Consider the following 57,671-nt stretch of genomic DNA (forward strand, 5'->3'; position numbering starts at 1 on the left):
ATAATTTATGCCGCGAAAGCCTGTTTATATGGGATAGTACCCTCTGGTAAAATACTGACGGCGGAAGCCAATAATGATCTAGTATCACTTCCGCCCAAGAAACGGGAGTCCAGAGGGTACAAGGGCCCCATGTCAACAGGACCGTGGAATAAATGGATTGAAGAGCATGAAAAAACGTCAACCATAACTAATGATTGACGCCATAATACTTTTGTTTTTTCTACTGTCTACTTGACAGGGGCATGTTCACATTGGCGTATGCCTTAGTTGCTTTACTTCTTCATAGAAGATTCTGTAGGAACTATTACACCTTCAGGTTTTAACACGTTCGGCACTGTAATTGACCCACTTTTGTCAAATTCAAATACAATGGTGAAAACATCAGGTAATTGTCGGAAGGATGGCATATTAAACATCATAATATGGTATCCACCCTTCTTAAACTCTATTTCTCCGTTCGGTATATTCACATGTTCAATCTGATACATACTCCCGTCTTTGACATTGTGCAATTCAAATGTTGCTTCAGGGAACTCAGGAATCATAAAACCTGTAAAAGTGTCTTCGCCACCATTATTCCTTATTGTAAAATAGCCAGAGTAAACTCCTTCGCCTTTCATTGAAGAAGGGGCAATCGAAATATTCTCGATTACTATATCAGGCGCCTTGTCACTACTACATCCAGTAGTAAAGATAAACATTGATAATAGTACCGCCATTATTAAAATTTTTCTCACTAAATACCCTCCCATTGTTACAAACATGCTATTTCCCGTACATCGCCATCAATCAAGTGAAATCTACGGTTCGCTGCCTCTGCCCATTGTGGGTGATGAGTGACCATAACAACAGCCTTCCCGTTCTTCACCTGATCCTTCAATAACTTCATCACTTCTTCTGCCCAATGTATGTCTAAATCGTTCGTTGGTTCATCTGCAATCACCAAAGATACGTCATTCACAAGTGCTCTTGCAACAGCTACTCGACGTCGTTGTCCAACACTCAGTTGATGCGGTAGAAAACGTAAACGTTCTCCTAACCCAAGCTTTCCTAAAAGCTCTATCGCCCTTTCACGTTGCGCCTTACTAGAAGATTTCCTCGTCTGTAAATATGTAGAGAAGAGTACGTTCTCAAGCACCGTTAATGTAGGAAATACGTTCGCCTCTTGAAATATAAACCCTACTTGGTTCGCTCTGATGGTTGTTAACTGAGCGTCCGTTAGGTTCGATATATCTTTTCCTTGAATCGATACAGAACCAGTTGTCGGGCGAAGCAATCCACCCATCACATATAAAAGTGTGCTTTTCCCTGTGCCAGATGGGCCTTCAATGGTAACGAATTCCCCAGCCTTAATGTCCAACGACACTTCCTTTATCGGACACACTTTTTCCCCAGCATCATATTCTTTCGTCACTTTCTGCAATCGACATATATCCACCGGTTCACCCCATTATAAATTGCTTCGCGAAATCGCTTCTTGTGGATCTAATCTTGAGCTGCTCCAAGCAGGGTAAAAAGCTGCGAACAATCCTAGTAAGATAGCAACCCCTAGACTTACACTGCCTGTCAAAAACACATCTGTAGGCGTGATGTTCCAAGGCGGCATCACAAGAATTCCTTTTAGCCATTGCATGACATGAACAGAGCCATAACTACCTACAAGAATTCCTATACACCATCCGACAAGTACTGTAAACATTACTTCAATCATGACCATTAGAAAGGCATCAAGTCTTCTGCCACCTAGTGCACGCATGACCCCAATTTCCCTTCTCCGCTCACGCGCTAATGATAAGAATCTACCGAATAAAGCTAAGGCAGAAGTAATGGCAAGGATAATCCACAGCCATAATAGAATTTGGTTCACTGCTTGCATTTGTCCCTTCATTTCCCCTATGATTTCGCCCGAAGTAATTGCTTGTACCGGTAGTCCCATTTGGTTAATCTGGCGAGCAATAAGTTGAGGGGGATACCCTTCATCTGCTTGAATCATGATGACGGATATCAGGTCTTCTGGATTTTGTGACAGCCAATACCCTTGTAGCCCTGGGCTTTCTGCAGCCAATTCGCGAGCAACAGCAATATCCATAAAGATTGTCTCATCCATACCCGTTCCTGTTTGTTTCAATTGACCTGCAACTACGAATATTTCATCAAGAATGATTGCATGATCTCCGAAAAATGGCTTCACGATTCCACCAATTAAGATTTGCTCTGGGTCTAATGGAATCGAGATTTCCGTTTCTAACCATGGCGCAATGAGAAAGTCTGTGCTTGCATCATATCCAATTAATCTCTTTGCCTCTTTTAAATTACAACAACTCTCATCTAAAGACTGTGTGAAAAATTGCGGAGTAGCCTTAGCGATACCTTCAATTTCTAGTATTCTATCAAAATACTGTGATGGCATATACGCATTCACAGGTTCTGCAGTAAACAAGGTTTGTTGTGCGTTCACACCTACAACTTGAGGCAATACCACAACGTCTGCACCTAATCTCTCTGAGGATAACTGTATACTCCCTTGTAACATTGCTAGAATCATATGAGCAATCACAAACGTAGCAATCGCAATTGCTACTAAGAGAATCGTTAACAGCGATTGATGCATACGCCTTGTAACATTTCGCCAAGCCAAATGGAACATGTAGACACTTCCTTACTTCTTAAAATAAGCTAATCCTACTGGACCACCTGTAATTGCAATATTACTAATTTCGTTCTGTTTCTTGACATCAAAAATCTGTATAGAATTAGAATCCATATTAGTAACTGCTACCTTCGTAAATTCCCCTACAGTTGTGAGAGCAAAAGGATATTCACCCGTAGCAAAACGCGCTACTTCCGTATTATCCTTTTTCACATCTATCGCTACTATTTCCTTTGTTTCATGAAGAAGGATATAAAGATAAGGATCTGCTAATTCAAGTGCTGCCGGCATATCTGATGTTGGAATTACACCAAGCTTTTCTTTGTTGGTTAAATCAAAGATAAAAACTTCATCGGCATCATCTTGCACTCCATGCCCACCACTATAGATTCTATCTGATTGAATATCGTAAGCGAGCCCTGAACTCTTAGGTACAGTTTCAAAAGTGTCTAGTATTTGTAGTGTGGTTAAGTCTATTATTACTAGAGTTCCTGCATCATGATTTGTTACTGCTAGCCTATTATTTGGTAGAATTTCTAAATTATAAGGGGACTTCCCTGTAACGATCTCGCCAATTACTTCTCTAGAAGTTAAATCTATAATAGAAACAGTATCTGCCCCTGAGTTGCTCACATACGCTCTATTCTGTGCTTCTTCTGTAATAATTAAAGCTGGGATACGTCCCACGGTCACTTTATGTAAAATATCAAATGTATCTAAGTCCAAAAACCATACTTCATTACTTAAAGCACAAGCAATTAACAATTGGTTTCTATCCTTATCGACTGCAATCCCATATGGCTTCTTCCCAACTCTTTGTTCAGACGTAACTTTCCCTGTTGCAAGGTCAATAGCAACTACCTTATCCTCGTTCATAGCCGTGACATAAAGTCGTTCATTATAAGTAATCGGCGTTGGATTTAACGGAGCCCACTCTTCTTGTTGCGGATTGTTGGTAGTGCTTTTAGCAGTATCCTTAGTACCGCAAGCAGTTCCAATGAAAAGCAGAGAAATAACTAACATTACAATCAATAGTTTTTTTCTAATATCGCACATGATGTTTCCCTTCTTTACCAGTCTGTAATTGATTTTAAACTTATACTAGATTAGAATCATTATAATTTATATTCTATTTTACTAACCCAATTTTTACAACATATATTTATTAAAAACTTTGTGCCATTTTCTCTTTTTACAACCTTTGTTTCTAGATATAAAGAAAACTTGGCATTCGCCAAGCCTTATGGCGAAGCACACAAGCGCATAAGGCTCGCTATTTGCTTCGCATAGTCTCGCTTTAAGAATGTCTTAGTTGCACTGACGCATAAACACAGCAGTTTCTGCTGATGTGTTGCTAATGCACAGCTATACTATTAACACTAAATTTATAAATTCTGATAGTGTAAAAAAGCTGACTAAGACCTATATAAGGCTCAATCAGCTTTTTGGTAACTACAGATGCTATTATCTAATATTGGTATACTACATTTATACTTTAAATTTTGAAATCATTGCATTCAATTTATTCGTGTTATCTTTCATTACTATCATTTGCTCAACAATTTCCTCAGTTCTCACTGAGAATACCCCGGCATTTTCAGCGATTGCAGATATTCCACTTGCTCCTTCGTTTGCAGACAATGTAACTTCATGAATCACACGCATCATACTTTGGATAGAGTCTAGCATTTGTTCAGAAATATCTTTGAATTCTACCATAATTTCCTCTACATATTTTGCATCTTTACTATAAACTTCACCGGTATTTACCATAACCTCGTAATCTTTCACGACTTGATTCTCTACAAAGGTTAACATGTCCTCTGAGCTTTTTACTAAGTTATCTACAGAAGAGAATACCGTACTCGTCACTTCTTGAATCTTATTTACGGTATCTTTAGAGTCCTCCGCTAGTTTGCGAATTTCGTCAGCTACTACAGCAAATCCTCTTCCAGCCTCGCCAACTCTTGCTGCTTCAATTGCTGCATTTAATGCTAATAGATTCGTTTGAGCAGTAATTTCTAAGATTGCTTGTGACAATACTTGTATTTTATCAATTGCTTTCGATTCTTTAATTGCCGCACGTAATTTCGTGTTTGAGTCCTCATACACTCGTGTAGCATTTGCCCTAGAAGACACCGCACTATCTTTTAAGTTTATAGCTCGTTGATTAATTTCTTTTGCAGAATTGCTGCCTTCACGGGCTTTATCCGCAATTCTCTCCATTGCTAACTCAATTTCCACAGAAGATGCATTCATCTCTTGCATGGATGCTGCGGTTTCTTCCATACCTGCAGATATTTGTTGCGTAGTAGCAGATACCTCTTCAACGTTAGCATTAAACTCTACTAAATTTTTCTCTGTCTTCTCTACTAAATCGAATATATCATGGGTAACATCTGTTACTTCATGAATTACTTTCTGTTGCGATGAAATCATCTGGTTAAATCCGTTGGAAAGTAGCCCTAATTCGTCATTCGTCTTGGATGTAACTCTTGCCGTTAAATCTCCATTGGAAGCTTGATTAAATGCTAGTAATAATGGAGGTATCTGTTTCAGTATGCTCCCTGTCGAAACAAATAATATAATAGATAATATGATTACCGCCAGCAACAGCGCTATAGTAAATATATAGCGAAATGCAGCCAATTGTTCTTCTGCTTCTTCTATCGGAACTACCAACGCTACTACCCATTTACTGATATCTACTGGTGCATATGCGATGTAATTCTCTTGTTCATTAAATTTTACTGTTTCAATTTCCGCTTTTCCACTCAATAGCCCGCCGCTAATACTCTTCCATTCTTCTATTTCCGCTACTGTTTTGTCTAATATCAAATCAGCGTTTTTATGATAGATAAACTTTCCTACCGTATCTATCAAAACAGCATGTCCACTGTCTTTATAGGAAAAGCTCCCCATTATCTCAGATATTCGATCTAAAGAAATATCCATTCCGGCTACACCTAATAGGTCTCCATTTTCCTCATAGATAGGTGTACAAACTGTAATTACAATCGATTGCGTAGAAACATCAACATATGGTTCTGTAATTGTCAGCCCTTTGTTTGCAATAGCAGCCTTGTACCATCCTCGTTGACTCATGTCAAATTCAGGAGGTAATACAAACTCATCGTGAATAATTAAATAGTTAATCGCGTCAATTCCTACATAGATATTCAACATATTCTCATTTTTCTCGCGAATTAAATTTAGTGTCTTAATGAGTTCCCGATAACCTGCTGTAGTGCGTACATTATTCTTGTCTGTAGCCCTTTTCACAAATTCCCGTACATAGTGATTTTCGTTTAATTGCTCTACATCTTGTCCTGCATCAAGCAATACCTTTTCTACATCATTCGATACTTTGTCTTTATAGGATGTCAATTGTTCTTGGACACCATTATGAATAATGTCTTTTGCTTTCATATAAATGACTCCTGAAAGCGATCCCAAAATAAGCATCGTAGAAAGAATGACCGCGACAAACATTTTAATACGGATTCCTGTTACAAATTTTCTCTCCATAAAAGTGTGTTGCTCCTCCATTTTTTTCTCTTTTTTGTTTTTTCCCTTTTTACTATTCTCTCTTTTTAGTTTTCTTCTTTGTATAGTTCACCTTTTTATTCTATTAAGCTTATTCTATGTACAAGATTACCGCGTATCAATCCAAGGTTTATTCCATTATTAGAAAATTAAGTATGTTTATTCATCTTCTTGTATATTCCATAAGCACTTATACGATTATACGTAATTAATTGACATAGTCAAGAATAATATTCTATGATTAGTTTAAACTTGCATATAACTACATAAGATTTATTCTACTGTAATTTTATTGAAAAATAGAAAGGGGTTTTATTATGAGTCACGAACTACCGCAACTTCCGTATGACAAGAACGCTTTAGAGCCACACATTTCTTCCGAAACATTAGAATTTCATCACGGAAAGCACCATCAGGCATATGTTACGAATTTAAACAACTTAATTCCTGGAACTGAGTTTGAGAATATGCCCTTAGATGAAATCGTTAAGAAGTCTTCAGGTGGGGTTTTCAACAATGCCGCTCAAGTCTGGAATCATACCTTCTTCTGGAACTGCATGAGTCCGAACGGTGGCGGAGAGCCTACTGGAGAAATAGCTGATGCTATCAATGCAACTTTCGGTTCTTTCGATAGTTTCAAAGAGCAATTTACCAAGACAGCTGTTGGCACGTTTGGCTCTGGCTGGGCATGGTTAGTAAAGAACTCCGACGGTTCCCTAGCTCTAGTTAGTACCAGCAATGCTCAAACACCTTTAACTACAGATCAAAAACCACTTTTGACTTGTGATGTCTGGGAGCATGCGTACTATATCGATTATCGCAATGCACGCCCTAAATTTGTGGAGGCGTTCTGGAATTTAGTGAATTGGGATTTTGTCGCGAAGAACTTCGCTGAATAATGGTAAAGGACCTGTCGATTGTTCAATCACAGGTCCTTTTGTTACTCTTCTTTTCCCCTATATATTGACTCTTTTTCGCCTCTTGGATGAGATAGTGGGCGAATCGATGAATACTCTGCATAAAGCGCTCCTGTGAGAAATCACCTTTTGCCATACGATTTAAGGCCCTTTCCCATTTGCCAGTTGTTTCTGGTGACTTCAATTCATTCGGTATAATGCTAATAATCTTAATCCCTTTTTCCGTTGGAATAAGGTTCTTCTTTTCGCGCTTAATATATTCGACTTGGATTAACCGTTCAATGATGGCTGCTCGCGTAGCTGGTGTACCTAATCCACTATCTTTCAGTTGCTCTCGTAGTTCTTCATCTTCTACAAAGCGTCCTGCATTTTCCATCGCACTGAGCAATGTGTTTTCGTTGTATGGTTTTGGCGGCTGTGTTTGTTTCTTAACCATCTCAGCATTGACGAAAGGAACGGAATCCCCAACCTTCAGTACTGGTAGCACCTGCTCATCCTTATTGTTATCATCGCTGCTATTGCTGTTCTTATAAAGAGCTTTCCAGCCCCATTTTAGCACAGTCGTTCCCTTCGAAAGGAAACATTCCTCCACGGACTCTATGACAATTTGCGTAGATTCGTATTCATACGCTGGATAAAAAACTGCTATAAACCTACGCACGATTAAATCATAAATATTCCGCTCTTGCTGGGAAAGCTTGTCTAGATTCGGCACCTTCGGCGTTGCGATAATCGCATGATGGTCTGTAACTTTGCTATTGTTGATGATACGGTTGTTAAACTTGATTGGTTGTTTAATCCCCTCAATGTAAGGACGATACTCTGCAACACTAATGCGCTTTAATGTTTCGCTAATTGTAGATTTCATGTCATCCGATAGATAACGACTATCCGTCCTTGGATACGTGATTAACTTATGTTTCTCGTATAGGCTTTGGGCGATATCTAAGGTCTGTTTTGCTGTATACGCAAAGGATTTGTTCGCGTCCTTCTGAAGCTCTGTTAAGTTATATAGTAACGGTGCCGTTAACTTTTTATGCTCTTTCTTAACATCTTTAACATTGCCGATAGTACCGATTACTTTATTTACGATTGTAAGGGCTTGACTTTCTGTCGTAATCCTAGAAGTATTCTCTTTTACATCTGTCCATGTTCCAGAGAAATCTCCATAATCGCTTTTAATTTCCCAGTAATCTTGCGGTGTAAAATTGGTGATATCATGGTGCCTTTGGACGATCATTGCTAAGGTTGGAGTCTGAACGCGACCGACGCTATATACCATATTATTGCGAACAGAATACACTCGCGTACCGTTAATCCCTATTAACCAATCTGCTTCGCTGCGGCATTTGGCTGAGGCATATAAATTGTCGTATTCGCGATTATCTTTCAATTGTTTGAAACCTTCTTGAATCGCCTCTTCCGTCATAGAGCTAATCCATAGCCTCTTACAAGGTTTGGTGCAACCCACTAAATCATAAATATAACGAAAAATCAACTCCCCTTCACGCCCACTGTCAGTCGCACAAATAATGTCATCGATGTCTGTACGATTCATCAGGAACTCTAGGGTTTTGTACTGTTTTAGGGTTCCAGAGAGCGGCTTTAGTTTCATCTGTTCTGGTATAATCGGTAAGGTTTGAACATCCCACTTCTTATAGCGTTCGTTATAATCCTCCGGTTCACATAATGTTACAAGGTGACCCACAGCCCAAGAGATAAGGTATTGCTGTCCTTCTAAGTAACCGTTTTTCTTCGATGATGCTCCAATCACTTTTCCAATATCTGTGGCAACCGAAGGTTTCTCTGTAATAATTAGTGTTTTTCCCATTCCAATCTCCTTAGACGATTTGCAAGCAATGTATTTCTTTGTGTGATTTTATGATTCCGAACGGCCATTGCAATCGCTTGCTTCGTGCCGACTAGTACCATTACTTTTTTGGCTCTGGTGACGCAAGTGTATAATAAGTTTCTCTGTAGCATCATGAAATGCTGCATAGTAAATGGAGCCACAACCACCTTATACTCGCTGCCCTGGCTTTTGTGTACAGTTGTGGCGTACGCTAGCATGATTTCATCAAGCTCTGTCACATCGTATTCAACATCGATTCCGTCGAAGGTGATGATGAGTGTGCGCTCTTCCGTATCAATGGCGGTTATTTTACCAATATCACCATTAAAGACATTTTTATCGTAGTTGTTCTTGATTTGCATAACCTTGTCATGTAAGCGATAGCTTGTACCGCCGAATTTCATTACAATGTCGCACGGATTCAATGCCTCTTGTAAAATCTGATTCAAATTCATCGCACCTGATTCCCCGCGCTGCATCGGGCATAGTACCTGTATATCATTGACTGCATCTATGTTGTAATAGTTGGGAAGGCGCTTGGTGCATAAATCTCGTATTGTGCTAGCTACTAATTCAGGGTGTTCTTGTTCGATAAAGAAAAAGTCTCGATCACGACTCCCTGATAATTCTGGAAACTCACCCTTATTGATGCGATGAGCATTGGTAATGATCGCACTCCCTTGGGCTTGTCGGAAGATTCTTGTCAGCTTGACCACATTTACAATACTAGAATCTATGATATCCTGCAGTACATTTCCAGCACTAACAGAAGGTAACTGATCAATATCCCCCACTAAAATGACTACTGTTTTGTTATCGACTGCTTTTAACAAGTTGTACATTAGTACGATGTCCACCATGGATACTTCATCAATAATTAAGACATCGCAGACGAGAGGGTCTTCCTCGTTTTTCTTATACCCTTCGGTAGGCTTGAATTCTAATAACCGATGAATTGTCTTTGCCTCTTTACCAGTAGCTTCTGACATTCTCTTGGCGGCTCGTCCCGTTGGTGCAGCCAACAAAACAGTCGCCCCTAGATGTTCGAATACTTGGATGATTGCAAGGGTTGTCGTTGTCTTCCCAGTGCCTGGTCCACCTGTTAAAACCATAAATTTTGATTGCACAGCCGTTTGAATTGCTTGCTTCTGGATATCGTCGTACGCGATCTCCTGTTCTTTTTCAATCAAGCCGATTGTATCTGCCGCATTCACAGTCTGGAACTGACTATTGGTCGCGATAATCTCTTGGATTCGCTTTGCCGTTCCAACCTCACTATAGTAAAATGATGGTAGAAAAATAGAATCCTCTTCGTCCATGATTACTGTTTGATTGAGTAGAATGTTCCCTAATGTCTCTTCTATAATAGGTCTGCTAATTTCTAAAATTTCCTCAGTCTTCTCAATAAGCTGCTCTCTAGTTGCAAAACAGTGTCCCTCATTTGACAATTCGTTTAGCATGAATACGATACCGGCACTGCAACGTTCAAAAGACTCCTTGCCAATCCCCATCTGCAGGGCTATTTTATCTGCTGTACGAAAACCGATTCCCCAGATATCTTCTGCAAGTCGATATGGATTCTCTTGCACAATGTCGATACTTTTCTCGCCGTAGGTCTTATATATTTTCACTGCATATGCTGTAGAAACTCCATTGGATTGCAAGAACAGCATGACATTTTTAATTTCTTTCTGTTCCTGCCACGCCTTTTTAATGATTGTCACTCGTTTACTGCCGATGCCCTCTACTTCAATCAATCGGTCCGGACTATCTTCGATGATGTGTAGCGTGTTTTCTTTGAACTTGCGCACAATCTTTTTTGCGTATACGGGACCTATCCCTTTGATTAGGCCACTGCCTAGATACTTTTCAATTCCTGCTACGGTTGCAGGCACTTCCTCACGATAGTCCTGTACTGAAAATTGCTTGCCAAATTTACTATCCATTCGCCAGTCGCCTTTTAGACGGATAACAGCACCCACGTTCACAGCAGCAAGATTTCCCACAATCGTCACTAAGTCTGGATGGCCTTTGGAACGAATTTTGATGACACAAAAACCATTCTCTTCATTTTGATATGTGATTCTCTCAACGATTCCACTCAAGTTCTCCATGAAAACCACCCTGCTAATCTGCCAATATTCTTGTTTCTTTCTTAATCATATAACAGGTATTCTCGTTTGTCATAAGAAATCCCTTCCATCATTTCACGTTTCATTGTATTGTTACTATAATATTGATAGAATAATGGTTGGTAAAACGCGTTTCAAAGCGAAACGATTTCGGAAAGAAAGGAATACACAAGTGGACAATCAAATAGCAGAAGATTTACGAACAAAAATAAATAATAGACGCACCTTCGCAATCATCTCTCACCCCGATGCGGGGAAAACTACATTAACAGAAAAGTTATTACTGTTTGGTGGTGCGATTCGTCTTGCTGGCACTGTAAAAGGACGGAAAGCCAGTAAGCATGCAACTTCAGACTGGATGGAAATTGAGAAACAGCGTGGAATTTCCGTAACATCTAGCGTAATGCAATTTTCTTACGGTGGTCATGAAATCAACATCTTAGATACACCAGGTCACCAAGATTTTAGTGAAGATACGTATCGTACATTAACAGCAGCGGACTGTGCTGTGATGTTGCTCGACTCTGCCAAAGGTGTCGAGGCCCAAACGATTAAACTTTTCCAAGTGTGCCGAATGCAGAACATTCCTATTTTCACTTTCATCAATAAGATGGACCGTGAAGGTAAAGAGCCTTTAGCTTTACTTGAAGAGTTAGAAAATGTTCTAGGAATTCGTTCTTGTCCTATGAACTGGCCGATTGGAATGGGTTCAGACTTTCTAGGGATTTACGATCGAATTAACGAGCGATTTGACTTATTTCGCGAACAAGAACAACGTGAGCTATTTGAGTTGAAAGATAACGATCTAGGTTCGCAAGAAGTAAAGGAACTACTAGGTGAAAGTCGTAGCCAGCAGCTTCAAGATGATATCGAATTATTAGACATCGCTGGTGACCCATTTGATATCGATAAAATCAATGAAGGAAAGCTCACTCCCGTATTTTTCGGAAGTGCTTTAACGAACTTTGGAGTCCAGACATTCTTAGATGAGTTCGTCAAATTATCACCACCTCCTAGCGCCAGAAAAAGTACGATTGGCATGATTGACCCTGTGGAGAATAAATTCTCGGGATTTATTTTCAAAATCCAAGCCAACATGAATCCAGCTCACCGCGACAGAATCGCTTTCTTACGAATTTGCTCTGGACGATTTGAACGAAATCTTAGCGTCAATCACGTGCGCCTAGGAAAACAGATTAAATTATCACAGCCTCAACAGTTTCTTGCGCAAGACCGTCATATTATCGATGAAGCTTTTGCAGGGGATATTATTGGATTATTTGATCCAGGGATATTCCAAATTGGAGATACCTTAACTGTCGAGGGAAATTTCCAATTTGATAAGCTGCCACAATTTACACCAGAACATTTCGCAAAGGTGTATACGAAAGACGCCTTGAAACATAAGCAATTCCAAAAAGGGTTGTATCAGTTAGCGGAAGAAGGGGCCGTTCAGATTTATAAAACGTTTATCAATCACACAGAAGATATGATTCTTGGAGTGGTTGGTGAATTACAGTTCGAAGTATTCCAACACCGTTTAAAATCTGAATACGGTGTCGACGTATACTTCCAAAGATTGAATCATCAATTTGCCCGTTGGTTAAAGAGTGAAACAAAGATTGACCCATTTAGTCTCGGCAGTTCTAATTGTCTGCTTGTGAAAGATCATTACGATAACTTAGTCGCACTGTTTGAAAGCGAATTTTCCCTCCGTTGGATGATGGAGAAGTATCCGAATTTCCGCTTCCAGACCATTAATAATGAAGATGCAAACGTTGATGTCACATACTTTAAACGCTAGTTGACCAAATGAAGCAAGCCCCATACATACTGGGCATGCTCTATGCGAAAGAGCCGCGAAAATCGCGGCTCTTTCTATCTTTAATTTAAAGTGTATAATGTGCTTTCTTAAGTGTATAATGTACTTTCTTTCCCTAAGATCACTGTAAACGTAAAAGTTGAGCCCTTTCCATCCTCGCTCGTTACCATAATATTCCCACCCATGATTTCAACTATGCGCTTGCATATCGTTAATCCAAGACCAGTTCCACCGTATTTACGTGTTAATGAATTGTCAGCCTGGGTAAATGGCTTAAAAATTTGTTGCATAGATTCTACAGACATTCCGATTCCTGTGTCTTGAATAGAAAACTCAAGCTCTATCGTTGAATCTGTATAATCAATCACTGACACTTTTGCATGAATACTACCTTGGTCAGTAAACTTAATCGCATTATTCACTAAATTACTAATCACTTGACGCAGTCTTAATGGGTCACCAACTGCTACCTCTGGTAAATCCGTAACATACTGAATGCTAAGTCCAACCCCTTTTTCCTTGGCTTTTGCGCTAAATGGTGTGATCGACGCCTCGACAGTGTCTTTAATATCAAAAGGAATTTCTTCTAGCTGCATGTTACCAGACTCGACTTTAGAAATATCTAATATGTCATTGATGATTGCCAGCAAGCTTTCTGATGATTGATTGATATGGCTGATATATTCCAGTTGTTCTTCTGTTAGGTCTGTGAATTCTAATAGATTCACAAATCCGATAATGCCGTTCATTGGAGTGCGAATCTCATGACTCATATTTGCTAAGAACTGGCTCTTTGCTATATTTGCAGCTTCAGCGTCATCCTTCGCTTTAACAAGCATTTGCTCATACTCCTTTTTATCTGTGATATCCACAATACTGATAATCCAAGCATCAGAAAGTCGTATATCTTTAATCATGTATAACCTAACCATATACCATTCGCTATTTTTCATCTGAACTTCAAAGGATGTCTCTTGATTGTTTTCTACATAGCTTCGGATTTTATGGAAAAATTGAGAATGCGTTTTTGTCACATTGTCTTCTTGCACATTCTTGACTTGCATAATATCTCTTGCCGACATGTTCATGCTCAACACATGCAGCTTAGGATCAATGACTATGATCCCTTCCCGAATATAGTCATGCACATTTTCGTTAATTGCCAGTTGTTCTTGTAGGAACCCATTAATCAATGACCAGGCAAAGCAGATGAACATCAACGAGAACGATGCTGGTGTAAAGTCGACTAAGGTAAATCTCGCTAGGTATAAGCTATTACTTGCTAACGGAGTAATGATACCAATAATCACAATAAAATGTTCGCCCAAGATATTCCGCTTCAACATGGTAGCAATAATATGACCAAGCCCTACCAATATCAGTGTGTAACTATAGATCGTATTGACAATAAACCATAAGCCGCGTTCATAATGTAATACTATATGGTTACCAACTTCGCTTTCAATATATATACTCGACCACATCAGTCCATGTAGATCATTGGTCATCGCAATAAAAAACGTTGAAAATGGAATCATCCAAAAGAATGCTCGGGTTTGGATGTTTTTCAAATATTCCATGTCGCCCCTACCAGAAAACTCAATAGAGAAAAACAATAGCAATACTGGAGACGTAACGATTCCCATATAAGAAAGCTGCGAAAATAGAATTTTATTCTCTGGCACTTTAGACACTACTTCAAGCATTGCAAAAAGTGTCCAAAGCATCCCTGCAACCATTAATAACGTAAAATATCTATACTTTCCGTAACGAAGAAATTTCGTTGATATTTGCCGAATAAGCATAAGCGACATCACAAGACTTATGACTGATAATATGATATAAGACTCCAAAAAAAGCCCCCCAAAGACCCATTTTTTTCTTATTCATAGTACCTTATAATCATTCAAAACACTAGGGCAAAACGGGAATAGTCTGACAATTATTTTTCTTTACTGAATAAAAGCCTAATCCTGCATTTATTGATATGCTCCCCTTGTGGTAGAAAGTTTAAATAATAAAACTGTTTATTTACAAGGAGGAGCATATCATATTGCAAGATTAGGCTTTTGCTTTAGTTTCTATTCGATATTAAAAACTGATACTGTTATTTCTGTTATATTCTATTATTTACTATGGTTTGCTTGTAAAAATTCTGTAACTGCTGCTTTTTCTTCATCCGTTAACAAACCTTGTTTGTATCCAATCATACGATCAATTACTGATGGCCATTGATCTGCCGCTTGAGGTGTTAATGTTTTGTCCATCAAATGACAACCTATGCATTTCGCTTCTATTAGAACTTGCGCATCTAATGTAGCAGGTTCTGGCGCTGGTGCAGGTTGGTCTGCTGGTGCTTGTGCTGGCGGCTCTGGTGCAGGAGCTGGATCAGCAGCAGGTGCAGGGGCTGGGGCTGGTGTTGAATCGCTACTACTACACCCTACAACAGTGACTAACATCACACTTAGCAGCAAACAAATGAGTCCTATTTTTTTTGCGTTCATTGTAACATCTCTCCTATCAATTTATGAATGTTCTTAGACAAGCCTAAGATATGTGAAATTATATTCTGCAATTGTATATCTGTCACTCTTTTATGTGCAAGTCGAGAATATTGTGATATTTGTATTTGATTCTATTTAGCAATTATTACAAATGTATTACCGCGTATTTTCCCTATATGCTTCCGTTTCCTTTTATAGTAAAGTAGTTTTAAATATGAAGAAATTGTAAAGACGAGGAGGCTGTCAATGGAATTCCCTGTGTTTGAACTTCAATATTTTGGTTCTAATACACTTATTGCTGTAATTGCAATAATTCACGTTATTATCTCCCATGGCTGTGCAGTAGGTGGCTCAATATACTTGGCCTCAACTGAATACTTAGCTTATAAGAGAAAAGATGAACAGCTTGACCAATTCGCGCGGAAGTTCTTAAAGGTACTGTTTATTATTACTACAAGTGTCGGTGCTCTAACAGGTGTGGGTATATGGTTTGCCGTTTCTCTAGGTCAACCAATGGCAATCGCATCATTACTACGAGTATTCTTCTGGGCTTGGTTTGCTGAATGGATCGTATTTATGACTGAAATTGCATTACTAGTCATTTACTTTTTTACGTGGAAAACAATTTACGAAAAGGGTAAGGCGCTTCACGTTAAGATTGGAATTGCGTATGCCGTAGCATCATGGTTTACGATGGTTATTATTACTGGAGTTCTAGCTGCCATGCTAACTCCTGGGGAATGGCTAGTGAGTCGTTCGTTCTGGGATGCATTTATGAATCCTACTTGGATTCCGTCATTACTTTTTAGAACTTCTGTTGCTGTTTCTTTAATTTCAGGATTTGCGCTACTATACGCGAGTTTAACTATTAAAGATGCACAATTTAAACAGAAAATCATTTCCTATACTGGAAAATGGCTGCTCGTATCTACTTTAACGATTCCACCAACAGGCATGTTTTATCTGTCTCGCGTTCCGGAAAGGGCAAAGGATTTACTAGTTTGGGCATCTGGATTCATTAATGAGAACACGTTTGTTTTATTAAACACAGTCGGTGCGCTAGTAATTTTCTTAATTGCCTTATGGGCAATTTTTCAAGGGAAGCGATTTCCTGCGATTCTTTCTTTAGTTGTGTTAGTATTATCTGTTTTTTACATTGGTGAAATGGAAATGGTCCGGGAGAAAATTCGTAAGCCTTACATGATTTATGGGTATATGTATGCTAATGGCGTGACGATAGATGATATTGACCATTTAAATACTGTCGGTGTTTTATCTTCGAGTAAGTGGTCTACTGTAAAAGAGGTCACTGCAACGAATCAACTACAAGCTGGACGTGAAGTGTTTAAGCTACAATGTAGTTCTTGTCACACAATCAATGGTTGGAATTCACGAAGAGATATCGTACAAATCACCAATGGTTGGCCTGAAGGAGCAATCAACGCCTATATTGCAAATCTGGATTCGTTCCACTATTTCATGCCTCCATTTTTCGGATTACCTGAAGAACGGGAAGCGTTAAGTAAGTGGATCTACAACTTCCAAACGAATTCATCGAATAGTTCACTCAATACATCTTTTGTTGGAGAAAGGAAGGTGGCAGTCAATGAATAATTTACCGATTCCTACTGAATTAGACCTGCCAATTCCTGGATCTGTTCCTTTTTTTACAGTATTGCTCGTAATTAGTTTTATACTTCATATTATTTTTGTGAATGTGATGATTGGTGGTACGGTCGTTGCGCTCGTTACAGAGTATCTCGGTATTAAACGTAATGATGTTCGGTATGACCGATTAGCCCAGTCTATGATAACTGTAACCTCTGTGAATAAGAGTATCGCAGTCGTACTTGGAGTAGCGCCATTATTATTAATTAGCGTACTGTATACGAGGTTTATCTATTCTTCCACAGTGCTCATCGGCAAAGCTTGGATTTCAGTAGTACCTCTAGTAATCATCGCTTTCCTGTTCTTGTATGCTTACAAATTTTCTTGGGAATCGATGAGAAACTCCAAAGGGATGCATATGCTACTAGGACTTGGTGGTGTAATCCCATTACTGTTTATCCCGTTAATTTTTTCTACCAACATGGTGTTAATGCTTGTACCTGACCGTTGGTTAAGTACCACTAGTTTCTGGCAAGCAGCAATGCACAGTAGCGTGCTACCAAGATATTTCCATGTTTTGTTTGCCTCTTTTGCACTCATTGGTATTATGATTGTTTTGATGGGCTATTGGCAAAATCTTAAAGCAACAACTGCTGAGGAGCAATCCTATCGCCAATGGACTATGCAATATGGAATATACTGGGCACTTTATGCAATCCTTGGGCAGCTATTTGTTGGTCCAGTCCTTTTATTCTTACAACCCTCGGGAGTAAGAGCGTCGTTTTTGGGCGGATCAAATACATGGATGATTATAATTGCAGTAATCCTAGTGTGTGGAATTTTAACCACATTATATTTAATGGGTAAATCTCTTAACTCTAAAGCGCTCAATACACAATCGATGACAAAAACTGTTAGTGAAACTGCTGCTACTGTAGAACAGGGACTTACTTCTAGGAATAATGACAGGAAAACATGGGGTATCATCATTGCGTTGTTATGTGTGCTGCTTTTAATGGGTACAATCCGTCATCAAGTAAGAGAAATACACTTAGCACCTTATCAAAACCCGTCCTTCGAACAAAACTTGATAAAGGAGGTCTCAAAGTAATGAGAAAACTCCTAAAAAAGCTTTTTCATAGAAAAAGTTTACTAGTTTTGGCAGCTTTATCTGTGTTGTTGATTCTAGCAGGCTGTGGCGCTCAAACTACTGATACTAAGAAAGTTCATGATGGGCCACCTAAGATCCCTCATACTACAAATGCAATAGATAATTGCCTAGTTTGCCATGAGACTGGTCTTATGGGTAAAGCTCCTATAACGCCTCACCCAGAACGTCCAAATTGCCAAATGTGTCATGTTTCTTCTCAGGAAATGGCTAAAGTACCAGTTCAAGAATCACCTAGTACTCAACCTACAGAACCAATACAACCTCCTGTTGAGGAACCAAAACAACCTGTAGAAGAGCCAAAACAAGCTGAGCAAGCAACTCCGACTGCACAAGAAAAGCCTGTTGAGCAACAAAAGCCTGTTGAGCAACAAAAGCCTGTCGAGCAACAAAAGCCTGACGAGCAACAAAAGCCTACAGAACCAAAATCAACCGAACAACCTAAACCTGCTGAACAACCTAAACCAGTGGTAACGATTGATTTTAATAGTTTGTTAGAAGCTAAATGCTCTATGTGTCATACGAAAGAACAAGCAGTTACTCCACAACCGACACAGCAATGGCCAACCGTTATCGACCGTATGTTGGGCTACAATGCTAGTTTACTAACAAGCGAAGAAAGAACTGCATTGATTCAATATTTACAAAATACGTATAGCAAATAACCACAAATGAAAAGGGAACGCATATCAACTACTGCGTTCCCTTTTCTGTGCACATAAGAATTATTTTATCCTCTACTATTTTACAGTGAGTAAGTACTCTCTAGCATAATTCGCATTGGTGCTATTAGGTTCAATTTCAATTACTTTTTCATAATATTGCTTTGCTAGTGCAGGTTTGTTGACAGTACTATGTCTATAAGTGATGGCTAATCCATATGCTCCAGCAGAAGAGTTCGGGTATCGATTCGCATAACTCTGGAAAGCGAGAATTGCGTCATCAAACATGCGAGCATTATATGCGCTCCAACCCCAACTATGGTAAGCAGTGGCTTCTGCATTTGGAACCTGTTGGATGTACTCTTTATAAAGAATAGCAGCATTCGCATAATCTTTCTCAATATATGTTTTCTGTGCCTTATTTAAAAGCTCATTCGATGTATCTAAGAACTTTCGTGCATAGTCTGCATGGGTTCCATTAGAATCTACTTCTAACACCTTTTGATAATTTTGCTTTGCCATCTCATAATTCCCAACTTGGCTATGGCTATAAATAACAGCTAATCCATAGTATCCACCTGTTTTGTTCGGAAATTTCTCCGTGTACCCTTGGAATGCTAGGATTGCATCATCAAATATTCCAGCATTATAGGCACTCCAACCCCAACTGTTATAAGTGGACTCGTCTACATTTGTCACGCTTGCTACATACTGCTTATACGCAGCGGCTGCAACCCCATATTCCTTCGCTTGATATGCAGTCTGTGCTCTATTGAACAAATCCGATATTGTAGAATTTGCTGTCTGATTGGACGCCGAACTTTGAATTGTGACCATGAACTCCTTTTGATTCCATGAAACATCATCACCTAACGCCTCAGAAAGAAAGCGTAGCGGAACAAAAACACGGTTCGAGCGGATGGTTGCCGGCATCTCTAACGTCTGCGGTGCTCCATTGACAATGGCGACTTTTGAGTCTGTCGTAAGTTCGACTTTCGTGTTACCCCTTACAGCTGTAACCTTTTTCGAACTGGCATCCCAAGAAATTGTCGCTCCCGTCTTCTCTAGCACTCCTCGTACAGGAATCATTGTCACCCCACGGTTTCGATCACCATTGATAAAATCCATGTACGCGTTAACATCAGAATATAACTCTGTCCCATTCACATGTAAACGCGGCATGTTATGTGGGTGTTTAATAATAACCCATGCATTACTCAATTCTCGCCCAGGCTTCGTCAAGTGCGAACCATTATAATATAATCCCGATGATGCCCCACCATCAAGATTCATTGCTTCTATAAAACCAAGGTCTTTCACCACTGTCGCAAGTTGCTGTACTGTTACAGCTGTAACGGTACCAAGCCCTAATGTACCATCACTCTTTACCCCAATAAAACTTCTCATCCCAATATTTGAGGTAATCTTCGGGTCTGGCATTTGATCTCTTACAAAATCCACATCTACCTTGCCCTTATGCACTAAAATTGGTCCTGCTCCTAAGGAATGACGAACCGAATCCCAGCTTATATTTTGTGAAGGTGTCTTCGCTTGAAAATCTACCGTATAATCTACCATATCTCCTACTTTAAAGAAGTTCTGCCACTGTTCCCCTGCGTCTCTCCCGATACGAATGACATATCCCGTTTTCGGTATGGTAGTATTCTCGTTCACGATGCGAGTGACTTTCCCGTTATCGACGACCACAGAAAAGGCATGATTCCCGGAAGTAATTCCGCCCTTATGTTCAGGTGTAAACAGCATAATGGCGTTTGGTGAATTGGATGTCGTATCATGGTTAAACCCCCATGCATGCCAATTATTTGGCCACTCCCATGAGCCGTTCTTTCCGCCGATGATTTTCGGATTCAGGTTTGCTATCATAAGTCTATTATTTCCATCAAATCCGGATACACTTCCTGAAGAACCACTATGCAAAACTACCCCATTTTTCTGGATGACTCCATGCGGTTGTCTGTCATCTGTATACGCATTAAAAAATGTTCCATTGATGGCTGCTATCGCATTGGTCCTCTTGGCCATGCTCTCCAATGATTCGGTTAATCCTATTTGATCTTTCGCTGTAACTGGTCTTATCTCAATTGAGCGGTCAGATAAGTTAATGTAAACGATTTGCACCGTTTTCGCTGCTTGATTGACTGTAACTGTCTTTGTTTCTTTCCAAACACTATTAGCACTAGCATCACTAAAAGAGAGGACTATCGTAAGTATGGCAGCTGCTATTGATACGAATAAACGCAATTGTTGTGGCAAAAAGGTCAGCTCCTCACGTGATAATTTCGTATAATAAGTATTTCTATAAACTCCTACGAATTCCTTTTTTTGCAATAAAAAAGGCGGTATACAGCCAAAGCCGTACCGCCTTACATTTCATTATATAATTGCAATCGATTCTTGGCGCTTTTGTTTTTGGTAGGTAGCTATTGCCAACAACATTAAGTATCTCTGACGCTTAGACATCGATCTCCATACCTTCACTTTTACATTCATTGCTAACTCCTCCTATACTTGTCCATTTCGTTTATGTCTCTAATCTATGTACGAATTCTCGAAAAAAGAATCAAACCTATGTTCTATTTGTAATTTAATAATAACCGAACATATGTTTGCTGTCAACGATGAATTTAAATATTTTCCGAGTCATATCCCATTAAGTTTTTTCCATCTGAAAGATAGCGTTTTAGATAATCGACAGCATCCTCAATCATGGAATCAATTTTCTTTTTCGAGTACAAGAGTCTTAAAATTGGCGGCATTACACCATATAATTTTTCCACAACTAATGCATATTTTAGCTCTCCAGTTTTGCTACCCAGTTGCTTCTCTGCCTCGACAACTAAAGAAAGAATCATTTTCTTTAATAATTCATGGTTCGAAGTTTTATATAGATATAGTGAAATCCCTGCAAATACAAACAGCACTATCACATCAATATAATACACAGATATTACATTTATAATTTGCTCCATTATGATCTTCCTTTCGTATCTTCATGGATTCGTTTTAATAGTAGCATAGCTGCCCATGTCGGCATCGGATCATCTAATGTCTGTAACCATTGCTCAGGATTATTGAGTAGCCCTTGCTTTGATAGATAGACCGGTCCTTCTTTTTTCCATTCTGGAATATCTGCGAATTGATTTTGGTTCGCGTTTTGAACTTCTTCTTTATGGATTAGTTCTAATTGTTCTTCTACACTAGAAATGAACGTATTCCATTTTGGTAATATAAGTCGCGGACAGTCTTTCCCACTCCAATATTTATGAGTCTTTATTCGATCTGTATCCCATTTCCTATCATGCAACATAGTAGCGACTAGATGCACTGCGTTCTTCCAAACTTTATCCTGGTCCCCACTCTCACATATCTCGATGCCAATGCTTGAGTAATTCCCCTCTCGGTTCCCTGCATGCCATGCAACTTCATTTAAAGGAATCGCTTCTATTGCTTCTTTCTCATCAATGGCAATGTGCCAGCTAGCTGTACGCGTGTTATATTGATTTAATAACCAACCACGTTCATTCTTTGCAGTGCTTGTTGGGTTCGCCGTATTATGAATTGTAATCGATGTCATGGTTGTCTGTATTCCAGGTCTACGATTTTGCGATTTCGGAATATGGTCTGAGCTATAGTGATACATAAAGACACCTCCAAATTAATCTCAGCGTCGTTACGAATACTCCCACTTCTAAGAATGGTCTTCTATTTTTAAAATAGTTAGAACCATTACGTACCCTTAGGTGATAGTGAGAGATAAGTGCCGCCAAGCTTCGAAATAAGTGCAACTAGAGTTCATGTGGAGTAAAAACTACATCTGAACTCTAGTTTTCTTTATTCTCTATATGTCTTTATATGCCAGATATATGATTTCGATTGACGAATTAGCCTAAAAAAAATAAAACTGCTGAGTTTTCAGCAGTTTTATAAGATTCATTATTACATGTAAGATGTAAGCTCTAGAATACAATTATTGTACAATTAATGTTCCCCTGATTTTTGCATGTAACGGACTGCATATTATATTACATACATAACCATATTCTCCAGGTCCTTCAGCAATAAATTCTATAACTTTAATCTCTCCTGGCTTGATTCTTCCGGAATCAACACCTAATTCCCCGATAGAAAACCCATGAGATACATCTTCACTAATCAACCGCAATTTCACAAGTTGACCTTCCTGAACAACGATTCTACTAGGAGAGAATCCACCTTTTTCGTGAGCTCGCAAATAAACATCAATTACATCTGGATCTTTCGTAGCATTATCCCCTAAGATTGCTCCCACAGGAACAACCAGTATGATAAAAACCGCAAAGGCCCCAGCTAAAAATTCCTTCATACGCATGTATATCCCTCCCATCAAGGTTTCTTAGATATATAACCATAAGAATAAAGCTGTAATTGCCATTAAAAACACTGTAATTGGTAATAGCAATCTAAACTTCTGGCCTTTATCTAATGGATACTTTGCAATGATTTTTGCTCCAATCCAATTGGAATAAATAAGACCAAAGAACAAGATGAAAGCTTGAATATATGGATATACTCCAGTTCCTACTGGTTTCCACTCTAATCCTTTTGTTCCAAACAAGTTCCAACCCCACCCAAATGGATCAGATATTACATGTAAAATATAGACAATATTGATAAACAGGAAGGATACGCTAAACGCCATCCAGCATGCTAATCCCATCGGCACTAATACATACGACAAATCAATGAATAGTTTCTTAAATGACTCACTAGGATTCGCTGATTTTTCTGCTGTAGCCGCTGCTTCTGCTTGCGCACTACTTGGAACAAACATACTCTTTGTCGATTTTAACATGTCTACAATTGGCGTGAAAATATGCCCTATTTTAGAGAAGTCTTTAAATGCTAGCCCTTTACCAATCCAAACAAATAACGCGAACAGAAGTGGTACGATCAATAAGTTTAAGACTAGGAATCCACCTGCGTAAATGAAGAACCCAGGCATACTCATGTTCGCCCAAGTCTTGAAGATTCCCCATGGACCTTGGAAGATTACCGAATATGCTAATGCGCAAGTCAACATAATGAAAGCCTTGTAAGCTTCATCTAACTTCTTGCCTTTTTCCACTAATAAGTCTGCACCAAAGCTTTGCCAGTTTAGGGCAATATTCTTCTGTGAACAACTCTTGAAACATTCTAAACAAAGTCCACAGTAAGCGTTTCTTTCCATCGTCCAAGGAGTTTCCATCCATGGACAACCATATGCCTTTTCATTTCCAACAATACACTCTTTATCCTTGTGAGCACGGCATGTTCCTTTGTCACGGACACGGACCCCAAGTGGTGCAAGTAATGAGTATAATCCGATAAAGCCCCCTACTGGGCACATATAACGGCAGAAAATACGTTTTCCGTAAATCACTGTAGTAATAATTGCTAACACTATAAAGAAACTTAAAACAATAGAAGTAGCCAATGGACGCGTAAGAATGATTCCACTAAATAAAGCAACTAATAAAAATGACCAGTTTTGTAGCCAGATATTCTTAAGTCCCTTCGGCCACCCTTTAATTGCTACAGATGGAGCCTTTTCACAGCCTTTATCTATAAATGCTCTTCTGTCAATCCATTCCCCAGGAGCAGGTATAGGACAAATCGTACACCATAATCGTCCCCCGATTGGTAGTAGTATGATGATCAGTAGTGCCCACCATAAAATCCAAACAAATATCAATGAGAAATTCGCGTTCCCAACGTTAGTACCTGCAAATCCTGCAAAGATTACTATCGCAAAAAAGAAAGTATTTACGATAAATATTAGATATATAATCCATCGTTGATTTAAGATATATTCTAACCACGGATATTTTTTGTTTAAATCAATGCCTTCTTTTGGTGCTTGGACGTTTTTAACAAGCTCATCACTTCTTCTATAAACATAGAATAGACTTGTCATTCCAATGCCAATTGTTAAAAATAAAGCGATTGGGAACGTGGGATTCGGATCTACCACTAAAGTTCCAATCATAAAAGGATGCATAGGCCCACACACAATCGGACAACGGAACGTAAAGTTTCCCGTCTTGTCAGCAACAAATTCAATAATGCCAACTTCTGGATCTTTTGGTTGATCGTATGCTTTTATATCATATCCATCAATAAATAGCCCGTGTGTTACATCATCAGCAATCAATGTGATTTTCACACGATCACCTTGTTTGACATTAATTTTATTTGGTACAAATTCATATTGTTTCGCATGAACAGTAATTTTAACAACTTGATCTGCACTTGCTTGCGGTAGAGGAATAATGAACTGTACTACAAGCAAAATCAGAAATAAATATGCAATTTTACGTTTCATTCGTTCACCCGCCTTTTTTTTTAAAAAAAGCCACCTCTAAGCAAGGTGGCTTTTCTATTATTTAGTAAAATTAAGGAAGTGTTGGCTCATCAACGATTGGAAGTGTGCCATTTAATGACTTCAAGAATGCTACTAAGTTTGCTTTTTCAGCATCACTTAAGTTAAGTGGTTTGATTAGAACACTCTTGTTCGTGTGGTTGTCTCCACCTTTATTGAAGTATTCTACAACGTCCTCTAATGTAGCAACTGTACCATTATGCATGTAAGGAGCTGTATGACCAATTCCTCTTAATGCAGGTGTCTTGTACTTACCAGAATCTTCTGGGTTCTTAGTGAAGTTTGCTCTTCCTAAATTGTCATTCTCAATTCCAACATTGTGGAAGTTGTTATCTGTTAAGCTAGCGCCATTATGGCATTGGATACAGTTCGCTTTACCAACGAACAACTTCATACCTTCTTTTGCTTCCGCAGATAGTGCTGATTCATCACCAGCTAACCACTTGTCGAACTCAGAGTCATTGATTACGATTGTTCTTTCAAATGCAGCGATAGCTTTCGCTACACCATCTGTAGTAATTTCACTATTGAATACTTTTTGGAATCTTTCAACATACTCAGGTACTGCATTTAACTTTACTAATAACTCATCTAAAGATAAGTTCATTTCACCTTTATCTTGAATAGGACCTAATGCTTGCTCTTCTAAAGTCTTCATTCTTCCATCCCAGAACTGTAAGCTGTAATGTCCAGAGTTAATGATTGATGGTGAGTTACGCACACCTACGTTACCTTGGAACCCTAAGAAAGTCTTACGGTTGTCGCTCCAACCTTTTGCAGGCTCGTGACAGCTAGCACAGCTAATTGTGTCATCACCAGATAATCTCTTGTCGAAGTATAACATCTTTCCTAATTCGATTTTCTCGTCAGTCATTGGGTTGTCTTCAGGAATCGGCATTGCTCCTAATGGCGCAAATACCGTTCTAGGATCAACTGCAGGTGCTTCAGGCGCAGCAGCAGGTGTTGATGTAGTTGTGCCGCCACAAGCAGTTAGCGTCGCAATGCTAAACACTGCAACTAAAGCAAGTAATAATAAAGTCCGTTTTTTCATGTTTTGCTTCTCCCCTTATAATTTTTATAAATAAATTAGTTGAGCCAAGCTCTAGACACTTTTTGCCATGAAATTGGCTCAAATAATTACTTACCAAAAACACTTCCGTACTAAAAATTATTCTTCAACAACAAATGTCATTTTGATCCAAGGGTGAATTGTGCATAATGGCTCGTATGTACCTGGCTTATTTGGAACTTCCCAACCACTTCTTACCGTTTGACCACCATCAACAAGAATCTCTGGTAAGCCAATCTCTTTACTTAAAAAGTTATGTTCTCCGTCTGGATCTGTATTTACAATTTCAAATACAACCTTTTCCCCAGCTTTTAACGTAATAGAGTTCGGTACAATTGTTTGTGGTGTAAAGTCTAAATTGATAATGCGTGCATCTTCATATCCTGCTGGAATCGGTGGAATTTCATTGGTTACTGGTGCTGGAGTTGGGCTACTAGCCGCGTCATTCCCCCCGCAAGCTACTAAAGATAGTGATAATACCGTTACTAATGCAATACCTAATAATTTTTTCATGATTTACCTCCTATTTTAACTACATGAGTTTTTTTACTCCTTTTCGTAAGAAAACTATTCCTTCACCTCCATTATATTCATTCATTTTAGAATTATTATAATTTAAACCTTTATATTTGTATTCTAATAGTATTGTTTAAAATATTCAATATGTTTTCACAATATTATATAAATTTTTTTTATATTTTAGAGAAGCAATAGGACTACTGTATAATTCACAACTTTTTTATTGGAGAATGGAAGAACACAAAAAAAACGCTTTTATCAAATAGTAACATTGATAAAAGCGCTTCATCCCGGCGTTTTGCGGTATATAATGATTGTTAAACCTTGTCTATATTTCGACCGTAGTAAATCTCAAGCATTTCCTTTTTAATTCTTTGTTTGATTTTTCCTCTTTCTCTTGGTAGCAAGTCCTTCTTATCTGTGCCAAACAAATAGTGATTTAAATCAAACTCTCTTAGTAACATTTTCGTATGAAAAATGTTTTCTTGATATACGTTTACATCAATCATGTCATACATTTCACGGGTTTTGCTATTCATGAAATTTTGAATAGAATTTATTTTGTGGTCAATATAAAACTTATTCCCATTGACGTCACGAGTAAATCCGCGTACGCGATAATCAATATAGCAGATATCCGGTTCAAAACTTGTCATTAAATAATTCAGAGCTTTCAATGGCGATATTTCACCACAGGTAGATACGTCAATATCTGCTCGGAACGTGCTAATCCCTTTATCAGGGTGGTTCTCTGGATACGTATGTACCGTAATATGACTCTTGTCCAAATGACCAACAACCGAATCCTTTTCAATCTTATCCTTATCAGGACCAGGCCCTTCTGAAGCTGCCATGTTGATTGGTGGATCGGTTTCATTCACAACTTCATTCTCCGCTACTAGCATTGTTACGCTAGCACCTTGTGGGTCATAGTCTTGATTGGCAATGTTCAGAATATTAGCTCCAATAATATTCGCTACTTCAGACAAAATATGAACCAAACGCTTTGCATTATATTCTTCATCGATGTATTCAATGTACTTTTGTCTTTGTTCGATATCTTTTGCATAACAAATATCATAAAAGTTAAAGCTTAATGTCTTTGTAAGGTTATTAAATCCATACAATTTAAGCTTTTCCACTGGCTTAATTTTCATTGTATCCCCTCCAGATTTCTATGTTTATTGTTTGTAAACCATTTATCTCCTATACATGAATCCACCGTAGTTTGTATCAGAAATTCATTCCTTAATGATTATACATTATCTGCTATTAAATTCACAGGAGCTATTTTATAAATTAGAAAAAACTTGAGTGTAAAGAAATATTGGTATTCCTTGCATTTAGTACTATTATAATTTGCAACATTAAAACAGAAAATATAAATAGCTCTCAATAAAAAGGAGGTGTTGATTCATGCGTAATCTGTGGTTAACCATTGCCGTAACATTAGTATGTACATTAATCATTGGTGGATTACCTGCTTTAGCAGCTGAAGTAAATGCGGAGCAACCAGAGAAGACTGTTCAGTTTACCGATCAACAGAAAAAAGAGCTAGCATCGATTCATAAAGACATCATTGCTAAGAAAAAACTTTTAATGTCTAAGTATGTTGAGTATGGTGTTTTATCAAAAGAGAAAGCTGATAAGATTAACTCCCGTATGGATAAGTATTATGAAAAAATGGAGAAGAGCGGCTTTGCTCCAAAGTGGGATAAAAAAGGTAAGAAAAAAGAAAAGCCTTGTTGCCATAAAATTTCCTAATCATCACAAAGAGACTCAGCTATGTCGTTGAGTCTCTTCATCTTATCGTCTTCATATTTAGTATTTGTTTATTTCAATATTTCCTTCATCTGTGTTAGGCCCTGCTCTATCATGGATTTAGGACATGCAATATTCATTCGAATAAATCCTTCTCCCCCTGATCCAAAGGTTTTACCCATATGTAGGGCAACCTTTGCTTCTTGAACTAACCTTTTTTGTAACGAAACTCCGTCGATTCCTAACGCACTTACATCTAGCCATACAAGATATGTTCCTTCTAGTGGAATTACTTTCACTTTAGGCCAATGTTCTTCTGCGAATGCCTCTATTAATTGTAAGTTACCTTCCAAGTAAGCAAGTAGTTCGTCTAGCCACTCCTCACCTGACGTATAGGCATTCTCTAATGCTGTCAGACCAAAAACGTTATTATCATTTAGAGCTGCTTTCCGAATTTCAAAATCAATTACTTTCTTAAACGCTTGATTAGGGATGATCATATTCGATATATGTAACCCTGCCATATTAAAGGTTTTCGTTGGCGCAGTGGAAGTAAACGTCCTCTGAGCTATTTCCTCGCTAATAGAAGCCATCGGAATGTGCTTGTGTCCTCTCAATACTATGTCCCAGTGAATCTCATCGGAAATTATCAGTACATTATGTCTTATACATAACTCTCCAACTCGCTTTAATTCTTCATGGGTCCAAACTCGTCCCACTGGATTATGTGGACTGCACAGTAGAAATAGCTTGGCTTTCGGGTGTTTTAACTTTTCTTCTAAATCGTCGAAATCCATTTCATAACGACCCTCATGATAAACTAATTCATTATGTACAATTTCCCGATCGTTATCTTGAATAATCCTTGCAAAAGGATGGTAAACAGGCGGTTGAATCACAATATGGTCTCCTGGCTCAGAAAAGGACCGCATAATCAAAGTAATCCCATACAAAACCGTTGGCACCGTAGCAATCCAGCCTTTGTCTATGTGCCAATCATGCCTTCTAGAAACCCAATTAAGAATCGAATTCATATAAGACTCGCTATGCGCAGTATAACCGTAAATTCCATGCTCTGCCCTATGCTTAAGAGCTTGAACAACAGGTTCAGGACTTGGGAAATCCATATCGGCAACCCAAAACGGTAGCACGTCATCCTCACCACAGAACGCCCTGTTTTGATCCCATTTGACGGCGTTTGTATTTTTCCTATCAATATTATGGTCGAAAATATGTTTCATCCAATCACTCCTCAGTAAATTAAATATACATACATCCATATATGATTACTAGTAAATCTTTAGCTTATTTTCTAAAGTTTAACGCAACCAAGCAATTATGTCTATTTTAGCTATTCTTTCACGATTACTAATCTTTACCAATAGAATAGTCCATCATATATAGAAAAAAGCTGATTCAAACGGTCAACACCTCGACCATTGAATCAGCCTTTATTTATACTATCTGAATTTATAAATTTAATGTTGATAGTATAACGGCAACTAAGGCATTCACCTGCATCTTAAGGACTTGGTGTATGCCAAGTTTTGTTTATAGCATACCTTTATCCTTATCCACAGGCCGTGCAATTTGAACAGCTACTGCATAACTTTTTATTTACAGTGAAAGATGTAACTTCTATATTAGTATCGTTCACATCAAAGATTGATTCCCCATTCACACGAACATATTCATTATCAAATTCGATACGTAACGGATTGATATCCATTTGTTCTGGATTGAATAAATTCGGCGTTAATGAAGGCTCAAAGATTGTTAAGTTCCCTTGCTTATCGGTAATTTCAATTCGATGAAGTGAAGTTGTTAGAGCTTTCAACCGTCCGTCTTCATGGAATACCAACGAATTTACGTCAGCATTAATGCCGTGGGCATTCGAATCAAATGCTTGAATTGGGCCAATTGGCGTCATAATTGTTGTAGGTACTGCAGGCTCAACAGTTTTTAAGCTTCCATCGGGATATACTGATAAACCGTAGCGGACTCTAATCAACCCTACCGGTGTCAATACTTCAAACCTTTGCTTGGGCCAAAACGTTAAACTCTTGACATCTCCACCATCATAGAAATATATTCCAATGATTTTGCCTGATATTTTCCCAAACGGAAAATCAAAGCTCAGCTCTTCCGCCAATTCGTATTCATCATCTTCCGTCCAATAGCCTGTAATCTTTCCATTCAAAGGGAACACGCGCTTAACATTTCCGCTAGAGTAAAAGATAATGTGTTCCACAGGTAAAATCCCTACAGAAGTTTGGATTACCTGTTTCTGCTGCAGAACAATACTCTTCACCGACCCGTCTTCGTAAAAAGATACAGATCTTGTGTATTTTCTTCTAACACCGTCATCAATATATTGTGGTACAAATTTTCCATCCCCAATTGTAATGACATTTTTTTCTGCCAGAGTACAGTCCTCAACCGCTCCGTTAGGATAGCGATGTACTAAGCTAACACCCCGGAGATTGCCGTATTTCGTGTCTAATTGCATATTAACACCGCCCCAATAGTTTTCATGTATGAGCAGCGACTAGTAGGAGATCTAAAAAACATTTACGAGAAAGTACATGATACATATTATAACATAACCGCGGTATATTTTAAGTATTTATAGAGATTTTTATTATATTATTTACAAATTTATTGATTTTTTCACTAGATATCGTGGAAATATCCTGACTTGTGTTAGCTTTCTTGACATCACCGTTATTTTTAGATGCCAATTTCACGGCAATTTTTTCAAGGAAATTCATTTTCTGAAATTGGAATTCGCCACCAAGAACTTCCTTGGCTGTTGCATGTCTAACTAATTCTTCTGGGAATCCTGTCTGCAATTGCATTTCTGCACGCTCTTCATCGAACATACAGCAAATGAACAATCCAATTTGTTTTTGTAAAAGTATTGGTAAATTTGTTCTGCAAAATTCTTTCACTTCTTTTTGTGTTTGACCCACATAGATAGAGCTGCCAATAATAATTCGGTCATACAAAGCAAAATCGCAACCCGCCTGCCCTTGTTTGCTTTTCACGTTTATTATATCAACAGAATCTTGACTATGTTTGCGTAAATTCTCTGCAATGATATTGGCACATTTCTCTGTGCTACCATGCTTCGATGCGTATACAATTAATGTATTCATCAGTGTACTCCTTTCTAGTATGCATGTGGTACATTAAATTCAATATCTTTAAGTTCAAAATGATACCAGCTAAAATCTCCCTCCGGCAGCTTCCAAATAACTTCTCCTTTTGTTGGTACTCGGTATCCATGAAACTCCTTGGTATCGCTCAGTTGAATGACCCACTTTTCTAAGCGGTATTCACCACCGAAGTCGCCATACCGCATGGCCTCAAATAAAGTGACTTCACCTAGCTCGTTAAATGTAAATATACCTTCTGCCCTTACGCCCATATACGTCATAGAAGCCTTAGCAGATCGATCGTCAACAGTTTCCCAGGTGATAAGATCACTTAGTGCCATTGTCGGAAACCACACCATTTCTGCTAAATATCGCACCAAAGAGCCCTGGTCAACTTCAGCACCTTTTCCGTCAGCAACAGTAAATAGTGAAAGAACCTTAATCAGCATATTCCCGTTCCCTTCAAGATACATGTCGCGACCTACAATATGAAGAAGAGGAGCAGCTTCGATACGCGCTTTCCATATAAAAGCAGGCTTATCTACGGTGAAATATTGTTCTGATGTTGAACTCATCCATTTTTGATCGGGTTTTAATCTAAGTTTTGCTGTTTGTTTAGAGCGCACACTGGAGATGTATTCCTTTTCAATAATTTGAGATTGCTTTAACCATTGTTGTACAATCAGTGGCAGCCTTTGTAAATCTACAATCCTAACACTAGTGTCTTGAATTTGCCCTATATTCTTATCGAACATTTCTTGAACTTCTAGATTTACTTGCTTATGAAATAAACGGTTGGCAATCTTCGAGCTAATCACCAACACGGAAACTATAAGAATCAAAAACACAAAAATGCCAATTAAATATTTGTACATAATATCCCCTCCCTAGTGTATTCCATAATGTTCCATGAAATTTGATTATATTCTTACTTTTACTTATATTCAAGGATATTTTAGAAATACTACCAATTATCATACTTTTGGAGTGAACGCAATGATTGAAGTACACGCATTAACGAAAGCCTACGGGAATAACAAAGGAATCTTTGATCTTTCCTTTCGTGTAAACCAGAACGAGATCTTTGGCTATCTTGGGCCAAATGGCGCTGGAAAGACAACTACAATACGGCATTTACTAGGCTTTATTAAGGCCGATAATGGGACTTGCTCTGTCATCGGTTACGATTGTTGGAAGGACGCAGCGGAGGTTCAATACTCTCTTGGCTATCTTCCTGGTGAGATTTCGTTTTTTGACCATATGAGTGGCAAAGAGTTCCTCGCGTTCATGACAGCAATGCGTGGGATGAAAAATACAAAACGTCAAACAGAACTTATCGATCGGTTTAATCTCGATGTTCGGACGAATATTCGAAAAATGTCGAAAGGAATGAAGCAGAAATTAGGCATCATTACCGCCTTTATGCACGATCCTACGGTATATATTTTAGATGAGCCAACTAGTGGTTTAGACCCCCTGATGCAAACTACCTTTGTGGAATTGATTCTAGAAGAAAAAGCACGGGGAAAAACAATTCTAATGTCATCCCATAGTTTTGAGGAAATTGATCGCACTTGTGACCGAGTAGGGATTATACGAGAAGGGAAAGTAGTAGCTATAGAGGATATCCATTCATTGAAGGCCGCTCAGCGAAAAGCCTTCGTGATAACAGTAGAATCCCAAGCAGATATTGACTGGATTAGAGAAAGTAAATTAGAAATTTCAAACTCCTCTGGAAACCGTGTAGAGGTTGTTGTTAGCGGAGATTTCCAACATTTGTTTCATACCCTTGCCAAATGCAAAGTAACAGGATTTGATCACCGTACGCAAAATCTCGAGCAGTTATTTATGAAATATTACGGATCGAAAGGACAGTAACTATGAGTTATCCACTACTAAAAAGTACAATCAAGTCAAATTGGGTGATAGGAATCATAATTTTAGCAGTGATGTTTATGTATTTGGCTATCATCTTATCGATGTATGATCCAGAAGGTAATGAAGCTCTAAACGCATTACTCGCTACCCTACCGCAAGAGCTCGTGAAAGCTATGGGCTATGACACTATAGAAACTAACTTAATCGGGTTTGTTAGCAGTTACTACTACGGCTTTATCGTGATTCTTTTTCCGATGATTTACTCGATTATTGTTGCGAATCGCCTGATAGCAAAGCACGTAGATAGTGGTTCAATGGCATATCTTCTATCTACTCCCAATACACGTTTCACTATCGTTACTACTCAAGCAATCTATCTACTAATGAGTATTGCTGTTATATTCACGTTCATCACTATATTGGGCATAACAATCGCCCAGTGGTTATTTGCCGGGGAGCTACACGTGCGCGCTTTTATTCAAATGAACGTCTCAGCCATGCTATTATTCTTTGCAATTAGTGGAATATGTTTCTTCTTCTCCTGCCTATTTAATGACACAAAAAATTCCCTTGCCTTTGGCGCAGGAATTCCAGTTGCATTTTTCATAATCAATTTATTAGCCAATGTGAGCCCTACACTTGATTGGCTGCAATACCTAACGATTTTCACACTATTCCAGCCGAGTACTATTATTGGAGACACGTTCCCCATTATGCCGAACATCATCTTGATAGTGATTGCATGCGCTTGTTACGCTGGTGGTATCTTACTATTTCGAAGTCGCGACTTGCCGTTATAGCTTATTCATACAGTTGCTTTTCCCGTTTTAAATGTCGTATCGTTCGAATAAATGAATATATCATCGGAGCTAACAATACGACAATTAACCAGTTTAATGATGTAAGAGCGAGGAGCACTACACCGTTCCCTTCGCCTATGGACCCTAAGGCTACGTGGGTGTTTGATAGGGCGACGAAAAGATTAAGGAAGCCTGCTATAGCGGTGAATGTTGCCACTTTTTTGTAATGCTTGATTTTTGAATCATAGTCAGAATATAAATCAAAAGGTCCTTCCTTTGAAGACTTTCGGAAATAAACCCACCGAAAATACGTTGCAACACATTCTACTCCTGCTGACTCCATAAATTCTAAATATGCTCTACTCTCAACACTTGATGGAAGTTGATCTAATAATTCTATGCGATAACTGTATTCGCCCGGTAGCCCCTTATCAAAGACGTAGCGCCCGAACGAGTAGTCAATTAGAAATAGTCCTTTAGCTGCCATTTGATTTAACCACTTTTCTTCTTTTTCAAAATTGATAAATAGTTTTCTTACTATTAATTTCAAGATTTCTCACCCCGAATTATCATTTTCCCGTTATCCAGTAATTCTTGCAATCGATTAATCTCATCAAGGATGACCTGTTTACCGAGGTCTGTGATTTGATATTCCTTCTTTCGACTGTCCATATCAGAAGCTAATGCTTGTATCCAGCGCTTCTCAAGCATTGTGTTGATTGCGCCATATAATGTACCCGGCCCCAAATTCACTCGTTCACGACTCAAATCTTTGACATATTGCATAATTCCATACCCATGTCTAGGTGTGTGTAATGCAAGTAAAATATAATAAACAGCTTCCGTTAGTGCTGCACGATCACGATCCGTACGTTCTGGCATATCATACCTCCTAAAATTGAACATACCACCATAATGGCCTTGATAACGTTACATCGTCAGACGATATATCGTATTCCGATTATATCGGCAACTGATATAATTGTCAATAGTAACAACTTCACAATCAACACAAAAATACATGAAAATCCAAAATTAAGCCTCAAATCTAGAGATGATTTCCTTCCTAAATCTGAAGCTTGCTTATTACACTCGTATAATTGACATTTTTCTAAAATAGATAAAAGTAATAATCAAAAAAACTATTGAAACACTGAGGTACAAAAACATTTCCCTATAGTCAGGAACTTGCAGATACAGCGGCTTTAACATCACTCCAATGGCAACGGATAACAGCAATGTAAAACCTTTTATAAATAATGTTGGTAATAATAGGAGGCCTATGTTCATATTTTTATACGCCATATACGCTATTACGAAAAACAACGGCAGGATAAAGACCATATCTAAGATAAATACCGAGTAGGCAAATTCAATCTTTTCCCCAGTTGAAAGGAGTGGCAGTAATAGCGAAACCCACATTGGATAAAACAAAATTGGTATAAATAAGGCGAATCCTATCGACACATTCTTGATTCCCTTCGTTACCTTTACCAACGGAACGTCCTTATTCAGTAAGCATATAACCGCATAAATGATAGAATAAAATGCAAGTCCAAATATCCCCATATATAAGAAATATAACGGGTTATAGAACCGCTCCATCACATAAATCCCGTAAGCATAAAATATATACCCTAGTAAACCTAGAACAGTAATCTGCTGTTTGACATTTTCTTCTCTTAAGCGAATCGTCAATATCAAAATCGATACTGCCGATAGAATCGTCACAATATCCTGTGACATTACTCCTGGCATAAATTCCTCGCTACATACTTTGCTGTAAATACTAGGTAATATGACACCAATGATTGCCGCAATCAAAGCCATACTTGCAACGATAATCCATAGTAGTCTATTTCTATTAACATGCATTAGCATATCTATACTCCTCCTCTTGAATCTAATCAGTCTTTATCTCAACGGCATTACCTACTCTATTTCTATAAATGAGAGCTTCCTTCTTTAACTAGTTTGAAAGTTTAAGAAGAGAGTGATATAAATCTGTTAGCTCCTTGTCAGTAAATCCTTGAAAAAAACTATTGAAAAATATATCTGTTTCCGCACCCCTCTGCTCTGCCATCATTACGCTTTTGTCCGTCATTACGATTCGTATTGTTCTACGATCTTCTGAGTCTTTCTCCATCCTCAAGAAACCTTTTCCCTGAAGCTTTAAGGCAATTTGCTTAACATTTTGGTGAGAACTCCCCATACGATTTGCCAATTCCCCAAGCGTTGGTGATGTCTGGAAAAACTCCTCCATTACAGCTAACAAGTACCATTGTTGTGTCGTCAAATCATAGGGTGCTAACGTTTGATCCATAATAACTTGTAATTTGTTCCGCAAATAGAATAAGTTTCCGAAGATATGCTTCTGCATATGTAAAATGTCCGTGTTCTCCATTTTCGTTGATTCCTCCTCTTTACATTAGCGCTTGCCTTAGCAAAACTAAAAATGTAATACATTACACAATGTATGTAATGTATTACATTTTGTCAACTACTATTATTCATTGCAAACCACTTAAAACTAAAAATTTAAACATACTGATGATTGTGCAACCTGAGAAGAAATCGTATATTTATATTACGAACGATCCTACGAATGGATTCCTGCATGGATTGAAATGATTTTTGCAATTTCACCAAACTCATTCTTCCTATTAAGTAGGTCCATTGGCATATCCTTAGAAAAATCTCCCGATGCAATTTGACCAATTTGCGCGTTCAATCGGCGAATAATTTTAACTGTCTCCTTTGAAATTTGATATAACACCGTTCCAACTACCAAGAATACTCCTAAGCCTAGTATTGCGACAATCAAAACATTATTTTGAACAGCTTGATAAACCCTCTCCATAGAAAGGCCAATAATAAGAATTGTATCCGTGGTGCCATTCAATGTTATAGGCGAAATCACTTCAATACCATCATGATACCATTCATCAAAGAGTGTTTTTCCAGATAATCCGACTCCCATATATTGGATGACCCTAATTTAGATTGTTGTATTTAATTGATATACAATACGTTATCTACAAATCCGCTTAATTCCATAGTAGGTGGTATACGCAAATATAACAACATCGGACCAGACATATGGCTGAAGCCTCTTGTATGATCACGATATACAGTCTCTTGGAATTGTGTAACTGTAAAGTCCTTTTTGAAAGCTGCAAATTCCATTTTTACTCGTTCAAACGAGATGATTATCTGCTGACTTTTCAAATCTATCATAGGCGGTATGATTTTATCTGTAATATCGACCGTTCCTACCATGTGAGGTGTTTTGTAGCTCTTCACTTCTATTTTTCCCTCTAGTTCCTGGGTTCTCTCTGCAATTACCAGCGCATGGTAATAATTTCCGTCGTGTGTTAGAATTTCTAGCTTATCCCCAGATATATCGAAACTCCATTCCCCTTGCAAAAATACATCATTCGTTTCATTCAATACATCCCGTTTGGCTAAATCGTAGTAATCAGGATATGCAGGATAACCAATCATATCTCCCGTAAGCTTATCAAGGACGCTATCCTCTGAAAAATGGTCAGCAGGCAAGAAATAAAACACACCCACCGATAGTATTAATACTCCCAGATATATACTAAGTACCCATCGCATCCTAGGATACTTGATATGTTTTGAAACGAAAGATACACCACTTCGAATCAGTATTGCCATTAATATTATAAACGCGATACTTAAAACAGTTGACATTATCTACGCACCTCCAGACGTTTCGATAGGATAATCGTAGTGAAAAATAGAATACTCGCGGTCACAATCACCTTGAGCGCAAAAACTGCTATAGAGCTTTCATAAATAAAAAACTCTATTACCTTATACGTCAAACTATGGCTGCCACCTTGACGAGCTTCTAGTATTAACATACCAATCACAAACGTTGGTAAAAGCACTATAAAAATCTTATTCCACTGCACAAGCATTCCAAAAAAGTACCCTATAGCAGCTACTAATATAACGTATAGAGTGTTCGACAACGCACTCATTAAAAGCTCCTGTGGCGATAAATAGAAATATTGATAAGACATGGCATCCGCACCTAAATAGAAGAAAGAAATCACTCGTAGTAAAATACCAAGCAGAGAAGTAGTAATACCTGTTACAACTCCAATAGTAACTAAAACCGCAATACTAGAGATTGTGCTGGTCGTACGATTCGATACGAACGCAAAATCAACATCACGATACATTTTCGTCGAGAATTTTATCGCAATACTAAACATCCATATCATTGCGAAGACAATAATGATTTCATTAGAAATGGTTCGAATTTGAAACGTTAGGTTAGCAAAGGAACTGCTCATACTCCCCACCCCGTTAAAAGAAAATAATACTCCAATCAACTGCACAATCATTAAACTTATAAATATATCAAAATAAGACCTTAGTTTATATTGAAATTGTTTACTAGCTATATCTAGCATGGATTGCTCTCTACTTGGTGTTAAAAACATCATCGATTCCTCCCTTGGTCTTACTCGTCAAATATACACAAATATCATTAGTACTTACTGACTTAATCTCAATTCCTGCCGCTAGTATTTTCGCTCGATCTGCATCATTTAAGTCATTGCGAATTACGATATAGCTTGTATTGATTCCGACAGATTCTCGATAAAATAGCTCCTTATCTATGACCAACGGCTCTATGGCTTCCATTTTCCCTAGCAACCCAACTGCATACTCTTTAAGGTCTAACACTGGCATGTGCAGTCGTATTGTACCCTCTCTTAATAACAATACATCCTCTAGCAAATCTTCTATTTCGTTCAATAAATGACTCGATAGAATAATAGTCCGTGGATGATCGATGTAATCCTTTAATAAGGCTCTGTAAAAATCCTTACGTACAGCTGCATCCATACCCGTTGTTGGTTCATCAAAAATTGTTAATGGACATCGGGAGGCCAGCCCTATAATCATATTAAAAGTACTTTTCATACCTTTTGATAAGTCGTTATGATATTGATTTTTGTGGAAAGAAAAATATTCGAACAATCCCTTTGCGATTTTCATGTTCCAATGATTATAAAAAGTGCTTGCACACTCTAATATCTCTACCAACGGTAGCGCGTTAGGGAATATCATTTGATCATCAATAAAAATCATATTCGATGAAACCTTCAAGCTATTAAATGGTTCCTCGCCAAATACTTTAATATCACCAGAGCTTCTCTCGTAAAATCCTGCAAGGGTCTTTAATAGCGTTGTTTTCCCAGCACCGTTTCTACCAATTAAACCAGTAATCTTATTCTCTTCTATGGTAAAAGATAAGTCTTTAATAGCCTTAGTATTACGATAGCTCTTCGTTAATCCTGCACATTCAATGACATTCATTATATTACCTCCTTGATTGTAATCATAATATCTATTTTTGATAACCGACATTATTTATTATTTGTTGTTTCTTATTGTTGTTTCCTGGATTTTTTTATGTTTAATTATGATGTGCCTCTGCTATTAACAGACTTAATCATTCCTAATAATTCATCTTCCGTGACACCCAGCCGTCTCGCTTCCACAACTAATTCAACAATCAATTGTTGCAAGGTTTGGCTCTTTCTCTTTTTCAGAATCTGGTCCTTGGCATCCATAGTCACAAACATACCTAATCCTCGCTTTTTATATAAAATCCCTTCATCAGCCAGAATATTAATACCTTTTGCTGCTGTCGCTGGGTTAATATTAAACATGTCAGCAAGCTGATATTGCGAGTACATCTTCTCATTATCCTTAATATTTCCCGATAATATTTCACCTTCAAGCCACTTGGCAAGCTGTACATAGATCGGCTCCGCACTTTCCGTCTTTAGAAACAATTCGACCACCTCCTTAATAACACAATAATAGAACCGTGAAATCAACAATAAACATTACAATCGCTAGTATAGTGCATTACTGTTGTAATGTACTATATATTATACCTTCTATATTTGTCAACGTTACTTTGCAAAAAATAAAAGGCCCCTTTTACAGAGGCCCGCTGAATTCGCATATTAAACTACTTCGCAATTTCCAGTATTTCGAATAGCTCTTCTTTCGTTTTCGGATACTTTTGAGTGACTACATCTGTTCCGTGAAATCTTTCATATACTTCCATAATCCAAGGCTTTTGCAAATGGCTTTTTGCAAGAATTTCAGTGTTTCTAAATACATCAACTACTGATCCTTGTGCAAGCAAATGTCCATCAAATAAAATTATGACTTCATCCGCCCACTCATAGACTAAGTCTACATTATGTGTAGACAATATTATTGTCCGATTAGGGTGATGCATGACCTTTAGTAAAGCCATTATTTTTTTTGAATAGTAAGGGTCAAGTCCCGCTGTCGGTTCATCAAGCACCATTAACTTTGGATCCATAGCAACGATCCCAGCAATTGCTACTCTCTTCTTTTGCCCGATACTTAAAAAATGAGGAGGGGTATCTTTCAGCAACTCTGTTTCCGTTACAATCATGACTTCATTTACCCGTCTTTCTATTTCAGCTGATGATAACTGCAAATTCTTTGGACCAAATTTAATATCATCATACACGTTAGACGAAAACAGTTGGGTTTCAGGGTTTTGAAATACAATGCCAACTTGTTGCCTAAGCTCTTTCATCTCTTTTCGACTATAGGTTAACTTTTTCCCGTCAAATAAAATACTACCACTTGTCGGCTTTAGAATACCGTTCAGCAGGAGAAATAGTGTCGATTTCCCAGCCCCATTATTACCAATGATGGCAATCTTCTTCCCTATTTCAATCGTCAAATTTACTCGATCCAACGCTAAAGTTCCATCTGCATATTGATAAGAAACTTGTTCAAACGTTACAATCGGTTCGTTCACTTACACACATCCTTTCAAAAGACAGTCAACGTTACGTAATTATAGATATCCATAAAAGTAAGACAAAAGAAATAGCAATAATGATAAAGTGTTTCCAACTATAACCCATGCGTAGTTCTACGTCATACAAGAGCTCATCTCCACCACGACTATCAATTGAGATTTGCAGTTCTTTAGCAGATTGTATTGATTTAATAAAAAGACAGACAATAAGCTGTGAAAGGCCCTCCAACCAGCTACTTTTATTATTTTGGTATCCAAGTCTGCTAGATTGGGCGATAAAAATTTCATGCGTCTTTTCCAATAAAATATAGATAAATCGATACGTAATCCCGATTAATTCTATAAAAACGGATGGAAGCCTTGCTATCTTTAAGACCCACATAATTTGCTGGAGTGGCGTTGATAGAATAAGAAAATATAAACAACTTACACTCGCCATAACAGTTGCTGTTAATTGATAGGATTGTTGGATACTGTATGGACTAATATAAATCTGCCACGAACCAACGGAAGCTAGCCAAACCGTTTCTACATGCTCTGGTAAAATAGGTGTAATAGAAAAGAAAATAGCAATTACACTTGTTATTAAGAAAGCAAACGGAACGAGAAGAAGTTTCAAATATACATGAAACGGAATGTTGGACTTGAACAACACCCCGAGACTCATCACAGTAAACGTCAAACAGGCTACTAATATATTTCTTGTTAAAGTTGTAAGAAGGAGAAAGGTCAGCACAAAACTGACCTTCTCAACAGGATGAACATCTTTTAAGCCGCTCGTATACGCATAGTCATCAATTTTAATCATTGCATTCCCTTCATTCCGCTATTGATTGGAGGAAGTATACTTTTTCTTGGCCTTCCCATATCCAAATATGTAACCAATGATAATAGCACCAATAGCTGCTTGTAAGGAGAACAGTAAACTTTCAATCTCTCCACTTGGTGGTTCCCATATCGCATCAAACCATGGCTCGTAGTTCGATGCAACTTCCATAATCGCTTGCTCTGCTTGCTCGTCAGCCCCACTGAATTCAGCATCACTTTGGAAGATTACAGGAATAACGGCTAATAGAATAACCAAAAGTAGTAATACTCCATTTTTCATGTTATCTTATCCCCTTCATCATCGGTAAGATATTCAGTTCTGTCATATTATATTTTTGAAGTAAGTTTATCACAATAACAGTAAGTAAGCCTTCACTAATCGCTATTGGCACTTGTGTTAGACCAAAGATGGCGGTAAACTTAGCCATTGATGCAGTAACTCCACCCACTTCAGCTGGGAATGCTAGAGCTAATTGAACCGATGTCACTAAATATGTCCCTAAATCCCCTAGCATGGCTGCTAGAAAAACCGCCACAGTCAGTGATGCATTCAATTTTTTCGCGAGCTTAAAAACTCCATATGTTAACATCGGTCCCACGACGGCCATCGAGAAGGCATTCGCCCCTAACGTAGTAATCCCACCATGCGCTAACAATAGGGATTGAAACAAAAGAACAATCGTCCCCAACACACTCATTGTTGTTGGACCAAGTAAAATTGTTCCTAACCCTACACCTGTTGGATGGGAACTACTACCTGTTACTGAAGGAATTTTCAACGCAGATAAAACGAATGCAAAAGCACCAGAAAGACCTAGCATCGTTTTTAGTTCAGGGTTTTCTTTTAAATTTTTCGTGATTGTTCGTACTCCAACGGCAATAAATGGGATTGTAGCTGCCCACCAAAAGATAGCCCAGCCAATTGGTAGAAATCCTTCCATAATGTGCATCGCATAAACTGGACGATGAGAATTCGCCCAAAAATAGCCCGTTAATCCTAACAGAGCAACGATTGAAACCCATAATGATCTTTTTTTCACTTTTTATCAGCCCCCATCTCCATTAAAAAAGAGCATCTAAACCGTATAGGCTTAAATGCTCACAAAAAAACAACCGTACATATTGTTAATTAAACATACAATACTTTGTCTCCCGCAAACACCTCCCTATATCCCCGTAGGTCACTTCGTGTCCTCTAAACAGGCAGGTCTCCTGACTTACCATCAATGCTCCTTGCGTCTTCCCACTTTTTAGATAAAGCAGTGACTGCTTGCAAGTTGCTCCGGATTACAGTGGCGGGAACCGTGCCGGACTTTCACCGAGCTTCCCTTTTAAGCTTAGCATGCTTTATGCATAGCACCTGTTTAGAACTTGTATATAATTTTAATTCATATTACATCATCACTAGCTTATTGTCTAACAATACATCTCCCAGGATTCGTTATATATACAATAAATCTTGATTAAATCCAGGAATTAAAAGTTCATCTACTGCCCTTCGTAGTAATGTCTTAACGGCAGCAAAGCCTTCTTCTCCAAGGTTGAATGAGAATGAATTGACATATAATTCAATGTGCGCCTTCGCAACATCGTAGGACATCTCTTGGGCATGTTGTAAAATGTATTCCCTCGAAACATCAGGGTTCTTCCATGCATATTCAAGGGATGAGCGAATCCATTGAGTAATACTCGAAATATCTAGTCCCCGCTTTGCAACGATCGCTCCTAATGGTATCGGCAGTCCAGTATCACTTTCCCACCATCGCCCTAGATCCGCTACTAGTTGAAGACCGTAGTCCTGATAGGTAAATCGAGCTTCATGAATCACAAGACCAGCATCGATGATTCCGTCTCGAACGGCAGGCATGATTTTTTCAAAGGGCATGATTTGAATATCTATGGCCCCTTTCACCTGTTGAGATGCCCATAAGCGAAATAGCAAGTAAGCAGTAGAACGATCACTCGGAATCGCAACTCTTTTTCCTATCAAGGAGCTTGGGTCCCTAGAATCACCGTTTGCCTGCTTCGTCAACACTAAAGGGCCACAACCGCGTCCTAAAGCGCCGCCACAGGGTAGTAAAGTATATTTCTCTAATACCCAAGGTAATGCCGCATAGGAGATTTTGATAATATCAAAATCATTGGTATTTGCAGCTAAGTCGTTGGTAATATTGATATCTGCATACGTTATGTCTAAAGGGGGTGCATCAGGAACGAGACCGTGTGCCCAAGCGTGATATATAAATGTGTCGTTCGGACACGGAGAATAAGCAATCTTCAATACCAATACTATTACCTCACTTCTTAGGTCTTATTTATATTAACGGAACTATCAATACATCTATATATCTATACATCTATGCATCTATACATATTCGCCTGATTTATAGTACTTCTGATAAAACGGCACTGACGTCCTTAAGTCGTGCTAGTGCTTCTTTGATTTTCCAGCTGGACCTGTCACGTGGTCCAATGGCATTGGAGATAGATCGAATCTCAACAACTGGAATTCTTAATTGGTTTGCTGAATACGCTACGCCATAACCCTCCATCGCCTCGGCAACAGCGTTAGGGAACCTTTTTAATAATTCTTCAGTTGTCTCAGCAGTACCTGTCACCGTAGACAGGGTTAATACAGTTCCGTGGTAAGTAGGAATCCCATGGCTTTGCAATGCAGTTAGGATACGTCGACCTAATGTTAAGTCACAGGTAATTTCCGATTTTCCTAATTGCAGTTGCTCAAGATTCCGAAATCCTTCAGCCGTCTCAGCCCCTAAATCGGCTGCAATTATTGTATCTGCGACCACTACCGAACAAACTTCAGCTTTTCCGACAAAACCGCCACCAATACCAAGATTTAGAACTAAGTCATACGATTTCCCTGTTAGCGCCTTCATCGTATTTGCTGCCGATGCGACCGGACCTACTCCTGCAGCAATAACCGTAAACCTAGTATCACCATCTAGTCCATTGATAATTGCCTGTTTCTCAGGTTCTACAGAGGTGACAATCAATATCTGCAAAATCAGTTCCCCCTATTGTTTCACTTATGATAACTTGTCCATATTATACATATAATAAACTTTCTCTAGCCAAAGCTAACACCTACAGCTTCTGCTGCACGAACAAGTTCTCCATGTGGATCTACTTGTTTCAATTGGCTTATTGCGGAATCTAAGGTAACTTCTTGAACCTCTGCTCCTTTAAGGGCAACCATGTGACCATATTTGCCATCTACTAATAATTCAACAGCTTTCACGCCAAAACGCGTTCCTAAGATTCGATCATATGCCGTTGGGGATCCCCCACGCTGTAAGTGACCTAGTACCGTCACTCTTGTCTCCATCCCTGTACAACGCTCAATATCTTCTCCTATACGATTCCCTATACCACCTAAACGAACTGGATCATGGCTTTCATGCACCATGCGCTGGACGACCATTTCGCCACTTTCTAATTTCGCTCCTTCAGCAACCACAACAATACTGAACTTCTTGCCCATATTCGATCTTTCTTGAATCTTGGCGCAGATCCGTTCGATGGTAAACGGTTTCTCTGGTAGCAAGATTACATCCGCACCACCTGCAATACCTGCATGCAGCGCAATCCAACCCGCATATCGTCCCATCACCTCTAGAATCATCACACGGTGGTGTGACTCTGCTGTCGTATGTAGCTTATCAATAGCTTCCGACGCAGTAGTTAAAGCCGTATCAAACCCAAACGTCACATCCGTTGCAGATAGGTCATTGTCAATTGTCTTTGGTATACCTACGACAGGGATTCCTTTTTTATAAAACTCGTATGCAATTGCTAGACTACCGTCTCCCCCAATAATTGCGAGTGCATCAATACCTAGGTCTTTTAAGTTCTCAATGGCTTGGTCGGATACATCTTGAAATGTTTTCTCACCGTTAATTTCTACGGCATAGCGGAATGGATTATCTCGATTAGTAGTCCCCAAGATTGTCCCACCTCGTGGAAGAATACCGGACACATTAGCCTCCGTCAGTTCTCTATAATCTTTATGAATAATTCCTGAGAATCCATTGATAAAGCCCACAACTTCCAGACCATATTGGCGAATTGCACTTTTCACAACTGCTCGAATTACAGCATTTAGTCCCGGTGCATCACCACCGCCTGTGAGTACTCCAATTTTTTTAATGTTCGAATTTATTTTATTTAGACTCATAGTTCGCTCCTCCAATTGTTATCCCATTTTCTAACAGGCGCTCTACCTCTTCATTAGGCAGTGGTCTACTCATTAAGAAACCTTGTCCAGCCATACAACCACATTGTCTTAAGAATTCTAACTGTTGTTCTGTTTCTATTCCTTCCGCTACGACCTTATATTCCAAGTCCTTCGCTAAAGCAATAATCGACTGAATAATCTTCGTGTCTTTATCACTGTTTTCAATACTCTTAATGAAGCTACGATCAAGCTTTATTATATGGATTGGTAGCGTTTTTAAATGGTTTAAAGACGAAAAGCCAGTACCGAAATCATCTAGTGCAATTTTGAATCCTATTTGCCTTAGTTTATTTAACCGCCTGACTACCAATTCTACGTTCGTCAAAACTGCAGTCTCTGTAATCTCCAATGTAATCGATTGAAAATCTACGTCAAAAAGGCGAACCATCTGTTCAATTTCATTAAAATTTATATCACTCGTCAAAGTTTTACTGGAAAGGTTAATGGATATAGATAAGTCTGGTCGTCCTGCCTCTTCAAACACTTTCTTTTGCTGGATAGCATTGATCAATACCCATTTTTCTATCTCAAAGATTTGTCCTGTCTCTTCAGCAACTGGAATAAAATCTGCTGGCGATATGAATCCTTTTTCTGGGTGTTTCCAACGTATCAATGCTTCAAAGCCTTCCACTACTCCATCGGAAAGATTTACTTGTGGTTGATAATATAGCTCAAATTGCTCATTCACAATGGCACTTTGAATGTTTTTCGCCATTTGTATATTCTCGTTATTATCTACTAAGATATCTTCTGTATAGAAAATAAATTTGTTCTTTCCTTCCTTTTTCGCTCTATACATGGCTATATCAGCATTCTTAAACAGTGTGGCACAATCTCTTCCATGCTTAGGGAAAGTTACAATGCCTATACTACAGGAAATAAAGAATTCATAGTGATTGAATTCCCATATATGTTGAATGCCTTTCACGAATTGATTGATTTCCAGTCTTATTTCTTCTTCATCACTAAGGTCTTTAAATAAAAGGACAAACTCATCCCCACCTTGGCGTGCAATTAGGCAGTTTGATTTCACTGATTTTTTGAAAATATTCGCCATATAAATGAGGAATTGATCTCCCGCTTGATGCCCCAATGAATCGTTGATAAATTTAAAATTATCAATGTCTAAATACGCAATTGTAAAAGGTGTATTGGCATTAACCAGCTTTTCAATTTTCGATTCAATCATCTTGCGGTTTGGTAATCCAGTCAACGAATCAAAGTACACCATTTTATGTATTCTCGTGTCTTTTTCTTTAAGCTTTAATAACATATCGTTAAATTGTTTAATAATATTCTCAAACTCACGATACCCTGAGTATTCTACGAGAGATATTTTATTATCGAGTATTAATTCTCCAAATTTATCATGGATTCGATGTACTGGCTCCAAAATTTTTCTGGTGCTTATGATAGTCAATAAGACAATGATTAGCATAGCAATACTAAACACAACAACTATAGCATTACGAATATCTGTTGATAATTGCTTTACCGTATCCCCTGAATGTGCCACTACAAGTAGCCAATTCGTCTTTGGTACATTGTTTATGTAGATATGGGAAGGAATCCCCAAATAATCGTGCGCAACAAATTTTTGTCCATTACGATAATAATTTAATAACGTTGAATAATCTGGGTGATAGGCCCTTTGTTCTGTAAGCAGTATATTATTATCGGTAATATAAATACCTTTATCATCAAGTATAGAAATATTTAACTGTTCGTTATCAAGTTGACTACCAATTAAATTAATATTCGACAAATCTAAATATCCAACGAGATATCGATTATCCTCCAAATCAATCACATGCGCGAGGGTCACTTTTTTACTATAAAGAGAAGTGATGGTAGAAGTCCACCCCTCTCTTTTAGGACCCGTCGAATCGCTAACTAACAATTTCTCATTAATATCTTTGCTACGATCTAGCCCAATAAAAATTTCGTTATAAGGGCTGACATGATTAACCTTAAAGGAATCATCAAGGATTTCAAAAGCTTCGAATAAAAATTGATTCTTGTGAATTTGATTTAGCATAAATTGTAAGTTCTGATCATCATTAGTATTCGATTCTATAATTGAATTTTTTACATAATACAGGAATTCTGATGATTGCGTAAAATACTCACCAGTATGATGCTCCACTACCTCCGCTACAGATTCAATGCTGTTTTCTATGCCTGAGTGCAAATAAGTAACTGCTATCTGGTTCACCGCAACTCCAATGATAAATAGGATAACGGATGTTATTATGATATAGTATGCTAATAAAGATTGTCGAAGAGAAAAATTCCACATAGGTACGCCCCGTTTTCAATAGTTTATGGTAACGATACTGTTTCCCCATCTTTGATATGAATCATGAATATTTCTCTAGAAGCAACCCCTAACGCATGCATTTCATAATCGCTGTTTATCCCTTTAAATGCTTTTATCGACAGTATCGCTTGTTTAACTTCTGCAGGATCCGTTGATTCTGCGTGAGCGATTGCTTCTGCTAGCAGTCTCACGGCATCATATGTATAAACAGCCGCAAAATTAGGTTCCATTTGGTATTTCTCATAATATTTATTCTTAAAATCTATATATTTCGAATAGGTACTGTTGGGGTCAATTGCATATACACCATATACATTCTCCATACTCTCACCATAACCATGAATAACCTCTGACGCCATACCCCACATTGTTGTATGTATCGTTATATTGGGGGTGACTTTTTTTACTTGATTCGTAGTTATAATTAAATCTGAGACGCTTTGAATCAAGATTATATTGGTAGGATTGTCTTGTAGTAGATCGCTAATAATCTGAGGAATTTCCGTAATAGATTGGAAGGACTGAACCGATAGAATCTCTATGTTTTTCTCTTTTAATAGAGTAGCACATTTTTCATAGATACTTTGCGCAAAGAATGGGTTGTTCTGGTCGTAGAGCACAACAATTCTTGGTGTTGGATTCGTAGATACAATGTGTTGAACAATCAAATCTCCCTGTTCTGATGCCGGAACATTGATAGACATGAAATTATCATCATGATAAAGGTATCCGTCATGACTAATAGTAGGAGATATCAATAACGCATTCTCCTTATTTATAAGAGGGATTACATCCGTTGCTGAATTCGAAGTAATGTGTCCAAGTAGTAAGTTAATTCCTTGAGCAAGGAGAGATTTTGTATGATCTAGTGCAACGCCAGCCTTCCCTTGGTCATCTAAGAGCGTTACTTCAAAGTTTCTACCGTTAACCCCACCCGCAAGATTTATCTCCTCCACTGCTAATAGCAGCCCGTTACGACTGGCAAAACCCAAATTAGAAGATTCTCCCGTCAATGCAGTAGTAAGCCCGATTCTAATAGACGATGTATTGGTTTGAAATTTCAAAAAAACGGAGAAAGCACTAGCAATTATAACGATTAAAAGAACGTATAAAATGATTTTATATTTCCCCATTGTTAATGTTCCTTTCCGCTCTATTATTGATAAGGCCATTCTATCATAATATAGATAGTAATACTAATTATTACTAGATGATAACTAGTGAACAACCTATAAAAAACCCTATCAAATGGTTCCATTTGATAGGGCGATATTTCTACTATTTTGTTAAATACAAGCTTTACACGTTGAAAAGTAATTCACTGTAAGTTGGGAACGGCCATAGAGTTGCGTCTACTTTCGTTTCTACTTCATCAGCAACTGCACGAAGTGCGTTCATTGCAGCGAATACTTCATCCTTATATGCTAATGCTTGATTGTATGTGTCACCATGCATATCGGCAGCTTTCGCTACTGCAGCTTGTAATGTCGCAATGCTCTTATTCATAGTAGCAAGTAAACTAGACACTACTACCAATAAATCTTCTTGAGCACTTAAATCAGCATTTACCCCAGTTGACTTAATCGCATTGATAGAATTCGCTAAGCTCGTTGTGAAGTTAATTACTGATGGTACAATTTGGCGACTTGCCATTTCAATCATAGTAAGCGCTTCGATGTTAATTTGCTTAATGTATTGCTCAAGTAGAATTTCATATCTTGATTCAAGTTCTACTTTACTTAATACCTTATGCTTTTCGAATACTTCAATTGCTTTCTCTGTAATTAGAGCAGGAACCGCTTCTACGTTTGAACGAATATTAGATAGTCCGCGCTTTTCAGCTTCTACAACCCATTCATCGGAATATCCGTTGCCGTTAAAGATAATACGTTCATGCTTATTGACAATACCTCTTAGAATTTCTTCCACTTTCGCATTGAAGTCTGTAGCTTTCTCTAGCTCATCAGCAATCTGTGATAGAATTTCAGCTGTAATTGTATTTAATACTACGTTTGGCCCAGCAATAGAAAGAGAAGAAGCAACCATACGGAATTCAAACTTATTACCAGTGAACGCAAACGGTGAAGTTCTGTTACGGTCCGTATTATCCTTCGGTAAAGCCGGTAATGAAGATACGCCAGCTAATAATTGGCCACCTTGTTTAGAGCTCTTTAATCCGCCATTCTTCAATTGCTCAAGAATATCTGTTAATTGATCTCCTAAGAAAATTGAAATAATTGCTGGTGGAGCTTCGTTTGCACCCAGACGGTGATCATTTCCTGCATTTGATGCAGAGACACGCATTAGATCTTGGTATTCGTCTACAGCTTTAATTACAGCACATAAGAATACTAAGAATTGAATATTTTCATGAGGGTTTGTTCCTGGCTCTAACAGGTTCTGCCCTTCGTCTGTGCTTAACGACCAGTTATTGTGCTTTCCTGAACCGTTAACACCAGCAAACGGTTTCTCATGAAGTAAGCACGTTAACCCGTGACGATTTGCAATCTTTTGAAGCATTTCCATTACTAATTGGTTGTGGTCAGTTGCTACGTTTGTTGTTCCAAAGATAGGAGCTAGCTCATGTTGTGCTGGAGCTACTTCATTATGCTTCGTCTTAGCAGTAACACCTAGTTTCCAAAGCTCTTTGTCTAATTCTTTCATGAACCCAGCGATGCGCTCTTTGATTGTACCGAAATAATGATCTTCTAATTCCTGACCTTTAGCAGGCATAGCACCAAATAATGTGCGTCCCGTTAAAACTAAATCTTTACGTTGCTTGAATAAGTTCCTATCAACTAAGAAATATTCCTGCTCAGGTCCCACCGTAGTAATTACCTTTGAAGCCGAGCTGCCAAAAGTCTTAAGTACGCGCAGCGCTTGCTTATTAATAGCTTCCATTGATCTTAGAAGCGGAGTCTTCTTATCTAATGCTTCCCCAGTATAAGAAACGAAAGCAGTTGGAATACATAATGTTACACCAGCCGTATCTTCTTTTAAGAATGCAGGCGATGTGCAATCCCACGCTGTATATCCTCTTGCTTCAAAAGTTGCACGTAAACCACCAGAAGGGAATGAAGATGCATCCGGTTCACCTTTAATCAATTCTTTTCCAGAAAACTCAACAATTGCAGTGCCATCAGCCTTTGGAGAAAGGAATGAATCATGCTTTTCAGCAGTAATACCTGTCATCGGTTGGAACCAATGCGTGTAGTGAGTTGCCCCTTTTTCTACTGCCCAATCTTTCATAGCATTCGCTACAACGTCCGCTACTGTCTCCTCAAGAGGAAGGCCTTCGTTAATAGTCTTCTTTAAAGCCTTGAATACATTTTTTGGTAATCTTTCTTTCATCACAGCTTCATTAAACACGTTAGACCCGAATTGCTCAATTGGATTTGCACACATTTTTCTTCTCTCCTTTATACTTTTCATACTCTTATTGGTAGTGTAATATTATGCTTGAATTAATATATATGTTAATTTATTTAACGTCAAATGTAAAGAACATTCCGCAAAATTTTTTTCAAAAAAATACACTAAAAAAATTACGTGGCTTGAATTACTATTTTCAGTAATTACAAACCACCTACTACTCCTATTTGTACTCTAATTGAATCGTTCATTTATACCTTGCTCATGATAAACATATTAAAAAGTAAGTCGAAAAATAAAATCACCCCTATGATAATGGGTTGGTGAACGATATAAATCAACAAGGAATGTTTACTTATTTTTTGAACGAAAGGATTTGAGTAGCTGTAGGAGAACAAACTTTTTTTCTTATAATAATATAGTTTATAGCTAATGACGCCACATATATAGACGGAGAGATATGGAAATAAAGGATAAAAATCTACTGAACGAAACCCAGCATAAGCAATACCTATTGGAAGGAACCAAAATGTGTCTACTAACATTTCACGAAATGCTAAAAACATAACAAAAATCACTATTGCAATTACCGTTAGACCCCATACATCAAATCTTTTGAGTAACGGAAATAGCACCATGCATGTTCCCAAGAAATGAAGTATGCCATATCTTATATATTCGTCTCCTAAGACAAGATAAGTGACAACAGTAATGACCATAGCAAATATAAGGATTTTGAGTCCAGTATACACAATATTACGACTCGATAACCCACTGCTAATACCTGATACAAATATAAATATTAAAGCGGCTATCTTTCCTTCCCAAAACCAGAACGTTGATGTGTAATCAATTGCAACGTTAACAAATACATTCAAATCATAGACGGTGTGATAAATAACCATAAGACATATCGCAAGCGCTCTAAGAACATCTATTTCCCATATTCTGTTTAATTCTCGTTGTAACTGCTCCATCACACACCTCATCATCGCTATCAAATGAAATTGCTTATTGTGTATATTTCTGCACATTTGTGAAAATTCCTTCGGTTTACATTAAATTACCAAATCGTTATGTTGAATGTTATCTGTTTCTATTTGAATTGTCACATGATCAATTTTGAATCTTTGCTCTATGGTATGTATCGCTTTTTGAAGAATATCTTGGCAATCTAAACCTACTTGAATTCTAATATGACAGCTTAGTGCTGGGAACCCGGAAGTAATCGTCCATACATGTAGGTCATGTACATCTAACACCCCATCAATATACTCTAATGCTTCAACGATCTCAGTATGTGAGATATTAGATGGTGCACTCTCCATTAAAATGTTCACTGAATGTACAATGATAGACCAGGCACTTTTGATGATTAAAAGGGCTACAACTACCGAAATGATAGGATCTGCAAGATACCACGAAAATGCAATCATTAAAAATCCGGCTATGATAGCACCTACTGAACCAAGGGCATCACCTAAAATATGCAAATAAGCACTTCGCATATTGATATTATGCTTCACATCACCTTTTCTCATAAGTACCCAAGCACTGAGTAAATTTGCAAGTAATCCAATAAAAGCAATCAGCATCATCACACCGCCAGCAACTGTAGGCGGTTCAAGAATCCTTTGATAAGCTTCATGGATAATAAATCCAGCTATGACAAATAAAGTTATGCCATTAAACAGTGCAGCTAATATTTCAAAACGGTAAAACCCATAGGTTTTATTCGGCGTTGCTGGTCTTGAGGCAAACCAAATGGCAACAAAACTAAGTAGTAGAGCACTTGAATCACTAAGCATGTGACCTGCATCTGATAATAGTGCTAGGCTATTCGTGTATAACCCTCCGAAAAACTCTAAAAACATAATACTTGCTGTGATGATGATTGCTATAATAAGTCCTTTTTTATTCCCTTCTCTTACATCATGAAAGTGGTGATGCCCATGTCCACATTGGTGTTGATCTTGATGTTCTTGATGGTTGTGATGATCATGATTCCCCATATATCAATTCTCTCCCTTACGAATGTTCGACGTGCGTAATAACTTGATTCAAAATCTCAATTACGTGCTCATCATCATAGGTGTAATATAAAGTGTTCCCAGCGCGCGTAAACTTCACGAGCTTTTGTTTTCTTAGTAAGCTCAATTGATGCGATACTGCTGATTGACTAAGACGTAAAACCTCAGCTATGTGATTGACAGAGCACTCCTCTTGTGAAAGCAAGTACATAATTCTGAGTCTTGTTGGATCTGCTAGCGCCTTAAAAATCAAAGATGCTTTTTCAATTGTTCTTCCTTCCAGGAACGAATGTTCACTTTCTTTCACTCACTAACTCCCTCCTTGCATCTAAACTTCATATCCATTCATTAAATATTTCATTTCTACTAGACCTGTTTGCATTGCTCTCCAAACACACCTATATGACTATATGTTCATATAGGCATATATAGACTATACATGTTTTGCTTTTCTATCGCAATACTTTTCGTGAAAATAGTTGCAAAATAGTACTAAAGAAGACGACTCTGAATTCTATCGAATTCAGGTCGTCTTCCATGTGATTCGTCCGCAGGCGTATAACCTTTTTGTACTTTTATGCTGTGAAACTTTTAAGAAAACTGAGAGTTGATGGATTTCCATTTCCCACCTCTTTTCTTACCAATGATATCTATCACATTAGTCTAACACCATCAAATATTATCCTTATCTAGCATGATACAACCTATTATAATATAACGTATCACACCTAGCGTATAAAGAACGCTTATGTCGTTATAAGGATATATTATATAAGCTGTTAGAAATACGCAAGGGCATCTTCCTTAATTTGCTATTTTGTTTTGTCTATAGAAACATCTAGGAATCCATGTCTAAATACGCTTTCTTTGGCTTGCCAAAATAACTAACAACAAGTAAGTGACGTGTAACCCACCAGAGAGAATAAGCGTCACACTATCAAAGCGATGCAACAATCTAGGAATCCAATAGAACGGAGTTAGTGTCGCTACAGTATGTAGCCATGGAATCGGAAAAAGATCCGCCAAAGCTAGCACTGTAAAAATACTCATGCCCTTCGCATAGGTAAGTCCTTGCACTTTATTAGACGCTAATCGATACAGCGCCAACGCTACTAGTATCCCTTCCACCCCTATCAATAGACTGATATAAACTAGTAAAGTGAACGGGATTTCATAAATCACCAAAATATAATACGCAATGATAGAATAGCCAAATCCCCCTCCTAAGGGAATAGATAACCTGTTTGCAAGATATCCTGAATAAGAGACAGGTGTAATTGCAACGAGTTCATGAATTCTAGCATCTCGCTCATCGATTAACATAAACCCTGACACTGTTCCTAATAACGTTGCTACCATGACCATAATAAGAGCTAAAACATATCCATAATATTCTTGAAACATAATTCCTGTTGCATCATAGAGAAATTCCATCCCATACATCTGAAATATTTGAAATATGCCAATCATTATGAATGGTAGTATTAAGAACATCATAAGCACTGGCTCTCGTATTACCATTTTTATATCATATTGAACATTCGAGTAACTCCTCATCCCCATCACCATCCTCATACCTATACTCCTAACGAATCCTTTGTTCGAAATCTTTCTCAAGATACCAAAGGAACATCCCATTAATACTAAATAGAAATATGCTATAGAACGCTAGCGAAGAACTACTAATTCCATGGAATGCCCCATAAACAAGCTTTAGCCCTGTTACACTCGGTATGATGTTAAGAATCCATACCCTAGGGAAAATAAACATCAATATGCATGGCACGATAAGAACGAGTATATACGGGACGACCTTTAAGAAGTAATGATTGATAGATTGACTTTCCACAGCAAGCATGAAACCAAATAAGGTGAAGAAAATAGACGTTAGCCCGATTCCAAGAGCTAGGACAAACCAATTAAATTTCACAGGACTAGTCAAAAATGCAATAGCAAAGCCAGCAACCTCCGCCAAAAAAGTGAGCGATATAACCTTAGCCAGTAAATACTCTCTAGCACGTAGTGGGGTAACAGATATATACTGCAATACTCCTTGCAATTTTTCTAGCATTACAATCCCTCCGACAAAAAAGAAACCTATCATCGAAGGATCACTGTAAACGACTAGCGGCACAACAAACCGTGCCACTTCTGTAGGAAGTTGGCTGATGATTAGAATATATAACAATGTTATAAACACATATACATAATAAAAGCCCTGTCGCCATTGGAAAACTACATCTGCCAATATTGCGTTCCATACTCTCATGTCAGCTCCCTCCCAGTAAGCTTAATAAATATATCTTCCAAGGTAGCTTCTTGACTATGGATGGTCTTAATCTCTTTCGTCTTCAATAGTTGAAATAATTCCTCGTTGTTCTTGATACTATGCATAGGAAACTCTACAACCTTTTCCTTCATGCCCTCATAATACTCAATTTTCACCCTACGCATCCCATGGTGAACTTTTAATTCCTTAGGACTATCGATAGCAACAATTTGCCCTTCAACAATAAACGCAACTCGATCACATAACTGTTCTGCCACATTCATGTTATGAGTCGTAAGGAACACCGTTTTCCCTTGCTCCTTCAATTCCTTAATCATATCCTTTACAATTTTCGCATTGACTGGATCAAGTCCAGATGTAGGCTCATCAAAAAAGAATAAACTTGGATTATGCAGTAAAGATCGGATAAAGTTAAGACGCATCTTCATTCCCTTAGAAAATCCTTCGACCTTTTGATTACGAGCATCAGATAACCCAACTCTCGTGAGCAGCGCATCAATATCGCTTTCCTTTGGTTTTTTCTGATAATACGAACCTATAAGCTGTAAATTTTCAAAGGCAGTGAGCTTTAAATATAGATTCGGAAAATCAAAAGCCACCCCAATCTCTTCGAAGAAATCCTTACCCCATTCTCTTCTTTCCTTTCCCATGATTGATACGCTGCCTTCGTAACCCTTTAATAATCCAATCAAAATGCGTTGCGTTGTGGTCTTCCCGGCACCACTTGGTCCTAAAAATCCGAGAATCTCACCTTTTTCAATCGAAAAACTAATTTGATCGATGACCCGCTGATGTGTCTTTTCATAACTATATCTTAGATTTGTTACTTGAATCATAAGCACCCTCCTCAAAAACGTTCACACGTTCTTTATTTGTGCAAAAAAATACACCACGATTTCTCATACCACTTTTACCATTTATCTTATATCTATTACTTTATCTATTATTATTTGTCTCTGTTTATCTCTGTTTATCTATCTTTATCTATCTTTATCTATCTTTATCTATCTTTATCTATCTTTTATTAGCAGCATTATGGAATAGTCCCCATACCCCCATAATATAGAAAAGCATATAATCTACAATTAACTTCTTCTTCGTTTCGTAGTCTTCATTTTTTCGAATGACTAAGACAATTCCTGTGAGAAATTGCTCTGCCAAAATCTCTGCAAACTGCTCTTTCGTTCCTTGGTGTATGAGGGACTGTTCAGGGAGTTTTTCAGGGTAATGCTCGTGAGTATTTCCTGAAA

Annotated in this window: 55 protein-coding genes and 1 riboswitch (1 of these 56 running past the window's edge); of the genes, 8 read left to right on the forward strand and 47 right to left on the reverse strand. The window is 38.1% G+C overall.

Features of this window, described 5'->3' with window-relative positions; genetic code table 11:
* Positions 1–272: 272 nt before the first annotated feature.
* The 5 genes from BHU72_RS09360 to BHU72_RS09380 all read right to left on the reverse strand — a co-directional run bounded on the left by BHU72_RS09360 (position 273) and on the right by BHU72_RS09380 (position 6,178).
* The gene (locus BHU72_RS09360; protein WP_069702371.1) at positions 273–737 is read right to left on the reverse strand and encodes a copper chaperone PCu(A)C; all 465 of its coding nucleotides are present in this window, start codon (positions 735–737) and stop codon (positions 273–275) included.
* Between the two features lie 17 nt (positions 738–754).
* A complete protein-coding gene (locus BHU72_RS09365; RefSeq protein ID WP_069702372.1) occupies positions 755–1,438 on the reverse strand; it encodes an ABC transporter ATP-binding protein in 684 nt (227 codons plus the stop codon).
* Between the two features lie 12 nt (positions 1,439–1,450).
* Positions 1,451–2,647 carry an ABC transporter permease gene (locus tag BHU72_RS09370; protein WP_069702373.1) on the reverse strand — a complete coding sequence of 399 codons (1,197 nt, stop codon included), beginning with the start codon at positions 2,645–2,647 and terminating at the stop codon, positions 1,451–1,453.
* Positions 2,648–2,659: 12 nt separating this feature from the next.
* Complete coding sequence (locus BHU72_RS09375; RefSeq protein WP_069702374.1) at positions 2,660–3,706, reverse strand: beta-propeller fold lactonase family protein; 1,047 nt, start codon at positions 3,704–3,706, stop codon at positions 2,660–2,662.
* A gap of 432 nt (positions 3,707–4,138) precedes the next feature.
* The gene (locus BHU72_RS09380; RefSeq protein WP_069702375.1) at positions 4,139–6,178 is read right to left on the reverse strand and encodes a methyl-accepting chemotaxis protein; all 2,040 of its coding nucleotides are present in this window, start codon (positions 6,176–6,178) and stop codon (positions 4,139–4,141) included.
* A gap of 335 nt (positions 6,179–6,513) precedes the next feature.
* Here BHU72_RS09380 and sodB point away from each other — a divergent pair, with 335 nt between their 5' ends.
* On the forward strand, positions 6,514–7,095 hold the full coding sequence (gene sodB / locus BHU72_RS09385) for a superoxide dismutase [Fe] (protein WP_069702376.1): 582 nt from the start codon (positions 6,514–6,516) through the stop codon (positions 7,093–7,095).
* A gap of 22 nt (positions 7,096–7,117) precedes the next feature.
* Here sodB and BHU72_RS09390 read toward each other — a convergent pair whose 3' ends face one another.
* A complete protein-coding gene (locus tag BHU72_RS09390; protein WP_069702377.1) occupies positions 7,118–8,944 on the reverse strand; it encodes a DNA topoisomerase III in 1,827 nt (608 codons plus the stop codon).
* A complete protein-coding gene (recD2, locus tag BHU72_RS09395) occupies positions 8,929–11,079 on the reverse strand; it encodes an SF1B family DNA helicase RecD2 (protein ID WP_069702378.1) in 2,151 nt (716 codons plus the stop codon). The genes BHU72_RS09390 and recD2 overlap by 16 nt, the downstream gene beginning before the upstream one ends.
* A gap of 190 nt (positions 11,080–11,269) precedes the next feature.
* On the opposite strand from recD2, the gene BHU72_RS09400 reads away from it, so the two are divergent.
* On the forward strand, positions 11,270–12,901 hold the full coding sequence (locus tag BHU72_RS09400) for a peptide chain release factor 3 (RefSeq protein ID WP_069702568.1): 1,632 nt from the start codon (positions 11,270–11,272) through the stop codon (positions 12,899–12,901).
* 107 nt (positions 12,902–13,008) lie between these two features.
* Here BHU72_RS09400 and BHU72_RS09405 read toward each other — a convergent pair whose 3' ends face one another.
* The gene (locus BHU72_RS09405) at positions 13,009–14,772 is read right to left on the reverse strand and encodes a hybrid sensor histidine kinase/response regulator (RefSeq protein WP_069702379.1); all 1,764 of its coding nucleotides are present in this window, start codon (positions 14,770–14,772) and stop codon (positions 13,009–13,011) included.
* A 273-nt stretch (positions 14,773–15,045) separates the two neighbouring features.
* Positions 15,046–15,423 (reverse strand): hypothetical protein, encoded by a 378-nt coding sequence (locus BHU72_RS15635; protein ID WP_069702380.1) that lies wholly within the window; start codon positions 15,421–15,423, stop codon positions 15,046–15,048.
* Between the two features lie 246 nt (positions 15,424–15,669).
* Between BHU72_RS15635 and BHU72_RS09415 the strand changes: the two genes are divergently transcribed.
* Genes BHU72_RS09415 through BHU72_RS09425 form a run of 3 tightly spaced genes read left to right on the forward strand, consistent with a single transcriptional unit; the run spans position 15,670 to position 18,864 of the window.
* Entirely contained in the window at positions 15,670–17,037 is a 1,368-nt protein-coding gene (locus BHU72_RS09415; protein WP_069702381.1) for a hypothetical protein, read from the forward strand.
* Positions 17,030–18,142, forward strand: coding sequence for a cytochrome ubiquinol oxidase subunit I (locus tag BHU72_RS09420; protein WP_069702382.1), 1,113 nt, complete (start codon positions 17,030–17,032; stop codon positions 18,140–18,142). Before BHU72_RS09415 ends, BHU72_RS09420 begins: the two co-directional genes overlap by 8 nt.
* Entirely contained in the window at positions 18,142–18,864 is a 723-nt protein-coding gene (locus BHU72_RS09425; protein ID WP_069702383.1) for a hypothetical protein, read from the forward strand. The genes BHU72_RS09420 and BHU72_RS09425 overlap by 1 nt, the downstream gene beginning before the upstream one ends.
* Before the next feature lie 75 nt (positions 18,865–18,939).
* Here the strand turns inward: BHU72_RS09425 and BHU72_RS09430 are convergent, their stop codons facing one another.
* The 8 genes from BHU72_RS09430 to speD form a co-directional block, all read right to left on the reverse strand.
* Complete coding sequence (locus BHU72_RS09430; protein ID WP_069702384.1) at positions 18,940–21,135, reverse strand: stalk domain-containing protein; 2,196 nt, start codon at positions 21,133–21,135, stop codon at positions 18,940–18,942.
* A gap of 371 nt (positions 21,136–21,506) precedes the next feature.
* On the reverse strand, positions 21,507–21,851 hold the full coding sequence (locus tag BHU72_RS09435) for a hypothetical protein (RefSeq protein ID WP_069702385.1): 345 nt from the start codon (positions 21,849–21,851) through the stop codon (positions 21,507–21,509).
* Positions 21,851–22,522, reverse strand: a complete 672-nt coding sequence (locus BHU72_RS09440) for a peptidoglycan recognition protein family protein (protein WP_069702386.1) — start codon at positions 22,520–22,522, stop codon at positions 21,851–21,853. Before BHU72_RS09440 ends, BHU72_RS09435 begins: the two co-directional genes overlap by 1 nt.
* A gap of 327 nt (positions 22,523–22,849) precedes the next feature.
* Positions 22,850–23,230, reverse strand: coding sequence for a cupredoxin domain-containing protein (locus tag BHU72_RS09445; RefSeq protein WP_069702387.1), 381 nt, complete (start codon positions 23,228–23,230; stop codon positions 22,850–22,852).
* Between the two features lie 24 nt (positions 23,231–23,254).
* Positions 23,255–25,222, reverse strand: a complete 1,968-nt coding sequence (locus BHU72_RS09450) for a 4Fe-4S binding protein (protein ID WP_069702388.1) — start codon at positions 25,220–25,222, stop codon at positions 23,255–23,257.
* A gap of 70 nt (positions 25,223–25,292) precedes the next feature.
* Positions 25,293–26,330, reverse strand: a complete 1,038-nt coding sequence (locus BHU72_RS09455; RefSeq protein WP_069702389.1) for a cytochrome-c peroxidase — start codon at positions 26,328–26,330, stop codon at positions 25,293–25,295.
* 117 nt (positions 26,331–26,447) lie between these two features.
* Positions 26,448–26,861: a cupredoxin domain-containing protein gene (locus BHU72_RS09460; RefSeq protein ID WP_069702390.1), complete on the reverse strand. Its 414-nt coding sequence runs from the start codon at positions 26,859–26,861 to the stop codon at positions 26,448–26,450.
* Positions 26,862–27,184: 323 nt separating this feature from the next.
* Positions 27,185–28,024, reverse strand: a complete 840-nt coding sequence (speD, locus tag BHU72_RS09465) for an adenosylmethionine decarboxylase (RefSeq protein ID WP_069702391.1) — start codon at positions 28,022–28,024, stop codon at positions 27,185–27,187.
* A 259-nt stretch (positions 28,025–28,283) separates the two neighbouring features.
* On the opposite strand from speD, the gene BHU72_RS09470 reads away from it, so the two are divergent.
* Entirely contained in the window at positions 28,284–28,631 is a 348-nt protein-coding gene (locus BHU72_RS09470; RefSeq protein ID WP_069702392.1) for a YckD family protein, read from the forward strand.
* Between the two features lie 68 nt (positions 28,632–28,699).
* Here the strand turns inward: BHU72_RS09470 and BHU72_RS09475 are convergent, their stop codons facing one another.
* From BHU72_RS09475 to BHU72_RS09490, 4 genes are all read right to left on the reverse strand, one after another.
* On the reverse strand, positions 28,700–29,869 hold the full coding sequence (locus BHU72_RS09475; RefSeq protein WP_069702393.1) for a MalY/PatB family protein: 1,170 nt from the start codon (positions 29,867–29,869) through the stop codon (positions 28,700–28,702).
* A gap of 329 nt (positions 29,870–30,198) precedes the next feature.
* Entirely contained in the window at positions 30,199–31,137 is a 939-nt protein-coding gene (locus BHU72_RS09480; RefSeq protein WP_069702394.1) for a hypothetical protein, read from the reverse strand.
* Between the two features lie 109 nt (positions 31,138–31,246).
* Positions 31,247–31,786: a flavodoxin domain-containing protein gene (locus BHU72_RS09485; RefSeq protein ID WP_069702395.1), complete on the reverse strand. Its 540-nt coding sequence runs from the start codon at positions 31,784–31,786 to the stop codon at positions 31,247–31,249.
* A gap of 14 nt (positions 31,787–31,800) precedes the next feature.
* The gene (locus tag BHU72_RS09490) at positions 31,801–32,661 is read right to left on the reverse strand and encodes a DUF6920 family protein (protein ID WP_069702396.1); all 861 of its coding nucleotides are present in this window, start codon (positions 32,659–32,661) and stop codon (positions 31,801–31,803) included.
* 121 nt (positions 32,662–32,782) lie between these two features.
* Between BHU72_RS09490 and BHU72_RS09495 the strand changes: the two genes are divergently transcribed.
* Positions 32,783–33,664 (forward strand): ABC transporter ATP-binding protein, encoded by an 882-nt coding sequence (locus BHU72_RS09495; protein ID WP_069702397.1) that lies wholly within the window; start codon positions 32,783–32,785, stop codon positions 33,662–33,664.
* 2 nt (positions 33,665–33,666) lie between these two features.
* Positions 33,667–34,464, forward strand: a complete 798-nt coding sequence (locus BHU72_RS09500) for an ABC transporter permease subunit (RefSeq protein WP_069702398.1) — start codon at positions 33,667–33,669, stop codon at positions 34,462–34,464.
* Position 34,465: 1 nt separating this feature from the next.
* Here the strand turns inward: BHU72_RS09500 and BHU72_RS09505 are convergent, their stop codons facing one another.
* The 26 genes from BHU72_RS09505 to BHU72_RS09630 all read right to left on the reverse strand — a co-directional run.
* Positions 34,466–35,014: a DUF2812 domain-containing protein gene (locus BHU72_RS09505; RefSeq protein WP_069702399.1), complete on the reverse strand. Its 549-nt coding sequence runs from the start codon at positions 35,012–35,014 to the stop codon at positions 34,466–34,468.
* The gene (locus tag BHU72_RS09510; protein ID WP_069702400.1) at positions 35,011–35,346 is read right to left on the reverse strand and encodes a PadR family transcriptional regulator; all 336 of its coding nucleotides are present in this window, start codon (positions 35,344–35,346) and stop codon (positions 35,011–35,013) included. Before BHU72_RS09510 ends, BHU72_RS09505 begins: the two co-directional genes overlap by 4 nt.
* 204 nt (positions 35,347–35,550) lie before the next feature.
* Entirely contained in the window at positions 35,551–36,345 is a 795-nt protein-coding gene (locus BHU72_RS09515; protein WP_069702401.1) for a hypothetical protein, read from the reverse strand.
* A gap of 88 nt (positions 36,346–36,433) precedes the next feature.
* Entirely contained in the window at positions 36,434–36,868 is a 435-nt protein-coding gene (locus BHU72_RS09520; RefSeq protein ID WP_069702402.1) for a MarR family winged helix-turn-helix transcriptional regulator, read from the reverse strand.
* Positions 36,869–37,063: 195 nt separating this feature from the next.
* Positions 37,064–37,444 carry a HAMP domain-containing protein gene (locus BHU72_RS09525; RefSeq protein ID WP_069702403.1) on the reverse strand — a complete coding sequence of 127 codons (381 nt, stop codon included), beginning with the start codon at positions 37,442–37,444 and terminating at the stop codon, positions 37,064–37,066.
* A gap of 32 nt (positions 37,445–37,476) precedes the next feature.
* Positions 37,477–38,181, reverse strand: coding sequence for a hypothetical protein (locus BHU72_RS09530; protein ID WP_069702404.1), 705 nt, complete (start codon positions 38,179–38,181; stop codon positions 37,477–37,479).
* Entirely contained in the window at positions 38,181–38,942 is a 762-nt protein-coding gene (locus tag BHU72_RS09535) for a hypothetical protein (RefSeq protein WP_069702405.1), read from the reverse strand. Before BHU72_RS09535 ends, BHU72_RS09530 begins: the two co-directional genes overlap by 1 nt.
* Complete coding sequence (locus BHU72_RS09540; RefSeq protein ID WP_069702406.1) at positions 38,923–39,825, reverse strand: ATP-binding cassette domain-containing protein; 903 nt, start codon at positions 39,823–39,825, stop codon at positions 38,923–38,925. The genes BHU72_RS09535 and BHU72_RS09540 overlap by 20 nt, the downstream gene beginning before the upstream one ends.
* Positions 39,826–39,929: 104 nt before the next feature.
* Positions 39,930–40,307 (reverse strand): GntR family transcriptional regulator, encoded by a 378-nt coding sequence (locus BHU72_RS09545; protein ID WP_069702407.1) that lies wholly within the window; start codon positions 40,305–40,307, stop codon positions 39,930–39,932.
* 182 nt (positions 40,308–40,489) lie between these two features.
* Positions 40,490–41,323, reverse strand: coding sequence for an energy-coupling factor ABC transporter ATP-binding protein (locus tag BHU72_RS09550; protein ID WP_069702408.1), 834 nt, complete (start codon positions 41,321–41,323; stop codon positions 40,490–40,492).
* A gap of 31 nt (positions 41,324–41,354) precedes the next feature.
* Entirely contained in the window at positions 41,355–42,134 is a 780-nt protein-coding gene (gene cbiQ, locus BHU72_RS09555; RefSeq protein WP_069702409.1) for a cobalt ECF transporter T component CbiQ, read from the reverse strand.
* A gap of 18 nt (positions 42,135–42,152) precedes the next feature.
* Positions 42,153–42,434 (reverse strand): energy-coupling factor ABC transporter substrate-binding protein, encoded by a 282-nt coding sequence (locus tag BHU72_RS09560; RefSeq protein WP_069702410.1) that lies wholly within the window; start codon positions 42,432–42,434, stop codon positions 42,153–42,155.
* 1 nt (position 42,435) lies between these two features.
* Positions 42,436–43,194 (reverse strand): energy-coupling factor ABC transporter permease, encoded by a 759-nt coding sequence (locus tag BHU72_RS09565; protein ID WP_245671886.1) that lies wholly within the window; start codon positions 43,192–43,194, stop codon positions 42,436–42,438.
* A gap of 145 nt (positions 43,195–43,339) precedes the next feature.
* Positions 43,340–43,533, reverse strand: a riboswitch (cobalamin riboswitch).
* 62 nt (positions 43,534–43,595) lie between these two features.
* Positions 43,596–44,435, reverse strand: coding sequence for a 1,4-dihydroxy-6-naphtoate synthase (locus tag BHU72_RS09570; protein WP_069702570.1), 840 nt, complete (start codon positions 44,433–44,435; stop codon positions 43,596–43,598).
* A gap of 103 nt (positions 44,436–44,538) precedes the next feature.
* Entirely contained in the window at positions 44,539–45,177 is a 639-nt protein-coding gene (locus BHU72_RS09575) for a futalosine hydrolase (RefSeq protein WP_083248375.1), read from the reverse strand.
* Positions 45,178–45,242: 65 nt separating this feature from the next.
* Complete coding sequence (locus BHU72_RS09580) at positions 45,243–46,349, reverse strand: 6-phosphofructokinase (protein WP_069702412.1); 1,107 nt, start codon at positions 46,347–46,349, stop codon at positions 45,243–45,245.
* The gene (locus BHU72_RS09585) at positions 46,336–48,708 is read right to left on the reverse strand and encodes a GGDEF domain-containing phosphodiesterase (RefSeq protein ID WP_069702413.1); all 2,373 of its coding nucleotides are present in this window, start codon (positions 48,706–48,708) and stop codon (positions 46,336–46,338) included. The genes BHU72_RS09580 and BHU72_RS09585 overlap by 14 nt, the downstream gene beginning before the upstream one ends.
* A 23-nt stretch (positions 48,709–48,731) precedes the next feature.
* A complete protein-coding gene (locus BHU72_RS09590; protein WP_069702414.1) occupies positions 48,732–49,862 on the reverse strand; it encodes an ABC transporter substrate-binding protein in 1,131 nt (376 codons plus the stop codon).
* 166 nt (positions 49,863–50,028) lie between these two features.
* A complete protein-coding gene (locus tag BHU72_RS09595; protein ID WP_069702415.1) occupies positions 50,029–52,134 on the reverse strand; it encodes a glutamine synthetase III family protein in 2,106 nt (701 codons plus the stop codon).
* Between the two features lie 218 nt (positions 52,135–52,352).
* Positions 52,353–53,078, reverse strand: a complete 726-nt coding sequence (locus BHU72_RS09600; protein WP_069702416.1) for a heparan-alpha-glucosaminide N-acetyltransferase — start codon at positions 53,076–53,078, stop codon at positions 52,353–52,355.
* Positions 53,079–53,159: 81 nt separating this feature from the next.
* Complete coding sequence (locus BHU72_RS09605; RefSeq protein WP_069702417.1) at positions 53,160–54,113, reverse strand: cation diffusion facilitator family transporter; 954 nt, start codon at positions 54,111–54,113, stop codon at positions 53,160–53,162.
* Between the two features lie 16 nt (positions 54,114–54,129).
* Complete coding sequence (locus tag BHU72_RS09610) at positions 54,130–54,438, reverse strand: ArsR/SmtB family transcription factor (RefSeq protein WP_069702418.1); 309 nt, start codon at positions 54,436–54,438, stop codon at positions 54,130–54,132.
* A 545-nt stretch (positions 54,439–54,983) separates the two neighbouring features.
* Positions 54,984–55,706, reverse strand: coding sequence for an Rv2686c family ABC transporter permease subunit (locus BHU72_RS09615; protein WP_069702419.1), 723 nt, complete (start codon positions 55,704–55,706; stop codon positions 54,984–54,986).
* A 10-nt stretch (positions 55,707–55,716) separates the two neighbouring features.
* Positions 55,717–56,400, reverse strand: coding sequence for a fluoroquinolone export ABC transporter permease subunit (locus tag BHU72_RS09620; protein WP_069702420.1), 684 nt, complete (start codon positions 56,398–56,400; stop codon positions 55,717–55,719).
* A complete protein-coding gene (locus BHU72_RS09625) occupies positions 56,397–57,257 on the reverse strand; it encodes an ABC transporter ATP-binding protein (protein WP_069702421.1) in 861 nt (286 codons plus the stop codon). The genes BHU72_RS09620 and BHU72_RS09625 overlap by 4 nt, the downstream gene beginning before the upstream one ends.
* A 178-nt stretch (positions 57,258–57,435) precedes the next feature.
* Positions 57,436–57,671, reverse strand: the 3' portion of a protein-coding gene (locus BHU72_RS09630) for a TetR/AcrR family transcriptional regulator (RefSeq protein WP_069702422.1). 424 nt of this gene lie beyond the right edge of the window; 236 of the gene's 660 nt are visible here — the last part of the coding sequence; the start codon falls outside the window, past its right edge — the gene reads right to left on this strand; it ends in the stop codon at positions 57,436–57,438.

The sequence above is a fragment of the Desulfuribacillus stibiiarsenatis genome (genome assembly GCF_001742305.1).
Lineage (GTDB): Bacteria > Bacillota > Bacilli > Desulfuribacillales > Desulfuribacillaceae > Desulfuribacillus_A > Desulfuribacillus_A stibiiarsenatis.

Coding starts and splice junctions, on each gene's coding strand:
- BHU72_RS09370 (WP_069702373.1), bottom strand. CDS start 2,647: ATGTTCCATTTGGCTTGGCGAAATGTTACAAGGCGTATGCATCAATCG.
- BHU72_RS09375 (WP_069702374.1), bottom strand. CDS start 3,706: ATGTGCGATATTAGAAAAAAACTATTGATTGTAATGTTAGTTATTTCT.
- BHU72_RS09380 (WP_069702375.1), bottom strand. CDS start 6,178: ATGGAGAGAAAATTTGTAACAGGAATCCGTATTAAAATGTTTGTCGCG.
- sodB (WP_069702376.1), top strand. CDS start 6,514: ATGAGTCACGAACTACCGCAACTTCCGTATGACAAGAACGCTTTAGAG.
- BHU72_RS09390 (WP_069702377.1), bottom strand. CDS start 8,944: ATGGGAAAAACACTAATTATTACAGAGAAACCTTCGGTTGCCACAGAT.
- recD2 (WP_069702378.1), bottom strand. CDS start 11,079: ATGGAGAACTTGAGTGGAATCGTTGAGAGAATCACATATCAAAATGAA.
- BHU72_RS15635 (WP_069702380.1), bottom strand. CDS start 15,423: ATGAACGCAAAAAAAATAGGACTCATTTGTTTGCTGCTAAGTGTGATG.
- BHU72_RS09415 (WP_069702381.1), top strand. CDS start 15,670: ATGGAATTCCCTGTGTTTGAACTTCAATATTTTGGTTCTAATACACTT.
- BHU72_RS09420 (WP_069702382.1), top strand. CDS start 17,030: ATGAATAATTTACCGATTCCTACTGAATTAGACCTGCCAATTCCTGGA.
- BHU72_RS09425 (WP_069702383.1), top strand. CDS start 18,142: ATGAGAAAACTCCTAAAAAAGCTTTTTCATAGAAAAAGTTTACTAGTT.
- BHU72_RS09435 (WP_069702385.1), bottom strand. CDS start 21,851: ATGGAGCAAATTATAAATGTAATATCTGTGTATTATATTGATGTGATA.
- BHU72_RS09440 (WP_069702386.1), bottom strand. CDS start 22,522: ATGTATCACTATAGCTCAGACCATATTCCGAAATCGCAAAATCGTAGA.
- BHU72_RS09445 (WP_069702387.1), bottom strand. CDS start 23,230: ATGCGTATGAAGGAATTTTTAGCTGGGGCCTTTGCGGTTTTTATCATA.
- BHU72_RS09450 (WP_069702388.1), bottom strand. CDS start 25,222: ATGAAACGTAAAATTGCATATTTATTTCTGATTTTGCTTGTAGTACAG.
- BHU72_RS09455 (WP_069702389.1), bottom strand. CDS start 26,330: ATGAAAAAACGGACTTTATTATTACTTGCTTTAGTTGCAGTGTTTAGC.
- BHU72_RS09460 (WP_069702390.1), bottom strand. CDS start 26,861: ATGAAAAAATTATTAGGTATTGCATTAGTAACGGTATTATCACTATCT.
- speD (WP_069702391.1), bottom strand. CDS start 28,024: ATGAAAATTAAGCCAGTGGAAAAGCTTAAATTGTATGGATTTAATAAC.
- BHU72_RS09470 (WP_069702392.1), top strand. CDS start 28,284: ATGCGTAATCTGTGGTTAACCATTGCCGTAACATTAGTATGTACATTA.
- BHU72_RS09475 (WP_069702393.1), bottom strand. CDS start 29,869: ATGAAACATATTTTCGACCATAATATTGATAGGAAAAATACAAACGCC.
- BHU72_RS09480 (WP_069702394.1), bottom strand. CDS start 31,137: ATGCAATTAGACACGAAATACGGCAATCTCCGGGGTGTTAGCTTAGTA.
- BHU72_RS09485 (WP_069702395.1), bottom strand. CDS start 31,786: ATGAATACATTAATTGTATACGCATCGAAGCATGGTAGCACAGAGAAA.
- BHU72_RS09490 (WP_069702396.1), bottom strand. CDS start 32,661: ATGTACAAATATTTAATTGGCATTTTTGTGTTTTTGATTCTTATAGTT.
- BHU72_RS09495 (WP_069702397.1), top strand. CDS start 32,783: ATGATTGAAGTACACGCATTAACGAAAGCCTACGGGAATAACAAAGGA.
- BHU72_RS09500 (WP_069702398.1), top strand. CDS start 33,667: ATGAGTTATCCACTACTAAAAAGTACAATCAAGTCAAATTGGGTGATA.
- BHU72_RS09510 (WP_069702400.1), bottom strand. CDS start 35,346: ATGCCAGAACGTACGGATCGTGATCGTGCAGCACTAACGGAAGCTGTT.
- BHU72_RS09515 (WP_069702401.1), bottom strand. CDS start 36,345: ATGCTAATGCATGTTAATAGAAATAGACTACTATGGATTATCGTTGCA.
- BHU72_RS09520 (WP_069702402.1), bottom strand. CDS start 36,868: ATGGAGAACACGGACATTTTACATATGCAGAAGCATATCTTCGGAAAC.
- BHU72_RS09525 (WP_069702403.1), bottom strand. CDS start 37,444: ATGGGAGTCGGATTATCTGGAAAAACACTCTTTGATGAATGGTATCAT.
- BHU72_RS09530 (WP_069702404.1), bottom strand. CDS start 38,181: ATGTCAACTGTTTTAAGTATCGCGTTTATAATATTAATGGCAATACTG.
- BHU72_RS09535 (WP_069702405.1), bottom strand. CDS start 38,942: ATGTTTTTAACACCAAGTAGAGAGCAATCCATGCTAGATATAGCTAGT.
- BHU72_RS09540 (WP_069702406.1), bottom strand. CDS start 39,825: ATGAATGTCATTGAATGTGCAGGATTAACGAAGAGCTATCGTAATACT.
- cbiQ (WP_069702409.1), bottom strand. CDS start 42,134: ATGATTAAAATTGATGACTATGCGTATACGAGCGGCTTAAAAGATGTT.
- BHU72_RS09560 (WP_069702410.1), bottom strand. CDS start 42,434: ATGAAAAATGGAGTATTACTACTTTTGGTTATTCTATTAGCCGTTATT.
- BHU72_RS09580 (WP_069702412.1), bottom strand. CDS start 46,349: ATGAGTCTAAATAAAATAAATTCGAACATTAAAAAAATTGGAGTACTC.
- BHU72_RS09585 (WP_069702413.1), bottom strand. CDS start 48,708: ATGTGGAATTTTTCTCTTCGACAATCTTTATTAGCATACTATATCATA.
- BHU72_RS09590 (WP_069702414.1), bottom strand. CDS start 49,862: ATGGGGAAATATAAAATCATTTTATACGTTCTTTTAATCGTTATAATT.
- BHU72_RS09595 (WP_069702415.1), bottom strand. CDS start 52,134: ATGTGTGCAAATCCAATTGAGCAATTCGGGTCTAACGTGTTTAATGAA.
- BHU72_RS09600 (WP_069702416.1), bottom strand. CDS start 53,078: ATGGAGCAGTTACAACGAGAATTAAACAGAATATGGGAAATAGATGTT.
- BHU72_RS09605 (WP_069702417.1), bottom strand. CDS start 54,113: ATGGGGAATCATGATCATCACAACCATCAAGAACATCAAGATCAACAC.
- BHU72_RS09615 (WP_069702419.1), bottom strand. CDS start 55,706: ATGAGGATGGTGATGGGGATGAGGAGTTACTCGAATGTTCAATATGAT.
- BHU72_RS09620 (WP_069702420.1), bottom strand. CDS start 56,400: ATGAGAGTATGGAACGCAATATTGGCAGATGTAGTTTTCCAATGGCGA.
- BHU72_RS09625 (WP_069702421.1), bottom strand. CDS start 57,257: ATGATTCAAGTAACAAATCTAAGATATAGTTATGAAAAGACACATCAG.